46 protein-coding genes and 1 pseudogene (1 of these 47 running past the window's edge) are annotated in these 57671 nt (G+C 45.1%); 29 read left to right on the forward strand and 18 right to left on the reverse strand.

What is annotated here, in order from left to right; all coding sequences use genetic code 11:
- A partial coding sequence (locus QUA83_RS14675; RefSeq protein ID WP_333293849.1) for a DUF6444 domain-containing protein occupies positions 1-441 on the reverse strand: 441 nt, incomplete at its 3' end.
- A 64-nt stretch (positions 442-505) separates the two neighbouring features.
- Here QUA83_RS14675 and QUA83_RS14680 point away from each other — a divergent pair.
- From QUA83_RS14680 to QUA83_RS14700, 5 genes are all read left to right on the forward strand, one after another.
- A complete protein-coding gene (locus QUA83_RS14680; RefSeq protein ID WP_333293905.1) occupies positions 506-1030 on the forward strand; it encodes an RNA-guided endonuclease TnpB family protein in 525 nt (174 codons plus the stop codon).
- A gap of 703 nt (positions 1031-1733) precedes the next feature.
- Positions 1734-2408, forward strand: coding sequence for an Npun_F0813 family protein (locus QUA83_RS14685; RefSeq protein WP_333293850.1), 675 nt, complete (start codon positions 1734-1736; stop codon positions 2406-2408).
- A gap of 549 nt (positions 2409-2957) precedes the next feature.
- On the forward strand, positions 2958-4019 hold the full coding sequence (locus QUA83_RS14690) for a hypothetical protein (protein ID WP_333293851.1): 1062 nt from the start codon (positions 2958-2960) through the stop codon (positions 4017-4019).
- A 265-nt stretch (positions 4020-4284) separates the two neighbouring features.
- The gene (locus QUA83_RS14695) at positions 4285-5475 is read left to right on the forward strand and encodes an RNA-guided endonuclease TnpB family protein (protein WP_333293852.1); all 1191 of its coding nucleotides are present in this window, start codon (positions 4285-4287) and stop codon (positions 5473-5475) included.
- Positions 5476-5507: 32 nt separating this feature from the next.
- The gene (locus tag QUA83_RS14700) at positions 5508-6488 is read left to right on the forward strand and encodes a hypothetical protein (protein WP_333293854.1); all 981 of its coding nucleotides are present in this window, start codon (positions 5508-5510) and stop codon (positions 6486-6488) included.
- Between the two features lie 14 nt (positions 6489-6502).
- On the opposite strand, the gene QUA83_RS14705 is transcribed toward QUA83_RS14700, so the two are convergent.
- Positions 6503-6778, reverse strand: coding sequence for a LapA family protein (locus QUA83_RS14705; protein WP_333293856.1), 276 nt, complete (start codon positions 6776-6778; stop codon positions 6503-6505).
- Between the two features lie 370 nt (positions 6779-7148).
- Positions 7149-8582 (reverse strand): phosphoglucomutase/phosphomannomutase family protein, encoded by a 1434-nt coding sequence (locus tag QUA83_RS14710; protein ID WP_333293858.1) that lies wholly within the window; start codon positions 8580-8582, stop codon positions 7149-7151.
- A gap of 884 nt (positions 8583-9466) precedes the next feature.
- On the opposite strand from QUA83_RS14710, the gene QUA83_RS14715 reads away from it, so the two are divergent.
- A complete protein-coding gene (locus tag QUA83_RS14715) occupies positions 9467-10561 on the forward strand; it encodes a hypothetical protein (RefSeq protein WP_333293860.1) in 1095 nt (364 codons plus the stop codon).
- 41 nt (positions 10562-10602) lie between these two features.
- Here QUA83_RS14715 and QUA83_RS14720 read toward each other — a convergent pair whose 3' ends face one another.
- The gene (locus tag QUA83_RS14720) at positions 10603-10995 is read right to left on the reverse strand and encodes a DUF423 domain-containing protein (protein WP_333293861.1); all 393 of its coding nucleotides are present in this window, start codon (positions 10993-10995) and stop codon (positions 10603-10605) included.
- A gap of 8 nt (positions 10996-11003) precedes the next feature.
- Between QUA83_RS14720 and QUA83_RS14725 the strand changes: the two genes are divergently transcribed.
- On the forward strand, positions 11004-11147 hold the full coding sequence (locus QUA83_RS14725) for a hypothetical protein (RefSeq protein WP_333293862.1): 144 nt from the start codon (positions 11004-11006) through the stop codon (positions 11145-11147).
- Here QUA83_RS14725 and QUA83_RS14730 read toward each other — a convergent pair.
- A pseudogene (locus tag QUA83_RS14730) lies at positions 11148-12146 on the reverse strand (IS630 family transposase).
- Between the two features lie 177 nt (positions 12147-12323).
- On the reverse strand, positions 12324-13010 hold the full coding sequence (bchM, locus tag QUA83_RS14735) for a magnesium protoporphyrin IX methyltransferase (RefSeq protein ID WP_333293863.1): 687 nt from the start codon (positions 13008-13010) through the stop codon (positions 12324-12326).
- 327 nt (positions 13011-13337) lie between these two features.
- Here bchM and QUA83_RS14740 point away from each other — a divergent pair, with 327 nt between their 5' ends.
- Complete coding sequence (locus QUA83_RS14740) at positions 13338-14069, forward strand: DUF4058 family protein (RefSeq protein ID WP_333293864.1); 732 nt, start codon at positions 13338-13340, stop codon at positions 14067-14069.
- Between the two features lie 74 nt (positions 14070-14143).
- On the opposite strand, the gene nagA is transcribed toward QUA83_RS14740, so the two are convergent.
- A complete protein-coding gene (gene nagA / locus QUA83_RS14745; RefSeq protein WP_333293865.1) occupies positions 14144-15373 on the reverse strand; it encodes an N-acetylglucosamine-6-phosphate deacetylase in 1230 nt (409 codons plus the stop codon).
- Between the two features lie 234 nt (positions 15374-15607).
- Between nagA and purE the strand changes: the two genes are divergently transcribed.
- Together purE and QUA83_RS14755 are read left to right on the forward strand one after the other, a co-directional pair.
- A complete protein-coding gene (gene purE, locus QUA83_RS14750) occupies positions 15608-16129 on the forward strand; it encodes a 5-(carboxyamino)imidazole ribonucleotide mutase (RefSeq protein WP_333293866.1) in 522 nt (173 codons plus the stop codon).
- An 83-nt stretch (positions 16130-16212) separates the two neighbouring features.
- A complete protein-coding gene (locus QUA83_RS14755; protein ID WP_333293867.1) occupies positions 16213-17814 on the forward strand; it encodes an ammonium transporter in 1602 nt (533 codons plus the stop codon).
- Between the two features lie 304 nt (positions 17815-18118).
- Here QUA83_RS14755 and QUA83_RS14760 read toward each other — a convergent pair whose 3' ends face one another.
- Positions 18119-18721, reverse strand: a complete 603-nt coding sequence (locus QUA83_RS14760; protein WP_333293868.1) for an IS607 family transposase — start codon at positions 18719-18721, stop codon at positions 18119-18121.
- A 281-nt stretch (positions 18722-19002) separates the two neighbouring features.
- Between QUA83_RS14760 and QUA83_RS14765 the strand changes: the two genes are divergently transcribed.
- Together QUA83_RS14765 and QUA83_RS14770 are read left to right on the forward strand one after the other, a co-directional pair.
- Positions 19003-19920: an SGNH/GDSL hydrolase family protein gene (locus QUA83_RS14765; RefSeq protein ID WP_333293869.1), complete on the forward strand. Its 918-nt coding sequence runs from the start codon at positions 19003-19005 to the stop codon at positions 19918-19920.
- Positions 19921-20408: 488 nt separating this feature from the next.
- The gene (locus QUA83_RS14770; RefSeq protein WP_333293870.1) at positions 20409-21824 is read left to right on the forward strand and encodes an ammonium transporter; all 1416 of its coding nucleotides are present in this window, start codon (positions 20409-20411) and stop codon (positions 21822-21824) included.
- A gap of 245 nt (positions 21825-22069) precedes the next feature.
- Here QUA83_RS14770 and QUA83_RS14775 read toward each other — a convergent pair whose 3' ends face one another.
- Positions 22070-22459: a GxxExxY protein gene (locus tag QUA83_RS14775; RefSeq protein ID WP_333230158.1), complete on the reverse strand. Its 390-nt coding sequence runs from the start codon at positions 22457-22459 to the stop codon at positions 22070-22072.
- A 200-nt stretch (positions 22460-22659) separates the two neighbouring features.
- Here QUA83_RS14775 and QUA83_RS14780 point away from each other — a divergent pair, with 200 nt between their 5' ends.
- The 6 genes from QUA83_RS14780 to QUA83_RS14805 all read left to right on the forward strand — a co-directional run bounded on the left by QUA83_RS14780 (position 22660) and on the right by QUA83_RS14805 (position 32986).
- Positions 22660-23868: a 4-hydroxy-3-methylbut-2-enyl diphosphate reductase gene (locus tag QUA83_RS14780; RefSeq protein ID WP_333293871.1), complete on the forward strand. Its 1209-nt coding sequence runs from the start codon at positions 22660-22662 to the stop codon at positions 23866-23868.
- A 734-nt stretch (positions 23869-24602) separates the two neighbouring features.
- Positions 24603-26561, forward strand: a complete 1959-nt coding sequence (locus tag QUA83_RS14785) for a CHASE3 domain-containing protein (RefSeq protein ID WP_333293872.1) — start codon at positions 24603-24605, stop codon at positions 26559-26561.
- Positions 26524-26985, forward strand: coding sequence for a response regulator (locus tag QUA83_RS14790; protein WP_333293873.1), 462 nt, complete (start codon positions 26524-26526; stop codon positions 26983-26985). Before QUA83_RS14785 ends, QUA83_RS14790 begins: the two co-directional genes overlap by 38 nt.
- A 177-nt stretch (positions 26986-27162) precedes the next feature.
- Positions 27163-28638 (forward strand): ATP-binding protein, encoded by a 1476-nt coding sequence (locus QUA83_RS14795; RefSeq protein WP_333293874.1) that lies wholly within the window; start codon positions 27163-27165, stop codon positions 28636-28638.
- Positions 28639-29061: 423 nt separating this feature from the next.
- On the forward strand, positions 29062-31980 hold the full coding sequence (locus QUA83_RS14800; RefSeq protein WP_333293875.1) for a PAS domain-containing protein: 2919 nt from the start codon (positions 29062-29064) through the stop codon (positions 31978-31980).
- A gap of 508 nt (positions 31981-32488) precedes the next feature.
- Positions 32489-32986 (forward strand): hypothetical protein, encoded by a 498-nt coding sequence (locus QUA83_RS14805; RefSeq protein WP_333293876.1) that lies wholly within the window; start codon positions 32489-32491, stop codon positions 32984-32986.
- Positions 32987-33052: 66 nt separating this feature from the next.
- Here QUA83_RS14805 and QUA83_RS14810 read toward each other — a convergent pair whose 3' ends face one another.
- The 3 genes from QUA83_RS14810 to QUA83_RS14820 all read right to left on the reverse strand — a co-directional run bounded on the left by QUA83_RS14810 (position 33053) and on the right by QUA83_RS14820 (position 37685).
- Entirely contained in the window at positions 33053-33418 is a 366-nt protein-coding gene (locus QUA83_RS14810) for a response regulator transcription factor (protein WP_039886668.1), read from the reverse strand.
- Positions 33419-33740: 322 nt separating this feature from the next.
- Entirely contained in the window at positions 33741-36077 is a 2337-nt protein-coding gene (locus QUA83_RS14815; RefSeq protein WP_333293878.1) for a polysaccharide biosynthesis tyrosine autokinase, read from the reverse strand.
- Positions 36078-36212: 135 nt separating this feature from the next.
- The gene (locus tag QUA83_RS14820; protein WP_333293879.1) at positions 36213-37685 is read right to left on the reverse strand and encodes a polysaccharide biosynthesis/export family protein; all 1473 of its coding nucleotides are present in this window, start codon (positions 37683-37685) and stop codon (positions 36213-36215) included.
- Positions 37686-37890: 205 nt separating this feature from the next.
- On the opposite strand from QUA83_RS14820, the gene QUA83_RS14825 reads away from it, so the two are divergent.
- The 6 genes from QUA83_RS14825 to QUA83_RS14850 all read left to right on the forward strand — a co-directional run bounded on the left by QUA83_RS14825 (position 37891) and on the right by QUA83_RS14850 (position 45518).
- Positions 37891-39312 (forward strand): O-antigen ligase family protein, encoded by a 1422-nt coding sequence (locus tag QUA83_RS14825; RefSeq protein ID WP_333293880.1) that lies wholly within the window; start codon positions 37891-37893, stop codon positions 39310-39312.
- 131 nt (positions 39313-39443) lie between these two features.
- Positions 39444-40781, forward strand: a complete 1338-nt coding sequence (locus QUA83_RS14830; RefSeq protein ID WP_333293881.1) for a flippase — start codon at positions 39444-39446, stop codon at positions 40779-40781.
- Positions 40778-41974 carry a hypothetical protein gene (locus QUA83_RS14835; protein WP_333293882.1) on the forward strand — a complete coding sequence of 399 codons (1197 nt, stop codon included), beginning with the start codon at positions 40778-40780 and terminating at the stop codon, positions 41972-41974. The genes QUA83_RS14830 and QUA83_RS14835 overlap by 4 nt, the downstream gene beginning before the upstream one ends.
- Positions 41975-42206: 232 nt before the next feature.
- Positions 42207-43184, forward strand: a complete 978-nt coding sequence (locus QUA83_RS14840; RefSeq protein WP_333293883.1) for a glycosyltransferase family 2 protein — start codon at positions 42207-42209, stop codon at positions 43182-43184.
- Positions 43185-43286: 102 nt separating this feature from the next.
- Positions 43287-44228, forward strand: a complete 942-nt coding sequence (locus QUA83_RS14845; RefSeq protein WP_333293884.1) for a glycosyltransferase family 2 protein — start codon at positions 43287-43289, stop codon at positions 44226-44228.
- 24 nt (positions 44229-44252) lie between these two features.
- Positions 44253-45518 carry a glycosyltransferase family 4 protein gene (locus QUA83_RS14850; RefSeq protein WP_333293886.1) on the forward strand — a complete coding sequence of 422 codons (1266 nt, stop codon included), beginning with the start codon at positions 44253-44255 and terminating at the stop codon, positions 45516-45518.
- Here the strand turns inward: QUA83_RS14850 and QUA83_RS14855 are convergent.
- A complete protein-coding gene (locus QUA83_RS14855; protein ID WP_333293887.1) occupies positions 45515-46273 on the reverse strand; it encodes an FkbM family methyltransferase in 759 nt (252 codons plus the stop codon). The genes QUA83_RS14850 and QUA83_RS14855 overlap by 4 nt on opposite strands.
- 44 nt (positions 46274-46317) lie before the next feature.
- Between QUA83_RS14855 and QUA83_RS14860 the strand changes: the two genes are divergently transcribed.
- From QUA83_RS14860 to QUA83_RS14880, 5 genes are all read left to right on the forward strand, one after another.
- Entirely contained in the window at positions 46318-47199 is an 882-nt protein-coding gene (locus QUA83_RS14860) for a glycosyltransferase family 2 protein (protein WP_333293888.1), read from the forward strand.
- Between the two features lie 87 nt (positions 47200-47286).
- A complete protein-coding gene (locus QUA83_RS14865) occupies positions 47287-48438 on the forward strand; it encodes a glycosyltransferase family 4 protein (RefSeq protein ID WP_333293889.1) in 1152 nt (383 codons plus the stop codon).
- A gap of 100 nt (positions 48439-48538) precedes the next feature.
- Complete coding sequence (locus tag QUA83_RS14870) at positions 48539-49768, forward strand: glycosyltransferase (protein ID WP_333293891.1); 1230 nt, start codon at positions 48539-48541, stop codon at positions 49766-49768.
- A gap of 59 nt (positions 49769-49827) precedes the next feature.
- On the forward strand, positions 49828-50910 hold the full coding sequence (locus tag QUA83_RS14875; protein ID WP_333293892.1) for an NAD-dependent epimerase/dehydratase family protein: 1083 nt from the start codon (positions 49828-49830) through the stop codon (positions 50908-50910).
- Between the two features lie 77 nt (positions 50911-50987).
- Positions 50988-51833, forward strand: coding sequence for a WecB/TagA/CpsF family glycosyltransferase (locus QUA83_RS14880; protein WP_333293893.1), 846 nt, complete (start codon positions 50988-50990; stop codon positions 51831-51833).
- A 474-nt stretch (positions 51834-52307) separates the two neighbouring features.
- On the opposite strand, the gene QUA83_RS14885 is transcribed toward QUA83_RS14880, so the two are convergent.
- The 5 genes from QUA83_RS14885 to QUA83_RS14905 form a co-directional block, all read right to left on the reverse strand.
- Entirely contained in the window at positions 52308-53246 is a 939-nt protein-coding gene (locus QUA83_RS14885) for a class I SAM-dependent methyltransferase (protein ID WP_333293894.1), read from the reverse strand.
- A 738-nt stretch (positions 53247-53984) separates the two neighbouring features.
- Positions 53985-55244, reverse strand: coding sequence for a glycosyltransferase (locus QUA83_RS14890; RefSeq protein ID WP_333293895.1), 1260 nt, complete (start codon positions 55242-55244; stop codon positions 53985-53987).
- Between the two features lie 769 nt (positions 55245-56013).
- A complete protein-coding gene (locus QUA83_RS14895; protein ID WP_333293896.1) occupies positions 56014-56973 on the reverse strand; it encodes a DUF362 domain-containing protein in 960 nt (319 codons plus the stop codon).
- Between the two features lie 122 nt (positions 56974-57095).
- On the reverse strand, positions 57096-57422 hold the full coding sequence (locus QUA83_RS14900) for a hypothetical protein (protein WP_333293897.1): 327 nt from the start codon (positions 57420-57422) through the stop codon (positions 57096-57098).
- 174 nt (positions 57423-57596) lie between these two features.
- Positions 57597-57671, reverse strand: the end of a protein-coding gene (locus tag QUA83_RS14905) for an aspartate ammonia-lyase (RefSeq protein ID WP_333293906.1). 1350 nt of this gene lie beyond the right edge of the window; the window shows 75 of its 1425 coding nt (coding positions 1351-1425); its start codon lies off the right edge, out of view — the gene reads right to left on this strand; it ends in the stop codon at positions 57597-57599.

Genomic DNA, 57671 nt, shown 5'->3' on the forward strand with positions numbered 1-57671 from the left:
ACACGATTGTGTCTGATATTCGACGACTTCGATTGGTTTTGCCACTAGACTTGCTACTTGCTGTCTGTGGATGTTAATTACTTCACTTAATTCTTTACTGCCACAATTGAGACAGATGTCGGGTGAGCTAATTTCGGTTCTGTCTACTCGTCCAAACCCTTTTCGGGTTTTCCCTTGATGACCCGGTTGTCCGCCTGGTTTCTTTTTTGGGTCGGCTTCTGGTTTAACTGTTGATGTCTCTGGTTTTTGGAGTAGATCCGTTGATGGGGGTTTTGATGAAGTCTGACTGGTGGTTCGACCTTTGCCTGTAGCAATGGCTAGTTTTTCTTGCAATTCTTCAATGATTTTTTGCAGCCCCAGTACCATTTCTACCAGTTCAGCTTGGCTCAACTGCTCTATTTCGGTTTTTTCCTTCTGTCTGGTGGCTGTGGGCTTTTTCATTCCTTTATTTTACCAGATGCCGCCACTTAAGTTTTTTTGACCTGAATCCTTACCTTTTGCTACCCTGTCAAACCAAGAAGTGTTTGATGCGCCAAAACCGTTAAAACAAGCGAAAACCAAGCTGGCACGGTTGCAGCGCCTGGCGTCAAGACAAGTAAAAGCCTCAAACAACCAACGCAAAACTTACAACAAGATCCGGAGGCTTCACGCACGGATAGCCTGCATTCGCAAAGACTTCCTTCACAAGTTGACGACTTATTTGGCTAAAACTTTCAAGCGAATTTTGATTGAAGACTTGAACGTTAGAGGCTTGCTAGCAAATCACAAATTAGCTGAGGCAATATCCGACTTAAGGTTTTACGAGTTCAGGCGGCAGTTAGAGTATAAGTGCAAAATGTATGGGGCGAACTTGGTGCTGGTAGAAAGATGGTTTCCCAGTTCTAAGATTTGCTCGAATTGCGGGCATAAAAAGGATATGCCTTTGCAAGTGAGGACTTACGATTGTCTTGCTTGCGGCCTGTCGATAGACCGCGATCTCAATGCCAGTTTAAACATTTTAAATTGGGAACCCTCGGCTATTGGGGGATAGCCTGCTTACCTTGGGATGGCCGACCACCCAACAGCGCAGGAAGTAAACGCTGAACTGCGATTAAAGATAACTTTAGTAAAGTTTGGGTAAGTTTTACGAAGCAGTCACAGGTGCTTTTTCCCAGATGTCTATTGGTTATGTTAACCTCCCCTAGTGGCAAAGCCTAAAACGCTGACTCCATTAGCGAAAAACCAGAGATCGTCCCCTGATTTGAGGTATGAGTTGAGCCAGAATGACTAATTTGCTGATATTGAGTTATGTTGGCTAACATTCTGCTCGACTTGATATTTGATAAAAATGTGGTAGAACTATGATTGAAAGACTCAGGTGAAAATCCCTGATGCTAAGGAGCCTCTATTTAAGCTTCCTCTACGGCATCAAAGCAAAACAGTCAATCGCCCGCTCGGCACGAGCGCGAAAATCAAGCGTTGCCAGTACAGCAGTCGTAAATTGTGCGCGGGGGATTTTCCTTCGTGCATTGATTTATACGCCAAGGCAGAGAGACAATCTCAGCTTAGATAATTGTTAACATTTGTTAGCAAAAAAGTATCGGAACGCTTGAGGAGAGAACCATCTCTGGGTGATCGGGAGCAATCCTGCTAATTTAAGTGGACTCGCTGAATCAAGAATCCCCTCGCCTTTAGGCATGGGGAGTGTCAAAAGCACAGCACCTCGGCCATGACAGGAGTCAAATCGCAGTGTCATGTTTATTCTGAAACGGCAGGATGTTGAAATAACCAATTTTCAACACCCAAAACGGGATCAACAAATTCCCATTCTCAATTATCAGGGGCAGACTTTTCGCCTGATCAGCGCCTTCAACGGCAAGCAAGCAGAAGACGCCAGAGCCTTGTGGCGGGACTTAACCGACAACCGAGGCAAAGCCTGTGTTCTGCTAGAAGAGCCGGATAGATATAGCGTCTGGGGAAAAGTCCGTTTAGATCAGCTTGCCGGTGAAGAACCGGCAGGGAATGAAGCAGCCAAAGCACCACTGTTCGCGCAGGCTTGTCTGCTGCTACTCCAAGCTGTTTACTTCGATGTAGAAGACCTTTTAGGCGCAAGGCAAGCCACATCGTTTCAGAAAGATATCGCCAAGGTATTTCAGCAGGGAAACTTCCCCCAGGCAGACTCCCCTGATGCGATAAAAAACTGGCTAACCGTTAGTCCCTTGCAAAATCACAAGGTCCCTCCTTGGCAAGAGCAGCATCTCAAGACCTTATTGCAAGAACTCCACCGCTTGGGCAAATCATATTTTGGCAATACGGACTTCGCGGAGGGAGTGAGCGATGTGCTGCAAGATATGCCAGCACCGGAGCGGACTCAGTTTCTAGATTGGCTGAAACAATCAGCCCTCAACAAATTGTGGATCGCAGGATAGAAAATCTGTGACAATTGCTCAGACAATTGGGTACAGATAATTGAGCTTAGATAATTGCACTGTAGGGGGTACGCGATATACAGGTTGGATTGCCAACTTGTATTGACAACCAAATTGTTGATTCGGTTTGGATGCCACCTATGGTCGCGCAATTTAACTCAGTTTCGATCGCAGTCCCCACCCACAATCATTGATATAAGTGGGGAAGTGTGAAAGCAAAAAAACAGCTCCCTCAACATTTGAGGGTAGAATTTCCGAGATAGATTGGTTACTGTAAAAGCCTTAAGGGTGGAGACATATACCGTATTTCTATCATTATATTTCCGGGTACAAGATAGACTAACGACTAATTCCTTGAATTAGTAAATAGATATTATTCTTGCTTAGTCTTTCTATAGTGTACGAGGGCAAAAGTCCCAAGGACACGCGCTCGGACGCCAGTTGTTCCGGGAGCGTCAGACAAAGGTTCTTTTGCGAAAGAATCCTCATCTACAATCAAAGATTGAGATGGGGTGCGTTCAACCGCTAGTTAGGTCTCGTGGAATCCCTATGAGTAGCACTTCAGAAAAGTCATCTACATCTCCATCTTTACTCTCAGCTCAGACCCTAGTGATTGCGGGCATTGTCTGGGCTGTAATGGCGCTGCTGTTCTTTTTGCTGTTCAGCGTCCCCCTCTCAGCAGAAGAGGGTTTACCTCTTTGGTACTCGATCGGCACTTATATTTTTGAATGCGGAGCATACTTGGGAGCGGCTTTAGTCTGTTTTAGAAACTGGCAAAGCCCGCACATGGTCAGCGGGCGCAACGTCTGGCTGGGCATTGGTCTGGGGATGCTCTTCTATTTCATAGCAGGCGTGCTTTTCGGGATTTGGGAACTCTATTTCGAGTTAGACCCGGACGTGTCTCCTGCAGATGCGTTTTATCTGGGGAGCTATGTGGTCCTGATCGGGGGCATGGTTGTAGCTGTGACTTCCAAGCGGCTGAATCTAGAAATTTGGCAGTGGGCTTTGTTAGCGGGAATAGCAGCCTTCGGGATTGCTGTAGCTATTTGGGTTGCTGCACCTGACTCTTGGAGGGTCCAGCTAGGAATGGCTCCGGCAGCCACTCAAGAAGAAGTAGTGACATCTGCACCAGCAACTGCTACCACAGGAAGAGCACCTGCTTTGGACAATTTGTCCAAGTCACAGGCAAAAGGAGCAACAGCGACTGATCCTGCATCAGCACCCGAAGAAGAAGAAGAAGCAGAAATCAAAGCTCCGGGATGGGTGATGGCACTTGACAAGCAACTGGCGCCTCACAAAAACGCAATCAATTTGTTTTACATCGTCGGGGACGTTTTTCTGCTGATTATTGCTACTGCATTGCTGCTGGCGTTTTGGGGAGGACGTTTTTCCCAATCTTGGAGAATGATTGCGGCTGCAACTTTTTCGCTTTACATCGCAGATATGTACTTTAAATGGCGCGATACTCAGGCTGAGGGTAGTTATCAAAGTGGCAGTTTGCTGGAAGTCTTTTTTGTTTTCAGTGCCATCCTGTTTGGGATTGGAGCTATCTTGGAACATGACATCTCAACCCGTTCTCGCCAGAGCAGGCGCAGTCGTCGCACAGCCTAGCGATTTGAGATTAGGGTTGCTTTAGCAAGCGATGAGGACGCGAAAGCTTCTTTGCCCTTGTCGGCATCTCTGAGCTTGAAATCGAAGATGAAAAATCACAGTTCGCTGACTGCTAGCCTGCGTCTTTTCACCAAAGAACTGGGCGGAGCGTAGCGGAGGGCTGTTTGAAGCCCCGTCCTTCTAGGACGGCTTTAATTCTCTTCGATTTTTATCGTTTGTATCAATAGTACATGGTATCATAAAGTAATTCAAACAACAGAAAACAATGAAAGCAAGGTATCAGTACAGAATCTATCCGACAGCTCAACAAAAGCAGAGCTTAGCTCAGTTGTTTGGTTGTGTTCGGGTTGTCTGGAATGATGCCTTAGCTCTCTGCAAGCAGTCTGAAAAAAAGCCTAAATCCGCAGAGCTTCAGAAAATATTAATTACTCAGGCCAAAAAGACTGAAGAAAGAGCTTGGTTGGAGGATGTCTCATGTGTTCCCTTGCAGCAGTCTGTGGCCGATTTAGAAATCGCTTTCAAGAACTTTTTCGACTCCTGTAAAGGAAAGAGAAAAGGACGTAAAGTTGGACACCCTAAGTTCAAAAAAAGAACTAGCAGCCAATCGGCTAGACTTACCCGTCGTGGCTTCTCAATGAAGGAGAACGGAGGTGTCTACTTAGCTAAGATTGGGATTTTCAATCCGATTTGGTCAAGAGAATTGCCGTCGGAACCTAGTTCTGTCACGGTAATCAAGGACTGTGCAAACCGTTATTTCTTGAGTTTTGTCGTAGAGATTCAGCCAATTAAAGTCGAAGCTAAGAATCAATGTATCGGGATTGATTTAGGGATAAAAAATTTTGCAGTAATGAGCAATGATGAAAAAATCGAAAGCCCTGGCTACAAAGAGCTAGACCGGAAAGTTCGCAAACTACAACGCAAATTAGCTCGTCAACCAAAGGATTCTAGGAGAAGGAATGTAACTCGCCTCAAAATTGCCAAATTGCATAATCAAATCACCGATACTCGCAAAGACTTCCTGCACAAACTATCTTCCAAAATAGTCAACGAAAACCAAGTGATTATTGTGGAAGATTTAAATGTGTCGGGCCTGGTCAAGAATCCGAAACTTTCGAGAGCGATTAGCCAGCAAGGATGGAGAGAATTCAGGACTTTTTGTGAAGCCAAGTCTGAAAAGTTTGGCAGAGAGTTCAAAGTAATTAGTCGATGGGAACCTACTAGCCAAGTTTGTTCAGACTGTGGCTTCAAGTGGGGTAAAATCGATTTGTCTATTCGCTCAGTGCTTTGTTTGAATTGTGGGACTGAGCAAGATAGAGACGAAAATGCTGCTAAAAATATAGAAAAAGTCGGGATAGGGAATTGCCACGACTCTAAATGGACGCTGAGGGATTGTAAGACTACTACGGTAGCAGAACCCAGCGAAGCGTCAAGAATCACTGCGGCTTTAGCCTGGTGAGTATTTCAAGTCTTTTTGCTGGGAAACTTGGCATGACGCCTACAAAACTCTCCGATTCAGACAAACGCGAACTCATCAGGCTGTACCGACAGTCAAACGAGAATACTATCACTCTGGCAAAGCGCTACGGAGTGAGCAGTTCGACTGTAAGGCGCATCCTTCAGGGTGCTTTGTCGGAGCCGGAATACGAATTTCTCGTCCAGCAAAAACAAAAGCGTTTGTCCGATCGCACAAGTGTTTCTGAACCGACAGAGGCGACTACTGAGCCGTCGGCAGATGGCGAAATCGATCCTGTAGGTGTCCCCCTGTCGGAGTCAGTCCCTGTCCAGCAGTCAGCCTCGAATTCGAGACCGACGATCCGAAAGCGTTCTGGAGCAGTCCCTCAACCAGTTGCAGAACTCGAAATTCGAGGGAATGTAGACTCGGATTTGGATGTTTCTGATGTGCCAAATGCCCAAGCTGCCAATCTTGCCGATCGAAGCCACCGCGCTGTTGTGACTGGTGAACTAAAGGCAATGCTGCCAGCAGAAGGGCTGCTGGCAGGTGAAGATTTTAGCGATTTCGAGGAAGATGACGAGGATGAGGATGAAGACGATTTAGATGACGACTTCGACGAAGATATAGAGGATGAAGACTCTCTATTTGAAGGCAGTCTCTTGGGTTCACTATCGTCGGCCGAGTCGATAGAGCTTCGGGGTACAGGACTGATTCAAGTTTTGCCTTTAAGCGAAGCATCTCTGCCCAAAATTTGTTATTTGGTGGTCGATCGGGCAGCAGAGTTAATCACCAGACCTCTAAAAGCTTTTGGCGAACTGGGTCAAATTCCGGCGGCGGAAATTCGCGAGAAAACCCTAGCAGTGTTTGACAATCACCGAGTGGCGCGCCGATTTGCTACTCGCAATCAAAGGGTTTTCAAGATTCCTGACAGCAGTATGCTGCAAAAAGCAGCGCCTTATTTGCGAGCTAAGGGAATTACTCGGCTGCTGATTGAGGGTCAGGTATATTCCCTCTAAGGGATCAAATCTATTTAATATTGTACGGTGTCGGATTCTTCTGGATTTGCCTGAAATTTAGGACGCGAGTTTTGGGAATATGAAAGGTTCCACAGCGGTTGCAGTAGCGCACCTCCGATCAGTCCTGCACTCAGGCTCAGTGCCAATACTACTCCTACGGGCATTTGTATCGATTGAAAAAAGATAAAGTTTAAGGATACTGGGGCGGCGTTCTGCACTGAGATAATGCCGATCGCGCTTACTAAAATTGCTACTAAAAAACTAATGGCGAGCAGAGGAATTGTTTTCATAAACGGGTTGACAGGCTAATAATTTAACTTGTATACTTGTTTTATAATTGAAATCTGTGTAAAATTTTTATTTGTGCAAACACCCGATTATATAATAATTTACAATAAGATTAGGGGAAAAGTCAAGTAGATGCGGAAAAAATAGAGAATTTTTTTAAATTAATTAAAAATTTAACAAACATAAATAAATTTACACTTCCCAAACTTAAACAAATCCCAGTGTATTGCAAATATATAACTGGTCCAGCAGTATCGATGATTAATGTTCAGAGGCTTTGCCAGAGTTATCAAAAATACGTAAGGTGCGCTTCGGCGCACCTCACAATCCCAAGCGCTAGGGGAAAAACCCCCCGTTAGAATAGCTAGAAATTTAAACAGGTTCTAACTGGGAAATTACCTTTTCCATGTGTTGGGCAACTTGGCTTTCTTTTTCCACAGAATTTGTTTCCATGTAAACGCGCATCAAGGGTTCGGTTCCCGAAGGCCGCAGCAGTACCCAGCCACCGTCTTCAAGATAAAGTTTAATCCCGTCTTTGCGGCCGATTTCCTTAACGCCGATCCCTGCTACTTCTGTGGGGGGATTCTTGGTAAAAGATTCCAAAACGGCTGCTTTGTGGGCTTCTTCTAGGTGCAAGTCCAAACGTTTGTTGTACAGGGGGCCGTTGGCTTCTTTAATGGCTTCTTCTACTAGCTGAGAAAGCGGTTTGCCTTCATAGGCGATCGCCTCAGCAACTAGCATATCAGCCAAAATCCCGTCTTTTTCGGGAATGTGACCCAAAACGCTCAAACCGCCAGATTCTTCGCCACCGATGAGCACCGCAGTTTCCCGCATTTTTTCGCCGATGTATTTAAAACCGACTGCGGTTTCGTAGATTGTTAAACCGTACTTGGCGGCCAAATTGTCCAGCAAGTGGGTAGTTGCGACTGTACGGACGATCGCCCCAGTCAAGCCTTTATTCTTCACCAAGTGACGCGCCAGCAGCAACAGCACAGTATTTGGAGTCAAGACATTTCCCAACTCGTCAACAATACCAAAACGATCGCTGTCGCCATCCGTAGCTAAACCCAAATCCGCCGAATCCTTCTTAACAGCTTCCACCAACTCGACTAACTGTTCGCCCTTGGGTTCGGGCATTCCGCCACCAAACAGCACGTCGCGGTAGGTATGAAAACTTTCGACATCGCAGCCGCAGTGTTCCAAAACGCCGTCGAGATAGCCGCGAGAAGTCGAGTAGAGAGCGTCGTACTTTACCTTCAACTTAGCAGAGCGAATCCGCTCCACATCGATCAAAGTATAAAGAAACTTCAGATATTCGGGTTTCGGGTCAAAAGTCGAGATTTTATCGTTGTGGCTGCCTTTGGCTGGGGCATCAGAAGCACCAGCAATATTTGCCACAATTGTATCGGTAATTTCCGGGGTAGCCGGGCCCGCGTAGTCGGGGATGTATTTGATGCCGCAGTAAGGTGCGGGATTGTGCGAAGCCGTGAACATCAGAGCTCCTGCAGAGTTGAGATGCTTGGCGCTGTAGGCGATGACTGGTGTGGGGCAATCTCGATCGACCACTTTCACCGTCCATCCCAAATCTGCCAATACTTCCGCCGAAGTGCGGGCGAACTCGTCTGCCAGAAAGCGGGTATCGTAGGAGACTAGAACTGGGCGGTCTTTTGTGTAAGCGGTTTCTAAGTAACTGGCGATCGCCCGGGTGACTTTTCGCACGTTGGCAAAAGTAAAGTCATGGGCAATCAGTCCCCGCCACCCATCGGTTCCGAACTTAATTTCAGTTGAATTGCTGCTAGCGCTCATTTTATCCACTTCCTCTCGTCCTACTAATCCTACCTGAAGCCATAGCCTTAAAGACGTACTGGCCCTGCTGTTTGTGAGGATTGATCGCCGGTGGGGCCCGCATCAACCTAATCCTCTCATTGTCGGGACAGGCTTTCGCCTCCGGTAGAGGACTCGAACCCGCCGGATTTGGCAAAATGTGCCCGCTACGGGGCGAGTCACTCGCTAATTCCGGTTTTGAAGAGTAGGTGGTCGATCGAATCGACGACGATCAATTGCGCGCGATTCCCTACGGGATAGCTTCGCTTTAGGAGGAAGCTAAACAACTGATCACAAAAAACTGGCTTGGCAATAGCCTTAACGAAATGCACATAAATCTCATCCTAATCTTAAATTTAATTTTTTATTTAGAAAAGCCGATCGTTAAATTTGTTAGGGTTTCCTAACAATCGCCACACTCAAAATACATTTCTAATTCAGCTATAGAAATAAATTAACCAAAGTCATCGCTAGATCGTGCTGTAGCCTAGCTTCTTTAAGAGATTAAGGCGCTCAACCAAAGCGCTCCAAAAGAAAGATCAAGTATTTCAAGCAGCAGTTTTTTAGAGGCAGATTTGACTTTAACTATCAGATTTTAAAACAAATTAAATTTATTTCCCGTCCTCTTTATAGGTCAAAAAAATAAATAACTGTCGCGATCACAGGGTGATGGTGATCGAGCGCACAATCAATAATGTTATTAACGTGCAGTTTATAAAAGATGCAGGCAGTCGAGCCAAATGGCTTATAGCTTTAAGCGTAATGGCTGATGACTGTCAGCGTACAAATGCAGAAAATTGTAGTTAACAACGTTAAAAATTAGGGGAATCGATCGGGTGCGACTTAATAAAAAAACGAGGTTTATCATGACGGGTATTTCACAAATATCTTTAAAATCTTTACCAGCAGCCGACCAACTTCAACAGGGCGCAAGTCAGGCGTCCCAATGTATTACCGGACTGGACACTGACCAACTCCCAAAAGCTAAATGTGTCAGCGTTTCTTCCTTCGCAGTTAGCTGGGCAAAAAAATATTACAGTACAGTGGCGACAAGAGAGAACCAAGCGCCACGCCAAATTCTCCCAAGCCTAGATTTAACTAATTTTGAGGGCAATAGAGCCCCAATAGTTGACAAATTGACAGATACCCTGAAATTAGCCAGCGAGATAGCTTGGAGTAGAGTAGAAGCTCTTTTAGAGACACAAATAGAGCGGCACGCGATCGATCCAAGTTTAATTAATTCTTTAGAAATTGCCGCCGATTCTCGCACCTTATATCGGAAAGCCATAGACGCTTATGCGGATAGAGAACCTGTTTTCCGCTTGTCAGTGCTGGTGGGAAAAGATATTATCAAAGTGAGGCGAAAATACTCAAAGACAGATCCTTTAGTGCTGGGATTTGTGACAATGGAGTTTCAATACACTAGCAAAATCTTGTTAGGATGTCTTTCGGAATCAGAGAGAGCGGAATTTGCGCCCTACTTAAAAGTTGTAGACGACTATCTGCACATTCCCTACGGAGAGATTAACGAGGCGGCGGCGAATCAGCCCCCGAATTCAAGAGCTCTATTAGCCGTTCAGCATTTGTTGCAGCACACGACTCAGATTGCTAGTGCAGTGTACGATCGAGCTAGTGCCCAGCATCAAGGATACCGCAGCAGCAGCGGGTATTTGAGCGATCGCGAGGTAAAAATTTCTGGTATCCGAGATGTCGAGATTTTTCAAAGCTATTTGTGCTGGTGCGTTTTGGAAGGTAGCATTCACCCGGTACAGCAAGAATTGTTTCCAATTTGTGTGATGTTGTACCCGAAACTTCATGTAAGTTGGGAGTTAGTGCAGGATATGCTACTGATTTTGTTTTGGGAAATATGTGAGCGGCTTCCTGCTGAAGATTTAACGGTATTTGTACCTTACTTGCGTACTTTGACAGAGATGTTTTCCAGGGATGTGTTTGATAATTAGGTAATTGCTAATTGGTAATTGCTTCAAAATTTACCAGTTGCCTATTTAAAACTAAAAGCTGCGACTGCCAAACATCCCCAACCCACAATAAAAGCAACTCCCCCCAGCGGCGTAATTGCACCCAGCCATTTGATGTCGCTCAAACTCAGGGCGTACAAACTGCCTGAAAAGATGATTGTGCCGGCAATAAAAGCCCATCCAGCCACTGCAAAAAAGGTTTGAGACTCTTGGGCGCGGCTCAAGAGTAAAGCGACGAGTAATAGAGCCAGGGCATGGTACATTTGATATCGGGCGCCGGTCTCAAAAATTGTTAAAGCTCGATCGCTCAATTGATTTTTCAAAGCGTGGGAGGCGAAAGCACCGCCTGCAACGGATAAACCTCCGAATAAGGCTCCGACTGCTATAAAAATACGAATTAAAATTAGCGTTGACATAATATTTATTGAATTGGGAAGAAGGAAGAAGGAAGAAGGAAGAGGGAAGAAGGAAGAAGGAAGAGGGAAAACATCTAATTGTTGATATCGAATGTGCGCGGTGCGTGCCGTATTTGTCGTTACGAGCCTTCGCGAAGCAATCGCATAAGTAGTTAAGCAAAATTAATTACATAATTATCTCCAAACTCTTTAAGAATTTTTTCTACAGATGAAACAAGAGATTGCCAGCTAGAGTAGGCATCTATTTCGAGCCATGTATATTTTATAAACCGCCACAAAATCTCAATTAAATTCAATTCAGGTGAATAAGTCGGTAATTCAAATATAGTTAGACCGCGTTCTTTCCATTCTTCAAGTTTATCAAAAATGGCACTGCTAGTATGAATAGAAGCTTGATCTACCACAATAAACGTTGGCCGCTCCACTACAGCAAAAAAAGTATCTATACAGGCTATGATTACAGAGCGAATTAATAGTCTGCTCTGAAACATAAGCGTGAAGAATATTTTGTCGATTCATAATTTCCAAGACATTTAAGCGCTTAGTTCTACGACTATCAATTGATAAATATTCGCCAATATCTTGCCATCCATAAGGAACACAAGGGATGCCACAAAACCCGGATTCATCCAAATAGTATAAATCAATTTTTCCCTCATCTTCTAGTTTTTTTAATTCTGACAGTTGTTCTTTTTTTTCCTTATATTCTATGGGGTCTGGCTTGCCGCCAACACCTCGACGCATCCTATGCCAACTCATATTTTTTTTTTAATTATTCTCTTAATTGTTTCCGTACTTGTATTAATACACCATTCTTTTTTAATTTTTTGTACTACTTGCTTTAATTGTTTTGGTTGTAATTTTACCCAGTCCTTAATTTGATCTGATTGTGCAGAATTAAATATTTTTTTTCTGCCTCTACCTGGCTTATTGTATAATCCGAGCATTCCCTCATGTTCCCATCTATCTAACCAGTTATACATGGTCTTATAACTAAATTTAAAGATTTTTATCAGGTTTTCATTTTTGACATTTTGTGAAACTAAAATCAAAAAATGTGCTCTTTGACGCACTTGATGATGTCTGCTTTCGCGATAAATTCGGTTTAGCAGTTTCAACGAAAGTGGATTAATATCTCGAAGTAAAAACATATAAAACCTCTTTAAATAAAACTTGATGGTTTGAGTATATCATATTATTTGATTTGTGTAATTAATTTTGTTTGACTACTTACTAGAGATGTTCACTGACCTAACTGTGGGAAGGGAAGGTGCGCTAGGCGCACCCTAGGCTGATAAAAAATTAGCTTTTTTGCCGATATTTTTAACCTATTTCCTCACAGCTTCCAGCAAGCGAGAATAGTAAAAGCTAGTGCTAGTCATCGCTGTTCTGTTAATAACAAAACCATTGTTTTCTAGGATTTTGATAATATCAGCTTCGCGGTGCTGGTAAGCCCGGGTAGTTTTGCTGGGGCCGGGGAAAAGTTCACCAATTTTTTTGAGGGCGGTGAGTGCTAAGGTTTTGGGTGCAAAACTAAGAATTAGTCGCGATTCGGCGATCGAACTTAGGTGTGCGATCATTTCTGCAGCCTTATTTTGAGGATAGTGGATTAGCACATCCAAACAAATCACTGTGTGGAATTTGCCGGTTAAAGCTTCCAAATCTTGGGCGGCGAAGGAGATGTTGTAGAGCTTGCCGGGAACTGATGTCGATCGATCGTAAGCTTCTGCTACCATCTTTTCAGAGATATCGCTAGCGCAAACAATTGCCCCAGCGTCCGCCAGGGGAATGCTCAGAGAGCCTACACCGCAGCCAGCATCGCAGACACAAAGCCCGGGTAAATTGCCGTCAGCTTGCAGCCATTCGATGACTGTATCCACCGTTTTCTGGTGCCCGGTGCGGATGTCTAGCTGAACTTTATTGACTTTGCCCTCGCCGTAAATTCGCTGCCAGCGATCGAAGCCCGTCGAGTTAAAATACTGTCTAACTATAGTCTTGTCGTCTACCAAATTCATCGATTTGCCTGCTGCTGAGTTATTGCCAACGGTTAAATATTATAAAGCCGCAGCGGCAGTTATTGTTGACCGAAACTAATTTAGTCCGGGACCCCCGGATTTATCACTGGGCTAAGTTCTTCAATTTTCAATTCTAAAATCTAAAATCTAAAATCTAAAATCTAAAATCCATTGACACTCCCCACCCAATTAAATTGAGTTAGATTTATTGATACGGGCGATCGGAACTCGAACAATCCCGAATTGAGAAAGTAATTCAATAAAAACCGAGTTGCAGCCGATCGCACATTCGAGTGATAACTTTAATCAGCCCTAACTTTAAAAAATATGGTGCTACAAGATCATTTCCGCCCGCCGCTGTCGGTTCGCCGTCACTGGCACGCCTTTCACAACGCCTGGGCGACTTACATTGCATCCGATTTGAATGCCAAATTACCCGCAAATTACTTTGCCGAGCCCAACGTGCAGTTTGGAATTGAAATTGATGTAGCAGCTTTTGAGGAACCTCTACCGGAGTTTGATTGTCCAGAGACGGTAATTCGTTTGCCAATAGATTTCCCAAACAATTGGATGTCACCCCCAGCCCAAAGCGTGCCTTTTCTAACTGCGGCGGAAACCGTGCAAGTCAGTATTTTTAACACTGAAGCCGGCCCGGTATTAGCCGGTGCAATTGAATTAGTAAGTCCTGCCAACAAAGATCGTTCTACTCATCGCGGTGCTTTTGTTTCTAAGTGCGAGACGTATTTGCGCCAGGGAATTGGGTTGGTAATAGTTGATGTTGTGACGGGAAGGAAGGCTAATCTTCACAATGAATTGTTAGCCCGTCTGGCGGGAGGAAGCGCTTCGCCCTTCGACGCTGAACTCTATGCTACAGCTTATAGAGCGATCGAGCGAGACGGCAACCAATCCCTTGATATTTGGCAGGAAAAACTGGCTGTGGGTTGCGCGCTTCCTGCTTTACCGCTGTGGCTGCAGGGCGAGATTTGCTTGGCTGTGGAATTAAATCATATTTACGATCGAACTTGCCGAGAACACCGAATTGCTGTTAGCAGCGCTTAGCATAAGGACTATTCGTCCTCACTACGAACTCTACTGCGCGAGAAACTAATGGCATGGAAACTAAATGGAACCACTTAAAACAACCGATGCCAAGTCAATTCCTTTGTCGCCGCCTTTAAATTCCAGCGCAATAATTGAGTTGCCGATTTGCCAATAATTCCTGAAATTCCGATCGCCCTTCTCGGAGATTCAGTTGCCAGGGCGATCGCACTTTCGGCATCGCAAATTCCCCACTCCACCAAATTCTGCACTCCCGCCAACAGCGGCAGAGTTGTACCCGCCAAAGTAGCAGATTCCAGGGGCGAGTGGTAATCTAATCTTACCCAAGCTGTACCTTTTCTGACTTCAATTTGTCGGGAATCCCAAGGATAAACACCGTCAGGCAAACCCAATGGAGCCAAAGCATCGCTTACTAAAAAAACGCCTTTTTGATACCTACCAGCGCGTAGCAAAAAATCAATCATTGTCGGAGAAACGTGTTTACCGTCAGCAATTAAACCGCATTTTACCCCCGGATAAACCATCGCCGCTCCCAACAAACCCGGTTCTCGGTGGTGCAAACTCGGCATCGCATTAAAAGCGTGAGTTACCATTGAAGCTCCCCGCTCAAATGCTTGCTGTGCTTGTTCTGCCGTCGCTTGTGAGTGTCCGAGACTCACGGAAATTCCCAAACTTTGCAAATAGGAAATGACTTGGCCAGTGCTGTCTAACTCTGGGGCTAAAGTAATTATTTTGACAATATCGGCACAATCTCCTAAAACTTGCTTGACATTTTCTATAGTTAGCGGTAACAAAAACTCAACTGGGTGAGCTCCTCGCTTCTGGGGGTTGAGAAAAGGGCCTTCGAGGTGAACACCGATAATTTCGGCTGTTTTAGGTTTAATTGTTGCGGGAGCAGCGGTTTGTACAGTGCGGATATAATTAGCTATAGTCGAGAGCGAACGCCTAAACTTATCCAGCGAAGTTGTCACCAAAGTCGGCAAAAAAGCATCGACTCCCTGATTCCACAAAAATTGACAAATCTTCGGCAAAATTTCAATATTCTCGTTTTCTAAATCGGGAAAAGCAAAACCGAGTGCCCCGTTAATCTGCAAGTCAACACCGCCTAGAGAAAGCCAATCGCCTCCTACATCAAGCACTTGCAAATGGGGAGGACAAATCCGTTTAAATACGGCGTCCATTGGCCAAACTTCTTGAATGATGCCCGTTTCGTCAACAGCAAGCATCTGCAAATCCTTGCAACCGGGGAGGCGAACATTGAGAATATCTGTGGGGGCGGCAGTTGGGGTTGTGGCTTCAGTCATCCGATTTTAGATTTGAGATTTTAGATTTGAGATTTAATATTCGCTACGGATAAATCCGGTGGCTGTCGATGAGGAGGGGGAGCTTTTTGCTTTTTGCTGGCTCCAGGGCTGCTCAGACGGGGGCTGGTGGCAAAATTGCTTTTAAGGGTCAGTTTTGGTACAAAATATCTAAATTTGAGTTAACGCAATCATTTAAAATTAGCATTTATCTGAAATCTCAAATCTGAAAATTTTATGAATCAAGCGACAGTTGGAATTATCATGGGTAGCGATTCGGATTTGCCCACCATGAAAGATGCGATCGCAGTTTGCGAAGAATTCAGTGTTGCTTGCTCAGTGGCGATCGTTTCGGCGCACCGCACCCCTGAGCACATGGTGGAATACGCCCAAACCGCCCACCAACGAGGCTTGAAAGTCATTATCGCAGGAGCCGGGGGAGCGGCGCACCTGCCGGGTATGGTAGCATCTTTAACGCCCTTGCCAGTAATTGGCGTGCCGGTACCAAGCCGCCACCTGCAAGGGGTTGATTCGCTGTACTCGATCGTGCAAATGCCAGCCGGGATACCCGTAGCAACAGTGGGGATCGGCAACGCTAAGAATGCTGGCTTGCTGGCAGTTCAGATACTGGCAGCTCATCAGCCAGAATTGCTAGAGCGAGTTTTGCATTACCGCAAAACTTTGTCCGAATCTGTACTGAAAAAACAAAATCAACTAGAAGAGCTAGGCTATCATAACTATCTCAATCTCAACAAATAATCCATAAACTTTTGTAGTAAGATTGGAAAGTTTTCCGAATATTGCTGAGCTTACTAGCCGTAAAGAGGGTAAAAGTGATTAAAATGACTGTCGGAAAGAAAAAGTCGAAACAAGTCAGGCGGGAGGCTTTAAATTTGCCAGCAGCTAAATTTTTTACGAAAGTCAACAGGTTGAAGAAGTTAACACGGGCGATCGCCCGCCTCACTCCAAGTTGGCAAGCCTGCATACCTTTAGCTGCAATCATCTTCTTGGTGTGGGGATATGCCGCGGTAGCCCAAACAGCTCCCGCGCCAACCACCGAGGAACAATTAGCAAGCCTTAAGGTGGGGCTGGATACGATGTGGGTCATGGTGGCGGGGATGCTCGTGTTCTTTATGAACGCCGGTTTCGGTATGTTGGAAACCGGTTTTTGCCGTCAGAAAAATGCGGTTAACGTGTTGTCCAAAAACTTGATTGTTTTTGCGCTTGCTACGATCGCATATTGGGCGATCGGCTTTGGCTTAATGTTCAGCGACGGCAACGGTTTTATCGGCAGCAGCGGCGGATTTTTCCTGTGGAACGTAGCTGACAACAGCCCCGCCACAGGAGACGCTTATCAAGGCATTTTCGACTCGCTTAACTGGACGGGAGTGCCCCTCAACGCTAAATTCTTTTTCCAATTAGTTTTTGCGGGAACTGCTGCCACGATCGTTTCTGGAGCCGTTGCAGAGCGAATTAAATTCCTTGAATTCTTAATTTTCAGCTTGCTGCTAGTAGGCATTGCTTACCCAATTACCGGACACTGGATTTGGGGCGGCGGCTGGCTGGCAGACGCAGGCTTCTACGATTTTGCCGGTTCGACAGTGATTCACTCGGTAGGCGGTTGGGCTGCTTTGATGGGAGCGGCATTTTTGGGGCCGCGGCTGGGTAAGTACCGCGACGGCGATACTGTGGCGATGCCGGGACACAATATGAGCATTGCCACCCTGGGCTGTTTGATTTTGTGGTTGGGTTGGTTCGGGTTTAATCCCGGTTCGACAATGGCAGTCGATCCAAATGCGATCGCCCACATTGCGATCACCACCAACACTGCCGGTGCCTTCGGGGGAGTTGCTGCAACGATTACAGCTTGGCTGTACCTGGGCAAACCCGACCTTTCGATGATTATCAACGGTATCCTCGCTGGCTTAGTCGGCGTAACAGCTAGCTGTGCTTGGATCAACGTGCCAAACTCTGCCATTATCGGCATAATCGCCGGCATCCTGGTAGTTTTCGCCGTAACTTTCTTCGACAACTTGAAAATTGATGACCCTGTAGGCGCAACTTCAGTTCACTTAGTCTGTGGCATCTGGGGAACTCTGGCAGTGGGTCTGTTTGCTGACGGGCCTGGAACGGGACTTTATACCGCAGGCCCCAAGGCCGGATTGCTTGTGGGCGGAGGTTTCGATCAACTCTTGCCGCAGTTGGTCGGCATTATCTCTGTAGGTGGGATGACCGTGCTGCTGAGTACGATTTTTTGGCTGGCACTCAAAGCTTTGCTGGGTATCCGCGTTTCTGCTTTAGAGGAGGCTGAAGGTTTGGATATCGGCGAACACGGGATGGAAGCTTACACGGGATTTGTGAAGGAAACGAGCTTGGACAACCGAAGTGAGACCAGCTACGGCGGTTATGGTGGGGGTTCTGGAGGAAAGACGACCAAACTGTAGAGCGTGCGAAGAGATTGACCAATTCAGCTTTCGTCTCCTAGATTAGCTATTTATCAGCTAATTCACGCCTTTATTCCGAAAAACCACAATCTGAAATAGCCGCTAACTTATGGCTGTCTATCGTTGTGCTCGCGTTTCAATCTTCGATGCGAACGCGGGCATAATTTTATTTTTAGCTTACTTTTAATGGCGTACATATAGCAGTTTTCGATTGCATGAGTCGGCGCCGATCATTGTTAATTGGTAATGGGGAAATGGGAATTGAGAAGCTGTAACTGACGAGCGTTGACAACTGGTGTATTGATTAGAGTTTACCGGCAATTGCTTTAAGTTCTTCAACGACTCGCTTATTCTTGGGATTCCTGCTGCCATCAAGGCGGGCGGAGACAACAGTGATTATTTCTCGTATATCTTTAGCTAAATCCTCGTCACAGCTAGTATTTTCGGTTTGATTTATAATCACTACCTCTGTCCCAAAGTGTTCGCACAAATTAAAAATTAGTTCAGAACCAAATCTCAGCAGTCTGTCTTTGTGAGTTAATACCAACCTTTCTACTTGATTATCTGCGATCGCCCGAATTAGATGTTGTAAACCCCGCTTACTGTAATTAACCCCAGAACCTACATCATCAATGATTTGGAATTGCCACCCCTGAGATGCACAAAACAATTCCAAAACTTGTTTTTGTCTGTCTAAATCATCTTTTTGGTTGTGACTGCTAACCCGAGCGTAAGCAATGGTTAAAGCGCCGTTGGGTTTTAAGCCGAGAAGATGAGCTAGGTCATAGCGTCTGTGACCATTAGCGGTGCGTTCGGGTATTAGCTTGCCTTCGGCTTCCCATCTTCGCAAGGTGGAAGCGCTCACACCTTTAAGTTTGGCTGCTTCAGTTATAGTTAATTTTTTCATTTTTGGATTTTAGCATCAGAAATGGGTAATTTCGGTAAGTTTTAGATATATTTTTGTCCGGGTCTGCTGGTTGGACAAATCCGATTGCGGTGCCAGAAAGTATGGTAGGCAGATTTTTTATGGTAAAGTAGTGCGAAAAAGCAAAGTTCTGCATCGCCGTCGCGCCCAATACAGCACAGTGCTTGATTCTTACAAGAATTGAGGCTTTAATTGAGCGGTAAAATTTGATGCAGCAATCAGTGCAAATTATTCGGTGTGAAGCCTGCAAATAGCTTGAGTTTATGGAGAAGTTTGGAGGAGGTAGCAGAAGTAGAACTCATAAATCTCTCTTAGGGATGGAAGTTAGCCGATCAAAAACTGTTCCGGTTTGGGCTTTGCTATCTGTGGTGACTAACGGGGTACTGATAGTTACAGTCGCTCAACTACTGCTGCGGGGAAACAACTTGACAGAAAGCTTCCAGGCGAATGATGCGGTGACGGCAGAAGCGGCCCAGGAACAAATTGGCCAACCGGCGATCTCTGCAAAGGCAGTGCTAGACGTGCCGGTTCCCGGGCCGCGACATAAATGGACTTACCAGCAGTGGGTGACGCAGTTGGGTCGCGAAGCTGAGGCGGCGGCGGCGAATCGACCCTCAAGACTAAGTGTTTTGGCTGGGGATTCTCTCAGTATGTGGTTTCCGACCAAGCTGTTACCAGTCGATCGAATTTGGCTCAATCAAGGGATTTCGGGGGAGACTTCCCTGGGTTTGCTGAAGCGGTTGCAGTTGTTCGATAGAACTGCCCCGGATACGGTGTTTGTGATGATTGGGATTAACGATTTGTTGCGGGGGGCCAGCGACGAAGGGATTTTGGACAACCAGCGACAGATTATTCGTGATTTGCGGTGGGCTCACCCCAAAGCACAAGTTGTGGTTCAGTCGATTTTGCCCCACAGCGGGGAACAAGCTACTTGGGAAAATCGCGATCGGCTGTTGGCGATTCCTAACAGTCGGATTAGGGCAATAAATCGACGGCTGAAAGAAATTGCTAGTTCGGAAAATGTTTTGTATCTGGATTTGCACCCACTGTTTTCGGATGCTGACGGCAATTTGCCAACTGAACTCAGCACAGACGGCTTGCACCTTAACGATCAAGGTTATCTGGTTTGGCGATCGGCCCTACAACTATTCGATCAGATGCAGTTGAAAAATGAGTCATGAGTCATTAGTTATGAGTCATTAGTTATGAGTCATTAGTTAGAAAGATCCACGATAAAGTAACATTCTCCCCAACTCTCCCCCTCTCCTCCTCCCACTCTCCCCAACTCAAAACTCCCGCCCTATCCTCAACTCCCCCTCTCCGATTACTCTGTTGTCACTGGCTATGTCAAGTAGCGAGTGATACATTAAGAAATATGATAGTTAGCTATTTAGTATAGGGTGATACAGAATAACTGTTTGTACAAATGGTGGAATCCAAAAGGCACAGACCATTGGATTGATAGTTGACAAATTTAGATGGGTCCGGCTATAAGAAGTCGGGAGGTTGAGGATTGGGGAATTATCTATTGAAGATTTGTTCCGCTAAAACACGGACTTAAAACCAAATAACTATTGCATCTAAAATCCTCGCATCTAAAATCGGCTGGGTCTTCCCGGAAAATTGCTGAGTATGAGAAGGTACAACTAACGTGATCAAAAAAAGTTTAATGATCGGCATCATCGCGCTGTGGCTGTTAAGCGTGCCGCTAACGGACAATGCCTTAGCTCAAGATGCTGCTGGTACTGCTGCTGCTGTGGTGGCGAATCCGATCGACACCGGCGATACCGCCTGGATGTTGGTGTCATCAGCACTGGTATTGCTGATGACACCAGGGCTGGCGTTTTTCTACGGGGGACTGGTGCGATCGCGCAACGTCCTCAACACCATGATGATGAGCTTAATCATGATGGGACTGATCGGCGTCACCTGGACGCTGTGGGGTTATAGTTTGGCTTTTAACGTTTCCACTCCAGTATCCGAAGGGTTTGGTAAAGGGATCGAAAGCTTCATCGGCGGCTTCGACTGGATGTTCTTGAAGAAGGTCACGGCGGACACACCAGATCCGATCGGCTACGCACCGACAATACCCCACCAAGTCTTCATGGTTTACCAGATGATGTTCGCCATCATCACTCCAGCCTTGATTTCCGGGGCGATCGTCGAACGGGTAACATTTAAAACCTATTTCTGGTTCGTGCTGGTGTGGTCTACCTTCATCTACTCTCCTTTAGCTCACTGGGTTTGGGGTAGAGGCTGGCTGGAGGCGATCGGAGCTTTAGACTTTGCCGGCGGCACAGTCGTACACATCAGTTGCGGTGTTTCTGCGGTTGTCGCTGCTTGGGTAATCGGGCCCCGCAAAGACCACTTGAAGAAGCCCCACACCCCCCACAACGTACCCTACGTTTTGTTGGGAATTGCGCTGCTGTGGTTCGGCTGGTTTGGCTTCAACGGTGGTAGTGCTTTTGGATCTGGTTCTTTAGCAACAGTGGCTTTTGTCACAACGATGATTTCAACAGCAGCCGGCGGTTTAACTTGGACAATTGTCGAATGGGTGCTCAGAGGCAAACCGACAGCAGTGGGAATTGCTAGCGGTTTCCTCGCGGGATTGGTGGGCATCACACCTGCGGCTGGATTCGTGCTGCCAGTGGGAGCGCTTTTGATCGGATCGATCACTTCGGTTTGTTGCTTCTTTGCCATTAGCTGGCGCGCTAAGCTGGGATTTGACGACTCTTTGGATACCTTCCCGCTTCACGGCGTCGGCGGAACTGTGGGCGTGATTCTGACTGGTGTGTTTGCGACTAAAGCGGTGAACGCTGCCGGAAATGATGGGCTGTTTGCCGGGAATCCAGGGCAAATCGGCACTCAGTTGATAGGCGTTCTAGCTACTTACGTATTTGCGGGTGTCGGCACTTTTGTGATCCTGAAAATTTTGGAACAGTTTATGGAATTGCGAGTGCCATCATCTGCTGAAGACAAAGGTTTGGATATTGACCTGCACGGGGAAGAAGCTTACGGTGAGGATTTTGCCGGCGGTTTCAGTTCGTTTGAATCCAGTTCTCCTTTTGCGCCGAAGAAGATTTGAAGCTGATTATTTGAATAAGTTCGATCGTGCAGAGACTCAGCTATCTGGGTCTCTCTGCTTTTTTTAAGTTTTTTTTTTAACGAACCGCGAAGGCGCGAAGGAAAGTGTCTCATTCTTCTTTCTTCTTTCTTCGTGTCCTTCGCGTCTTCGCGGTTCATTGCTTCTTCCGTCTTTTGGCGCTTTTTTTTGAGCTTTTTTTAACGAACCGCGAAGACGCAAAGAGCGCGAAGGAAGAGGAAGAAGGGTTAAGATGAGAGAATTATGCGTTTGATGCCTTCTTTGAGGATCGGAACGTTGAAGTTGATCAGAAGGCCTAGGGTGTTTTTGGTCATTTTAAGATAGGAGATAACTTGGGCTTCATGGATGGGAGCTAGCTTTTCGACAGCTTTTAATTCGACAATGAGGATATCGCCAACCAGAAAGTCTAATTGACCTTCGCCAACTGGATAACCTTTGTAGGTGATTGCTACAGGCTTTTTAGGGTGACAAGCTATCCCCCGCATCCGAAATTCAACTTCTAAGGATTCCTGATACACTGATTCTAAAAATCCTGGCCCCAAAAGCCGATGCACCTCAATAGCCGCCCCAATCACTCTATAAGCCAACTGTTCTAGCTGTTCGCCCAATTGTCTCATTCTTCTTTCTTCTTCCTACCCTTCGGGAACGGCTTCGCCGAACGCGTCCTTCGCGTCTTCGCGGTTCATTCCTTCTTCCCTCTCATGTGTCGATCGTATAAATAGCATATCCCCTCTTCGCTACTGAGCCAATAAGCCCGATCGCACCCCCGGCATTCTAAAATCAAAGGTAATTAACCTAGATTTCAAATCGATACCGCATGGATACTAAAGCTTTTAAACGATCGCTCCAACAGTCTGAAAACTACCACCGCAAGGGTTTCGGACACGAAGCTGAGGTAGCTGGGGTAATGCAGACGGCTTATCAAAGCAGTCTGATCCAGCAAATTCGCGACAATAATTACAGACTGGAACGCGGCGCAGTTACGATCCGGCTGGCTCAGGCTTTTGGCTTTTGCTGGGGGGTGGAACGCGCTGTAGCTATTGCTTACGAGACTCGCCAGCATTTCCCAACCGAACGGATTTGGATTACTAATGAGATTATTCATAATCCGTCTGTCAATCAGCATTTGCGGGATATGGAAGTTGGTTTTATTGCTGTTGAGAATGGGCAGAAAAATTTTTCTGTTGTCGATAGTGGCGATGTGGTAATTTTACCTGCTTTTGGAGCGAGTGTTCAAGAAATGCAGTTGCTCAATGATAAGGGTTGCAAGATTGTTGATACTACTTGTCCTTGGGTTTCTAAGGTTTGGAATACTGTTGAAAAGCACAAAAAGAAGGATTATACTTCGATTATTCACGGTCAGTACAAGCATGAGGAAACTGTGGCAACGAGTTCTTTTGCTGATAAGTATTTGATTGTGTTGAATTGGCAAGAAGCTAAATATGTCAGCAATTATATCTTGCATGGGGGCGATCGCGCTGAGTTTCTTGCTAAGTTTAGTAAGGCTTGTTCTGCTGGCTTTGACCCGGATCGGGATTTAGAAATGGTGGGGATTGCCAACCAAACTACTATGCTCAAAACTGAGACAGAGAATATTGGCAAGTTGTTTGAAAAAACAATGATGCGAAAGTTCGGGCCGGAGAATTTGAGCGAGCATTTTCTGAGTTTTAATACTATCTGCGATGCGACTCAGGAACGGCAAGATGCTATGTTGAGTTTGGTTGAGGAAAAGTTGGATTTGATGCTGGTGATTGGGGGTTTTAATTCTTCTAATACTACGCATTTGCAGGAAATTGCGATCGACAAAACTGTTCCTTCTTATCACATTGATTGTGCGGAGCGCATTTTACCGGGAAATCGGATCGAACACAAGCCTTTGGGGGGAGATTTGATCGTAACTGAAGGTTGGCTACCGGATGGTAAAATTGTAGTGGGCGTGACTTCGGGTGCTTCTACGCCGGATAAGGTTGTTGAAGATGCGATCGATCGCATTTTCGCGATGAAAGCAGCGGCGGCGATTGTCTAATTATATTGTTTCGGCACTGCACTCGGAATCATAATTTTCTCAGTGCAGGGCGAGTCTCTCTTTGCGAGTGCGATCGAGCGTCTCGATCGCAAAAAGATATAATTCTGATGTTAAACTAATTTCAACACATTAATTCTCCCCAATTACCCGATCGCTCGCATTTCTGATTTCTGATAATATTCACCCGCGTCATCCCCTCTGTGAATTTCTCCCTGCCTACAACCGATTATTTGTTTAATAAAATATTAAAAATTCGCCCTTTTTTTTTGGGTAAAAAGCTTGACTTGGCTATTTTGATAATGTATTATTTAATAATGGGAATAGTGGCAAAATTGAAATTTATGTCACCACTCCCATTATTTAAAATATACCCCAAAAATCAACTTTAGTCAATAGGTAAAAACTCTTTTCTTTGCGCCGCAATTTGAAACTGCCCAAGAAACACGAACGATACAAAACTCGATACAAAAAAAGGCGAATTAAGCTTTGCAGGCTATCCGAGATTGTCTGGTGTCTGCCTGAATCACAAAACCCAAGAGATCGATTGATTGCATCTGTGACTTAAGGGGGATGCGAGGAGGAGCTAGGCTAAACTAGGAACAAGATCGATCGCACATTTAAGCCTAAAATTTATTTATAGGCTTTAGTCGCCGTCTTTGACCGCACCAAAAATTCGGGTAGTCTTAATCCAGCTAAAATAAAAGAAAAAGCAGGACTCGCGTGCCGAGTATTTCATGAAACAATCGCTGACTCGCCAAATCACCGCAGGTATCGGAATGGCCGTGGCGCTGCTAATTTTAAATGCGGCAACTTCCTACCGCAATACTCTTAAGTTAGTCGAAAACGAACGCTGGGTGAGCCACACTCACAAAGTTTTAACCGAACTCGAAGCCACGCTTTCCACCTTAAAAGATGCTGAAACCGGACAGCGCGGTTATTTACTGACAGGAGAAGAACGTTATTTAGAACCGTATCACAGCGCGATCGCCCGCATCAACCAACAAGTAGTTGGATTGCAGCAGTTAACCGCTGACAATAATCGGCACCAACAGCGCATTCGCGACTTGAAAATTGCGATCGACTCTAAATTAGCCGAACTTGAAGGAAGCATCAATCTGCGACGCCAACAAAACTTAGAAGCAGCCCTGCGGGAAGTAAAATCTGGTAGGGGAAAGCAAATCATGCGCGGCATTCGGCAACAGATAGCCGCCATGACTGCGGAAGAAACTCAGCTATTGCAGCAGCGCGCCCGACAATCTCAAACGAGCGCTACTTTGACAATCCTGACTTTTACCGTTGCTGCTTTAGTAAATTTCCTGTTGATGGTAGTGGTTTACTATTTGGTGAAGCGCGATCAAACTTTGCGCGACAATGCCGAAATCAAGCAAAATCAACTCTTAGAACAGCTAGAACACGATCGCCACTCCCTACAATTAACCGAAGAACGTTTCCGCCTCGCCATTCTCAACGCACCGCTGCCAATTATGCTGCACGCTGAAAACGGACAAGTTTTGCAAATTAACTGCGCTTGGACTGAACTCTCAGGCTACGAATACTCAGAAATTTCCACAATTGAAGATTGGACAGAAAAAGCTTACCACAGCCGCAAGTCGCTAGTGCAAGCAGATATCGATCGGCTGCACCAATTAAACGGGCGCATTTCTGAAGGCGAATATATGATTGCCACAGCCAGTGGCGAAAGTCGAATTTGGGAGTTTTATTCCGCACCTCTAGGCAAGCTTTCCGACGGCAGAAGTTTAGTAATTAGTACCGCCATTGACATAACTGCACGCAAACAAGCAGAAGCGGAAATTCGGATGCTCAACGCTACCTTAGAAAGGCGCGTGGAACTCCGCACCAATCAACTTCAAGCAGCTAACGAAGAATTAGAAGCTTTCGCCTATACCGTTGCTCACGATTTGCGTGCTCCTCTGCGGGGAATGCAGGGATTAGCTGAAGCTTTATTAGAAGATTACCGTGACATCCTCGACGAACTTGGTCAAGAATACGCCCAGCAAATTGTTAATTCGGGGCAACAACTAGAAGAATTAATCCAAGATTTGCTAGCTTACAGCCGCCTCAGCCGCACTGATTTATCGCTGCAAGTTTTAGACTTAGAATCAGTTGTGGCCGAGGCAATTGCTATGGTAAAAGCTGACGCTAAATCCAGGCACGCTCAAATCAGTGTTCAATCACCCTTGCCTGCGGTAATTGCCCACCGCGTTACTTTAGTTCAAGTAATCGCCAATCTGCTCACCAATGCTATAAAATTTGTGGAAGGCGCACCACCCCAAGTGCATATATGGGCCGAGGAACTTGAGCTGCCTCAAGAGGGAGAGACAGACAGGGATCTAGCGGGAGAATTGGAAAGGCAAACTGTGGGACAGTGGGAACATTCCCAATTACTTATGGCCAGCCCTCTATTGCCAGTCGGCCTCATCCGTCTTTGGGTAGAAGACAACGGCATCGGTATTGCTGCGGAACATCAAAAACGCATTTTTCGGGTTTTTGAACGGCTGCACGGTATCGAATCTTACCCCGGAACTGGTATAGGATTAGCTATTGTAAAAAAAGGAGTCGATCGCATGGGCGGTCAAGTTGGAGTGGAATCTCAATTAGGACAAGGCAGTCGATTTTGGATACAACTGAGGAAGCATGACCCAAACGCAGACGATTTTGTTGGTGGAAGATAACCCCGTTGATATTTTGTTGATGCAGCGGGCATTTCGCAATGAGACTTTTGCTAATACTTCGCTGCAAATTGTCCGAGATGGAGATGCAGCGGTTTTTTATTTAAATGGGGACGGAGAATACAGCGATCGCGATCGCTATCCTTTACCTGCGATAATTTTACTAGATTTGAAATTGCCCAGACGATCCGGCCACGAAGTTCTGGTTTGGCTGAGGCAGCAGCCGGAACTAAAACGCTTGCCGGTGGTTATGCTTACTTCTTCTCGGCAAACATTTGATGTCAAGCGCGCTTACGATTTAGGGGTGAATTCTTATTTGGTTAAACCAGTCGGGTTTGCTTCTTTATTGGAAATGATGCAGAGTTTTAGCGAGTATTGGCTTAACTATACCGAACTGCCGGAACCTAGAGAGTTTTCTGGTTTGTAGTAGCGTTTTTCCGGTTTTTATTGCTTGTTTCCTCGTTACGATACTCTTTCTGGTAACGAGGAAATTAAGTTTCTAGTGAGGAAGCCCGTCCTCTATCTTAAATGGGCAACCTCCAACATTTTTATTATGAGTGATTAAGTGGCTCTCTCGCCAACAGCCAAATTATCAATTGTTAAAGTGGTACACATTCTAGTAATTGACGACAACCCAACGGATAGGCTGCTCGTCAAACGCGAATTAGAGCGGCAATTCTCGCCATTGCAAATAACGGAAATTTCTGACGATAGATTATTCGGGGAAGCACTGAAACGAGGGGGATTCCATCTGGTAATTACCGATTACCAGCTACGCTGGACGAACGGTTTGGATGTCCTTAAAACTATTAAAGTCAGTTATCCAGAATGCCCGATTGTAATGTTTACGAATACTGGCAATGAAGAAATTGCTGTAGAGGCGATGAAATCAGGCTTGGACGACTACATTATCAAGTCGCCGAAGCACTATGTCCGCCTTTGCGTTGCGGTTCGGGCAGTGCTCGATCGAGTTGCCGCCTGGGAACGAGTTTCCCGACTAGAAAATCAACTTCATTCTCTGCTAGAACACTTAAATGTCGGAGTTTTTCGAGCGACTTCCGAGGGGCAGCTTTTGGAAAGCAATCAAGCTTTTTTGCGCTTGTTTGATGCCAGCAATTTAGCCGATGTCCAAGGGATTTATCTCCAGCAATTATTTGTGCAACCTCTAGATTCACGGGAGTCTCGGTCTCACAATCTCGAAATTACATTTCCTTTGCCAGACGGTCGAGTAAAATGGATTCGGTTTACTCAATATCTCTACAGGGCAGAAGGTGAAAGTACCATTGAGGGATTGGTTGAAGATATTACTGAACTCAAGGTGGCTGAACTTGCTTTGCGGGAATTTAATGAAACTTTGGAAGAGCGCGTGAGAGAGCGTACTGCTGAGTTAGAAGAAGTTAACGCACAGCTCGAATCGTTTACATATTCAGTTTCGCACGACTTGCGCGCTCCTCTGCGGGGAATTTTGTTTTTTGCTGAAATGTTGCTTAAAGATAAAGCCAGCGAGTTGGATGCTACTGCACAGGATTACTTGTCTCGGATTAATGACGCTGCAAGTCTGATGAATACTTTAATCGAAAATTTGTTAGAGTACAGCCACCTCAGCAAAGCTAACTTCCCACTAAAAGCAGTTTCTCTTCATTTAATTGTAGGTCGATCGATCGCGCAACTAGAGGCTGAAATTGCCCAAAAACAAGCTCGGATAACGGTTGTTGAACCGCTACCTACGGTGTTGGCCCATCCTGCTACGCTGCTGCAAGTCTTGGCTAACTTGCTCTCCAATGCAATTAAGTTCGTGCAGCCTGGGATAGAGCCGCAGGTGCGAGTTTATGCAGAAGCTGAGGAGGAATATATCTATCTTTGGGTAGAAGACAACGGTATTGGTATTGCAGAAAAATTTCAAGAGAGGATTTTTGGGTTGTTCGATCGCCTGCACGGTCAAGAAGTTTATCCAGGGACGGGAATAGGGCTGGCGATAGCGAACAAAGGAGTTGATCGGATGGGGGGTGCGATCGGGCTGAAATCGACTCTGGGAACCGGTACCAGCTTCTGGGTAAAATTACGCAAGTGCGAGAGTTGAGGAAGCAAGTTCGGCAACGCACAGTGAATCGGGATTTAAAAGATGAGGTTCTAGGGAAGAGGGTTTTAACAGCAATATTCTGCTGTAGCTCAAAAAATCAATCAACCCGCTTGTTCACACCCGAAGACAGAATAAACAATTAGTATAGTAAGAGTTAAGTAATCTCTTGCACCTTTCCTGCCTGAGCTGGCTTTCTGATGTGTTTTACAATAACTTAGTTAATTAATTTGCTTCTGGGCACGCCCCTAAAAAGCTGGTTGAGGATATTACCAGCTTTAAAATATAATAAAATACAAGCAAATACAATAAATTTATTGGTAAGTCTAATTAGGCCACCAAGTACATATTTAAATTGTCGAGATTGCTCAATAACATATTGTTAGATTTAAGAATGTTTGTGCCAATACAAAAACTAAAAGGCTAATGCTGTCTATTCTGTTAATCGACGACAACCCGAACGATCGCCTGATGATCGAGCGAGAACTGAGGAAAACTTTTCCCGATTTAGAAATTAAGTCCGTTATTGATATCCAAACTCTAGAAAACACCCTGGCAGCCGGGGGTTTTGATATAGTAATTACCGACTACCAACTGCACTGGAGCGACGGATTAACTATTCTCCAAAAAGTTCACAGTCGCTACCCGAATTGTCCGGTAATTATGTGTACTGACAGCGGCAGCGAACAAGTGGCAGTCGAATCTATGAAAGCCGGCTTAAGCGATTACGTGTTCAAAGGGCGACACTTAAAGCGGCTGGCGGCGGCAGTGGGCGAAAGCTTGAAAAATCAGCAGTTGCGCGAGAACTACGCGAAAACTGTGGCGCAGTTGGCAATTTCGGAGGAAAGGCTGAGGTTGGCGATCGAAGCCTCGAAAATGGGAACTTGGGATTGGAATTTATTAAATGGGGAGATGGTTTGGTCGGAGGGACACGAACTGTTATTCGGGCTCGAAAAAGGCAGTTTTGCGGGAACTTACGAAGCGTTTTTTAGCTGCATTCACCCGGATGACCAGGCCTCGATCGCCCGGGCTGTTGCCTTTGCTTTAGAAAACAAAATAGAATACCAATACGAATTTAGAGTGATTTGGCCCGACGGCAGCTTGCATTGGATCGCGAGTAGGGGCAAGTTTTTTGATGATGATACAGGTAAATCGGTGCGATCGAGCGGCGTGGTTTGGGATATTACCGATCGCAAATTATCGGAAGCCAGGGTGCAAGAAAGCGAGGAAAACTTGCGCTTTGCTCTAGAAGCAGCTAATACGATCGCTTTTACCTGGGATGTGGCATCGGGGGAAGTCCGCCGTTCGTCCAATGCCGAAACACAGATGGGTTTGGGCCCAGATAGCACCTTTGGTACTTTTGAGCAAAAAAAGAATGCGGTGCATCCAGAAGACCGCGAAAGGTTTTTGGCAGATGTGGATGCAGCACTCACGGGCACGGGAGTTTACGAGTCGGAATACCGCAAAGTGCGACCCGACGGGTCAGTGATTTGGCTTCACGACAAAGGGCGGGTGGTTTTTGACGCATCCGGTACACCCCTTCGGCTGTTCGGGGTGGCGATCGACATTACGGATCGCAAACAATTAGAATATGATCGCTCCCGCGCGTTGGCCCGCGAGCGCTCGTATTTGCTTCGCCTGCAAAAGTTAACATCCGCGTCAGTTGCTATCAACTCCACGCTGTCGGTGGCAGAAATACTTCAGTTAGCTGCCGATAGCGCCCGCCAAATTCTGGAAGTCCACCAGGTAGCGGTTAACCTCAACCCGGCCGCCAACTGGGATGCGGGAATTAGCAAGTTTTCCATGTCAGAAAAATACGCCGCGTGGCAAGATTACTGCGAAGAGCCAGACGGTACGGGCATTTACCAACAAGTTTGCCAGCACCAACAGGCGATGCGAATGACTCAAAGCGAGTTAGAGGCTCACCCGGCCTGGCGGGGGTTCGGCAAGGCTGCGGGGAAGCACCCGCCGATGCGGGGCTGGCTGGCTGTACCGTTAACGGCTAGGGACGGCAGAAATCTGGGATTGATTCAGTTGTCGGACAAGTACGAGGGGGAGTTTGCCGAAGATGACCAAAGTATTTTAATGCAGTTGGCTCAGGCGGTGTCGGCGGCGATCGACAATGCCCGACTTTATGAGGAATCTCAGCAGGCAAATCGCATGAAAGATGAGTTTTTGGCAACTCTTTCTCATGAGTTGCGATCGCCCTTAAACGCGATTTTGGGCTGGGCGCAACTGCTGCAGCAACGCAATTTCAATCCGGCTGCTACTGGGCGGGCTTTAGAAACGATCGAGCGAAATGCTAAATTGCAAACTCAATTGATTGATGATTTGCTGGATATTTCGAGAATTATTCGCGGCAAGTTGACTTTGAATCCTGATGCGGTAAATTTGATTTCGATGGTGGAAGCAGCGGTGAATACGGTGCGGTTGGCTGCCGATGCTAAGTCGATCGATTTGCAGTTTGCAATTGTAGATGTGGGCTTGGAGACTCCTGAATTTTCCCAACTTGGGAAGGTTTCTGGCAATCCTGAATCTCAGTTAAATCCGAAATTTTGGGTATCAGGAGACCCTGGCCGCTTGCAGCAAGTGATTTGGAATTTGCTGACGAATGCGATTAAGTTTACGCCGCGCGGGGGGCGAGTTGAAATCCGGCTTTCGAGAGTTGATTCGGAGGTTGAGCTGGCTGTTACCGACACGGGAATTGGGGTTGCACCGAATTTTTTGCCTTATGTGTTTGACTCTTTCCGCCAAGCGGATGCTACGATTACTCGCAATTATAGCGGTTTGGGGCTGGGTCTGGCGATCGTCCGGCAGTTGGTAGAACTCCACGGCGGCACGGTTTGGGCCCAGAGTCCGGGACTGGATATGGGATCGACTTTTAGTTTCCGCCTCCCTGCGATGCAGGTAAATTCGATCGCGCGGGAGGAAGCGCCGGTTTTGGCTGGCGCTGGTAATTTACTGGGAGTTAAGGTTTTGCTGGTTGATGACGAGGTTGATTCGCGGGAATTTATGAGGTTTGTCTTGGCAGATTCCGGGGCCGCTGTCATGGCTGCATCGTCTGCTGCTGAGGCGTTTGAGGTGGCTTCGCAGTTTGGGCCGGATGTTTTGGTCAGCGATATCGGAATGCCGGAGGAAGATGGCTATTCGCTGCTACGAAGGCTGCGTTCTTTGAACACGCAGACAGGGAAATTTTGGGCGATCGCTCTGACGGCTTATGCTAGGGATGAAGACCGCGATCGTGCTTTTGCTGCGGGTTTCGATCGACATCTGTCTAAACCCGTGCAACCCGATGTTTTGGTAGAGACTATAGTCAAGTTGAGGCAGCAAGGGGGAACAACTTAAAAAATTTAATTAATAATTGATAATTGGTAATGGGAATTGGCAATTGTGTTTGTAGTGATCGAAAGCATCCAGGATACAAGCCCCCGGATTCATTCCGAAAGCAGACTCAGGACCCAGAAATCAAAAACCTGTATCCGATGAAACTTGCCGAACGTATTTATCTCGCGCAAGTCAATGCTTTAATTCTAAAATCTAAAATCTAAAATCTAAAATCTAAAATCGCGCAATCGATTGACGACTTTAATCCTCGTAAAACTCCCTGGTACTTGCCTTCCTCACTACCAATCTATAATGCTGATTTTACCGTACACGACCTGATTAACCCGACTGGATATCGACGGAAATCGCTCAACTGAGAAATATAAAAATTTGTATTTTTCAAACTCTTCAACTTCTGCTTGTGGGGCTTTGCTTCTAGCTCGCTGAAAATATGCAATTTCTATGCCGATTAGGTAATTGGTTTGTGTTAATATGCTAAAATATCCAACAACCACGCGGTAATAATTAGGTGGACAAACTTCAGACAGATATAGAGGCAATTTACTCTCAAATTGAGGAATTGCGCCTGGAACGCCAGCAGCTTAGTATTGCCGATGTTGTCCCAGCAGGTGATTCGCCCCAAGCGATCGCCGATGCTTATCGGCGTCACGCGAGGGAAACAGCACAAGTGTCGGCAGAAGTCAAGGGGATAGATGACGCGATCGCGGCTCTGTCTGCTCAACTGAGTCAGAAACAGCAGCAGTCGGTAAAGTTGCAAAGAATCACTCCGATAGAGCAGCAAGTTGAAGAAGGAAGATTACTAGCTCAGGGACACGCGGAACGGATTAATGAACTGGCGGCGGAACTGGCGGCGGAAGTGAAGGGACTCAAAGCTATCGCCGACCAAATTAGTCCCAGCTACTGGCAGGTTTATTACAAGCCTTTTATTACTGGTTTTAAAAGTATTTCTGTTCCCTACGTGCGATCGGACGGGGATGTTTGGACTATTGTCAATCGAGTAGTTTAAAGAGGCTGCGGGAGCAGAAATAATCAGCGCTGAAGACATTTTTTTTCCTGTCCCTATTCCTCCACCTCAACCTCGCAGCAGTTGCTTAATAGTGCCGACCAATTCTTGAGGGTGAAATGGCTTGGCGATGTAAGCGTCGGCTCCTTGTTTCATTCCCCAATAGCGATCGAACTCTTCGCTTTTGCTCGAACACATTACCACCGGCAAATTTTGGGTTTTAGGGTCGCTTTTGAGCCGACGACAGACTTCGTAGCCGTTCATCCGGGGCATCACGATATCCAGAACGACTAAATCTGGGCGGTTAGCCTTGATTTGCTCTAGAGCTTCTACGCCATCACTCGCTACCGTGACGTTGAGTCCTCTACCTTTGAGCAAGTCGGCGATCATCTCCCGCAGAGTGACGCTATCATCAACAACCATAACTGTACTCATAGAATAATCCCTACCAAGTTTCTGGGTTGAAACGTTCTCATTAACGTTTACACTAACGTTCACCTTCAAAGGTGTCTTTTCCTGATTGAGATTGCGCTCTGCTAAATGTAGTTTACCCACTTTTGCTGATTTCTCAATCATTTTCTGAGTAATTACCGCAAAATTTAAAGATCCGCGCAATCTCGGTTGACACACGAGGCTATGTCCGTTAGTCTATCATTTTCTTTCTCAAATGGTACTATTATCAAAAAATCAGGGTATAGCTTGGTTGTGCGTTTCCCGTTGAGGACGGCGGCGCTCGGCCGCCTGCATCAACATTTGTCTACTTAGGATTTTTAGTACCTAAAGCCGATAGTTTTTGGTCGTAGACCGTCTCTAAAACGACCGGGCGCTGGCGGTAGCTGTGACCGGTGTTTTTGCAGCCATTAGCAACGATTCCCAAGACGGAAGCTCCAGAAATTTTTAATTCTTCTAAAACTTTGCGAACTTGCGATCGGTCTGTTTGCCCAATTTGGACGACCATAATCGTAGCGTCTGTGTGAGCTGCGATCAAGTGGGTGTCTGCCAAGCCTGCTAGTGGCGGGGTGTCATAAATTACTAAGTCAAAAAATGCTTGAAATTGCTCCATCAGATACTGCATTTTTTTGGAAGAAAGAAGCTTGATCGGATCGGGGGGAATTTGGCCTGCGGTGAGTACAAACAAATTTTCTTGGTTCGGGGCTCGTTGAATCGCGTCGTTGAGGCTGAGATCCGTGGAGATGGCATCGCCCAGGCCACGCACGTTTTGCAGTCCTAACTTAGTGTGCAGTTGCGGGCAGCGCAAATCTGCATCTACTAACAATACTCGCTGTCCGACTGCTGCTGCTGTGGCTGCTAGGTGCAAAGCTACTGTAGATTTGCCGTCTCCGGCTACGGCTGAACCAACTAAAAGCGATCGAATTGCCGTGCCTGCACTCAGCAAGTGAATGTTCGTGTATAGCGATCGAAATGCTTCTAAAAATTGATAGTCCAAGTCGCTCAAAATACTTGGGCCATCGCTCATCGAACCACTATCTCTAGCTTCGCCCAGTTCGACTACTTCCACTTTCGAGTTTGATCGAGCCGATGTTAGTTTCCTCTGTCTGGCTGGCGGTCGGCGCTTGACTTTTTTGGTAAACGGAATCACACCGAGTATGGGCAATCTTGTGGCAATTCTCAGTGATTCTGGAGTGTGGAACACAGTATTTAGTACCTCTACCAGCAAGCCGACTGCTATGCCCAGGAGTGTGCTTAAAATTACTGCCAGCGCTAACTGTTTTTTGGTTTGTTTGACGGTAGCTGTTAGAGGGTTGCCGAATTTGTCTAGCGGAATTTCCGGAGGATTGATCAGCACCCAGGGGATTTGCTGCTGAGCTGCATCGATCCGCAAGGCTTCTCGTTTTGCCAAGAAGTCCGAAAAACTCTTAGTAACTACTTGCAGTTCCCGCTGTAAATTGTCGTATTCTCGGGTGGTAACTGAAAAGTTTCTAATTTTTTGGTTGAGAGCATTTTGCAAAGCTGTCATTTCGCGATCGCGCGCTTCAACTTCTTTGATTTGGGTCTCTAAATTTCCCATCACCACTTCTTTTGCTTGTTGAGTGGCGGTTAAAATCAGTTCTTCCCGACTTTTTCGCAGCGCTAAAACTGGCAAACTGTCTTCTCTGTACTGAGCTAATTTTAATGACAATTCCGAGTCTATTCTCTGAATTTGACCTAAGAGTCCGCCGTAAGCTTGTCCTTGGGTCATCAGCAGCCCCTGGGGATTATTTTCGTTGAGTAGTTTTTGATAGCTTTGGTAGAGGTTTCGCATCCCTTTTAGCTGAACTCTAATTTCTACTTGCTTACCCCGAATGCTTTGAACTTGTTCAGACAGAGATTTTCCCTCTATCTGAGGTTCAAACAAGTTCCTCTGCTGCCGCAGCCTTTGGACTTGCAGTTGCAGAACTTCCACTCTTTCTCGGAGCTTGGGCATCTCCGTATCTATAAATTTAATACCTTGATTAATGCCCATCAGCCGTTGCTGCAAGCTGTAATCTAGATACGCTTTAGAAATTTTATCCAATACGGTGTAAATTTTTTTTTGGTTTGAATCTTTGTAACGAACTTGTAAAATTTTTGTGCCTTGCTGTTTACCATCTTTCGTGTAGCTGATACGGTTGATCGACATTTTTGAGATCAGTTCGCTATAGTTCATTTTGGGATACCATGCTCGCAATTCCTCAATCACGGGCTGCATCATTTTGGGGCTACGCAAAATCCTAATTTGGGTTTCGTAGTCTACTAAGCTAATTCCTTCTATATTAATTCTTGCTAAGTCGGCAGCTTGGGTGTTGTTTAATTGTTTGGATAGCAAACCTTCAGCCGTGGCTGGTTCTACCAACAGGGAAAAGGAGCCTTCATACTCGACCGTTATGCTTTTAGAAGTGGCGATGATCGCTGTTCCTGCCAGGGCGCTCAAAGCAATGGTGGCTGCTGCCATGACCAGGAAGCGACGGCGCACGACGCCTAAGAGCCAGGACAAGTCTAGCTTTTCTTCTTCTCTCTCCTCTACGAAGTGATCTCTGTAGTTCTGAGCAGATAACTCCGGCAGTTTGCCATTAGATTTGGGTGTGAAGGGTTGGTAATCTTGTCTGCTATCCATATTCAGCCAGGGTATTTTTGAGGTTGATATTTTTGAGGTTGATATTTTTGAAGCGGCTAGGTCGCGGCTGGGTAATCTTATTGTTTCGTTTATTCTAGCCTTTGCCAGGAATTATCCACCTCACCCGCCGCCTTCTTACCTAAATAAAAATCGGAGAACGTTTATAAAATTTAACACTCCCGTAGCTGGCCCGACAGGTCCGATTACAGCGTTCATGCGATCGACAAAATTGACGAGACCCCTGCGAGATACGATAATCATGTCGTTGTTGCGAAGTTGAGGATTGGTTTCTTCGTTAATTCCTTGAGTTAAATTGACTTCGATCGTCCGTTTAGTAGCTGTACCGTCGTTATTGAGGCGGACTAGCTCAACTTTATCCCTTCTAGCTCTGGTATTCTCGTAGCCAAAAAATCCTCTGGAAATTAAAGCTTGATTCAATGTGGCATTAGCTGGGAGCCTCAAGGGATCGAGGGATGTTCTGAGTTCTCCTACTACATAAACGTTAATGCCGACGGGGGCAAAGTTAGTGTTCGCGAGTACGCCAGCTTCTGCAGGGTTGACGATCGTAGCTTTGGGTACGATGATCGTGTCTCCCTCCTGGAGGATGGTATCTTGGGCGCCGTCGCCGGACTCTAGGAACTGCCACAGGTTGACTGGGATAATTTGTTCGCCTCTTCTGGTGACTCGCCGCACTTGGATTTGCCGGATGTCGGCATCGGAGGTGATGCCGCCTGCTAGCTGAATGGCCCGGATGACGGTGGGGAAACCTTCGCGGCTGAGGTCGTTTGTGGTGTTGCCACCGATCACGACGTAAGCCCCAGGCCGGGTGACTTGACCAACGATGGAGATCGATCGAGGTTTTTCTGGGGGTGGCGAAAAGTTGGCTGTCGCAAATTGACGAGCTTCTGCTTGGTTGAAGTTGGCGACTGTGGGAATCACGATTGTGTCTCTGTCTTGCAAAATGATGTCTTGAGAGATGTCTCCTTCTTGCAAGAATTTCCACAGGTTGACGTTGAGCACTTGATCGGGGCCGTCTCGTTGGGGACGGCGGACGCGGATGTTGCGGATGTCGGCGACACCCGTGACGCCTTCTGCGAGTCTGATCGCTTGGGTGACGGTGGGGTACTGGACACTCGGCGTGGCTCCCGGCCCGGGAGTTAGGGTTATGATGAAGTTTCCGGGCCTGGTGACTTCTCCAATGACGCCGACGTTGAGGGGGCGGGCGGCGACGAGGCTGACTGTGACTATGGGGTCTTTGAGGACGCGGCGGTAGGCGTTGCGGATGATGTTGGTGGCTTCTACTAAGGTGCGGCCGCGGATGGAGACCAAGCCGATCAGGGGCAGGTTGACTGAACCGTCGGAAAGGACTTCGTAGCCGCGGCTGAGTTCGGGTACTTCGAGTATTTCTACTTGGATGCGATCGCCGCCGCCGAGTTTATAGCTTTCCGGCGCTCTCCTAACGGGCGCAACGTTCTGGGCTTGGTCTGCGCCTAGCGGGATGGGAAGTTGTGCCGGGGTGCTTCTGGCGTCAGCGAGGACAGTGGAAGCAAACAAGACAACACCCACAACCGACGGGGCTATCTGTCTTGGAAAATGGGTGTTAACCATACACCACCTAATTTTATTGACTATGATTTATATAAGTGTAGCCTTTTTAGTGCTGGGTAAAAAGCTCATTATTTTAAGCGATCGCCGAAAAAACGATGCTGTACTTTTGCTTGATGCCTAATTTCTGTGTTAGCGTGGTTGCGGGTTGACGACTATATTTTATATCTATATAATTTGATATTGTTGGTTATAAAGGAAAGCAATTATGACTGAACCAGTGTCTCTACCAAATATGCTGAAAGAGCTGATTTTAGGTAGTTCTTCATTGACTTTGATGCTAATTGCTATACTCGCGATGGCAACTATACTATTATTTCAATTTGCTAGCTATAAAAAAATAGGTTTGGCTTTAGAAAAAAGCTTTGCTGGTCTTTATATTTTTATCTCTCCCTTTCTGACCCAACCTCCTTTTAATTACTTGCATTTTGTTAACTTGAAAGATCCAGAAGGTGGTATATTAAAACTACTACCTTATTTTTTTTACCCATGGGTAGTATTAATTTTAATTTCAAGACTTAAAATTTTTATGAACAATTTTATAGATATTTTTGCCCAATTATTGATAATGAATACTTTTTTTTTACTTTATATATTACTTCCATTATTGTCTACATTATGGTCTATAGTTCCTGAAGAAACGCTAAGAGCAGGCCTAGCTTTTTCAGGATTTACTGCTTTCGGCTTTTACATTGCAGCGCAATATAAATGGGAGGATTTATCTCGTTTTTGGCGGTGGGGATACACGGCAATCGGTTTGGCAAGTTTTGTAATGAAACCCCCTGGCTCAGGAGATTTTGTCGGCTTAACCCAATCTAAAAATTCTTTGGGGGGAGTCTTAGCTCTCTGTACGGCATTTTGGTATTTGCATTATTCTCAAGGAGCTAAAACTCCGAAAGAGCGCTGGATTGCTTTGGGAATGATGTTCTTTTCATTTTACCTAGTAAGGGCTAATAAATCGGGAGCGGCTCTAGTGATTACTATCATATTAATAGTTGCTGTATCGTCTCTAAATTTTCTAAAAAAATTAAGTTTTCAGTGGGCATTTACTGCGATTATATGTTTCCTGGTGGTCAGTATAATTATGACTGTTTTTGTAGTAGACAACCTAGAGGATATTATTGTAGGTGGGTTAGGCAAGGACTTGACTCTAACTGGGCGGACAGAATTCTGGCCGCAGTTAATCGCTGCGGTCAATCAACGCCCCTGGTTTGGCTACGGATACGATGGATTTTTTCAACAAGATAAGTTAGGAGCGGGTACTCCTGCTTATTTTATTTATACTCCTAATGGATTTCAACCGAAAAATCCTCACAATGGCGCGCTCGGTATCTTGTTAGCCTTCGGTTGGCCGGGATTAATCTTAATGATGACTTCCTTGCTGCTCAATTTAGCTTACGCTGTTCGGTATTTGAGTCGTAGCACCCTGGAAGAAGCGGGAATACCTATTTGTTTTCTAGTGTCTATTATTATAAGCAACATCACAGAAGGTTATATTATAGATCTAGCAAATCCTTGGCTGAGTTACGTAATGTTGACGGTTCGACTTGCGATAGATAATGCTAACAATAGTTCCCACAGTAGCACCAGTAACCCTCAAAGGCGTTCTGTAGCTCGCACGGTCGACTGAAGTAAGGTTTTTTGCGCGTATCACAAAGGTGCCAAGTTGTCCTATAATATCATCTAACGAGTGTGATTTTGCTGGATGGCAAAGCGTTCCACAACCGCCTTTATAATTTCCTAAACACTTAAAATCTTCTGATGTTAGACAAGCTAGCTGGGGTAAGTCAAAAGCTTGGGCCTGGTCTGCGCCAGGTACTAAGCAACATAGCTTGGCTGTTCACTGACCAAATCTTACAGATGGGTTTGGGTCTGGTGGTAGGTCTTTGGGTCGCTCGGTATTTGGGGCCTGTTCAATTTGGCTTGCTCAACTACGCCCTCGCCTTTGTATCTCTATTTAGTGCGGTGGCCTCAATGGGGTTGGGCAGAATCGTCATCCGCGATATCGCTAGCAACCCTGAATGCAAAAATGAGACCCTGGGGACTTCCTTCGGACTGCAATTTATTGGTGGTCTGATTACTCTGGTGTTAACTGTCACCGTGATTTCCCTACTTAAGCCCAATGACAGTCTGACTCGCTGGCTAGTGGGCATCATCGCGGCCGGAACTATTTTTAATTCTTTTGAGGCGATAAATTTTTGGTTTCAGTCCCAAGTCCAGTCAAAATATACAGTGTTGGCGAAGAATTCGGTATCTTTTTTGGTCGCCGCTGTCAGAATTGGGTTGGTAACATTTAAGGCTCCGCTACTTGCATTCGCCTGCATTCGATTGCTAGAGGTGGCAATGGTAGGGATGGCTTATGTATATTTTTATCAGCTTACTGGCAATAAAATTAAGCATTGGCAATTCAGTTGGGAGCGGAGCAGGGAATTGCTCTTGGAGAGTTGGCCGATAATTTTGTCAGGAGTTGCAGTCTATGTGTACTCGAAAACCGATCAGATTATGCTCGGTGCTATGAATAAAAATGCTGAACTGGGATATTATGCTGCGGCTGTTAAAATTTCGGAGATCTGCGATTTCTTACCGATGATCCTATCAAGCTCTATTTTTCCGAAGTTAGCAAATTTGAGAAAAAACAATTATGAAGAATATCTAAATAAATTTCAAATCTATTCAGATATTATGATATTTTTTTGGTTGGGAGTGGCAATCCCGATTTCATTGCTTTCTCCGTTAATAGTGCATCTGCTTTACGGGGAAAGTTATGCGAAGTCAGCATCAGTTTTGGCAATCTATGTTTGGGCACAATTTGGCAGTAACTTTGGGGTGGCGCGGAACACCTACTTGACCATAGAAGGTCAGTTGCGCTACAGTCTTTACTTAACTGTGGTTGGATCTCTTTTAAATGTGGGATTAAACTTGCTACTGATTCCTAAGTATGGAGCTTTTGGAGCAACTGCGGCTACTTTGATAACTTATTTTTACGTGATTATATTAGTCAATTTCTTGATTAAGGAATTGCGACCTTTTGGAAAATTTATCTGGCGCTCTCTCAACTTATACAAGGCTGCTTCTCGCCTCATAGGATTAGTAAGATGATTGAAATAAAACCAACTATTCAGCATAAATCTAATTGCCCTTATTGCGAGCGGCCACTCACGCCGCTCAGCGTATTCTGGCCGGGAATGCAAATTTGTGTAAACTCTAAGTGCGTTGACTGCGATTGCGAATTCATTGAAGGGTTGAGAGTGGCTCACTCGCTTCATAATCCCTACCAAATTGATTTAGCAAAAAAAGTAATTTGGTCTCACAAGAACTACAAAGAATGGTTTGTGAAACCCCTTCTAGAAGCTCTCCAAAATCCTGAAACTGAAAAACTAGAAATTGATAAAGAGGTTTTCCGGGACTGTAAGCGGATCGTCGTCTTAAACTGTCTTGATTATCTTTACGGACACTGCTTGTTAAAGCTGCTGAATGCCCAAAGACATTTAGATTCTCACTCGGATTGTGGCTTAGTTGTCATAGTACCAAAGTTTCTAAGGTGGATGGTTCCCGATGCAGTGGCAGAAGTATGGACGGTGAATATATCCCTAAAAAAAGGTTCATGCTATTATCCCAGATTTGAAAATTTCGTAGCCGAACAATTTCACCGTTATGATGAAATTTACGTGAGTAAAACACATTCGCATCCCAGCAAATTCGATATCACAAGATTTACTAGAGTTCCCAAACATAATTTTGAGGAAAAAGAATTTAAAATCTGCTTTATCTGGCGTGAGGATCGGCTTTGGTGTAATAGTTTTATTTTCCGAGTTCTCAGAAAACTAAAAATGCTAGATCTGGGAATCGCCCTCCAAAATTGGCAAGTGCGAAGGTTATTTGAAAAAATGCGTAATCGCCTTCCTGAAGCAAAATTTGCAGTGGTAGGTCTCGGCAAAAAAACTGAATTTCCTGAATGGATTGAAGACTATAGAGTAGATAAGTTTGATGCCAAAACAGAAATAGAAATGTGTAAAGTTTACGCGACGAGCCGTCTAGTAATTGGTTTGCATGGCTCTAATATGCTGCTGCCTTCTGCCCATGCCGGCATGACAGTTGATTTGATAGAGGAGCGGTGGGGTAACTTTGCCCAAGACATCCTTTACCAAGAAACTGATCCTCGGGTTGCTAGTTTCCGCTATCGATTTCTGCCAGTTCAGATGCAGATTTCAGTGTTAGCCAACATCGCTGCTTGGATGATTCTGACGAACTGTGAGTTTAAATCGCAGATGACTGCTGATGTCGTTGGTTGAGTTGCTGGAGAACAGTAGAGAAGAGGAAGTGGCGAAATGTTAAGGTGCGCTTGTGGATTGATATTGTCAAATTCACACTGTTTTGCTAGAGTTAAGGTAACACGCATCTAATTTTCCAAGGCGAGTCCTGTGCGACAAAAGTTTCCAGCCCTCAAAAGTGCTATTTAGATGTGTGTTCAATTACCCACACTAAAAGTTTTAGAGTCAAGAAAAGTTTTACTAAGGAGAAGCCATGGAGTCTCTAAGAGCGAAGTTAGTTCGCAAATGGTTACAATTAGCGAATCAGAGGCACGAGCAAAAAATACAGAAAAAAGTCACCAGTTCTCAAACTTCCGAACCCAGCTCAATTTACAAAAGCAGCCCCAAAATTTCACTCATTGTGCAATTTTTCAATAAAAAACCTAATATTAAGACTATCATCAATGCACTAAGGTTAACATCGGCTGAAGAACTGATAGTCATTGATGATGGCTCTAGTGATGGTTCCTACGAAGAGTGGATGAAATACCTGGATAGGCCCAATGACTTTCTACTGCGCTGCAATGACTTATTCGAGGTAAGAACCTACGAGCGAGCGATCGGGATGGCGAAAGGCGAGTTTGTTTGCTTACTGCAAGATGATGATATACCACCCTATAATAATACTTGGGTAGAGCACGCACTGTCTTTGTTTGAAGCTTTACCTGGTTTACTAATATTAGGTGGCAGAGAAGGGTTGGACTTTTTGACCCCAGATCCAGTGAATCCAAATGAAGAGCCTACCTATAAAAGAATTGGAGACATAATTACTCGACCAGGACTTTTTAAGAAACGGATTTATGCAACGCCTCACTACATAGAATCTCAGTCGGGTCTACCATTTATGTTTGCTACATCTGTTAACAGGGCTCCCACATTTCTGAGGAGAAAGCCTTTCCTGGAACTAGGAGGAATCAATCAAGATTATGCTCCGTTTCAGTTTGACGATGACGAGGCGAGCGTGAGAGCTTGGTTGGCTGGATACCAAGTAGGTTTATATCTCTGCCCATTTGTTAGAAATGTGGGCGAGGGTGGCATGAGAATCTTTAATAGCGAAAGAGTGAAAAAACAATCGGTTATTAATGCGAAAAAGTTTTATGAGGCTTATGCTCCTATTATTGCCAGTGGCGAACTGCAAAATATGATAGATCGTGCCAATCAGCAATTAATCAATGCTCCGAACAAGAACTAAATAATTTGAACTCACCCTGAGCGAGATATCACTGATGGACTTTTCCTAAAATTAGGCTGAGTCAGTCTCTATGATACCTAAACTATAAGCAGAGTCTAAGAAATGTCCAATTACAAAATCCAAACACCTGTCGCTTTTATCATCTTCAAACGTCCAGATACAACGGCTAGAGTATTTGAGGCAATTCGTCAGGCAAAACCTCCCAAATTGCTAGTAATTGCTGACGGCCCACGTCCAGATAGGCTTGGAGAAGATCAAGAATGTGCTGCTGCTAGAGCTATTATTGACCAAGTAGATTGGGACTGCGAAGTTTTGAATAATTACGCAGACGTAAATCTCGGTTGTCGCCTGCGGGTTTCTAGCGGTATGAATTGGGTGTTTAATCAAGTTGAAGAGGCAATTATTCTTGAGGATGACTGTCTCCCTCATCCTACTTTTTTCCGCTTCGCTGAAGAATTGCTGGAGCGTTACCGAGACGATCAGCGGATTCTGTCAATCTCTGGTCAAAATGTTCAGTTTGGGCGAAAAAGAACTGATTATAGTTACTACTTTTCTCGCTATAATCACTGCTGGAGCTGGGCGAGTTGGAGGCGAGCTTGGCAGCATTATGATTTAGATATGAAGTTGTGGCCGGAAATTCGGGATGGTAATTTTTTGATGGATGTACTGGGAGACTCCCATGCTGTAAAAGTTTGGACAAATACTTTTCAGCTTTGTTATGAAAAAAAATTACAGAGTTGGGCTTTTCAGTGGACATTTGCTAGCTTTATTCAAAATGGTATGAATCTTCTGGCAAATGTCAATTTAGCTTCTAATATCGGACATGGTGTAGGAGGAACTAATACGGAGAATGTCAACAGTCCTTATAGTAATATGCCTGTAGAAGCTATAACATTTCCGATGAAACACCCAGCCTTTGCAATTCGGGATGCACAAGCAGATACTTTTACAGAAAACACTTTATATGATTACGATCCGCCCTTGCTAAGAAAGGTGCAAAAAAAAGTCAATCAACTTTTGAAAAAATCAGGTAAAGTCAGCTAGAAATCTAGAGGATAGGCAGGGTAAATGAAGGTTGTAGTTATCAATAGTTCTGATACAGAAGGGGGGGCGGCCCGCGCCGCTTATCGGCTGCACCAAGGTTTGCAGGGGATTGGTGTGTCTTCGCAAATGCTGGTGAAACATAAGAGTAGTGGTGATCACAATGTACTTTTATCACAGAATAGTTTGGCCAATAAGTTTGAGAAGATTATTTCAAGTGTATCTAACTTGCCACTGAGACTTTATCCTCAGAGGAATCAGGCGATATTTTCTACAGAATGGCGGCCCGATTACCTAGCGGATAAAGTCGCTAAAGTTGAGCCTGATATTATTAATCTTCACTGGGTTTGTGGGGGTTATTTGCAAGTAGAAAGTGTTCCGAAGTTTAATAAACCCCTAGTCTGGACGCTCCACGATATGTGGCCTTTTACAGGTGGATGCCACTATAGCGAAGAGTGCGATCGCTACACTAAATCTTGCGGTAGCTGCCCGCAACTGCACAGCAGCAAAGATTGGGATCTATCGCGATGGGTGTGGCAGCGGAAAGCTAAAGCTTGGAAAAATATTGACCTAACTCTGGTTAGCCCTAGTGCTTGGTTGGCTAAATGCGCTAGTTCTAGTTCTTTATTAAAAGATTTTCGAGTTGAAGTAATTCCTAATGGCATCAATACTCAAAAGTACAAACCCATAAATCGTCACTGGGCGCGAGAAATCCTGAATTTACCTCAAAATAAACAAATTGTACTCTTTGGAGGTGCAGGTGGAACGGGCGATCGCTGGAAAGGATTTAACTTGCTTGTACCCGCTTTACAAAGCCTCAGTAAATCAGGCTGGAAAGATCGGATAGAGTTGCTGGTTTTTGGATCTTCTCAACCGGAAAATCCCATTGAACTTGGTTTTAAAACTAACTATTTGGGGAGACTAGCAGATGATATTTCCCTAGCAACTGTTTATGCAGCAGCAGATATCTTTGTCGCCCCTTCCGTGATAGATAACTTGCCAAATACAGTCATGGAAGCCCTTGCTTGTGGCATCCCCAGCGCGGCATTCCATATCGGGGGACTGCCCGATATGATCGAACACTGCTCCAATGGCTATTTAGCTAAACCTTATGAAACAGAAGACTTAGCAAGAGGTATTGCATGGGTACTCGAAGATCCGGATCGGCACCAAAAACTCGGTGCCAGGGCCCGTCAAAAAGTGGAACAGGAATTTACCTTAGACATACAAGCTAGGCACTATTTGTCTCTTTTTTCCGAACTCGCCAGCGCTTCAAACTGCACCGCCCCTTAAACCAACCGTTTCCGCTGCTGTGGCGTAGCAAAAAAATTAGACTTTCTAAATTGTCCGTTTTCTTTAACAAACACCATGTCTACTTGAGCTAAAGCTCCGTCGAGGGGACGGATGTAACCCCCAAAAATATCGTAGGTGGCGAATCCGCGCTCTTTCATATAACTGACGATATCGTAGAATTGTGGCCCGCCGACAAAGAATTCAAACAGGGATACTTCCAGAATGATTATTTCTGTATCCTCCAGCACCTGGCGAGAGCCGTCTAAAACATTAAGCTCAGCGCCCTGCACGTCTACCTTCAATAAATAAGGCCCTTTTAAGTTTCTTTCCCGGCACAAATCATCAAGGACAACCAGAGGAATTTCTCTGGGAACACCGTCGGCAACACTACCCTCTGACTCCTTGAGAGTAGAAGAGCCGTAAAGTTGAGGGTGAACATTAATCGTAATATTTCCCGCTTGAGCGCCGGCACCAGCCATGATATACTGAGCTTTGTATCTTTGACAAATTTCTTTTAAATTTTTCTCGTATTCGATCAAAGGCTCTACCAGCAAAAAATTGGTTTGGGGAAATTTTTCGTACAATTCAAAAGTCCCATAGGCAACCCCGACATCTATAACGGTTTCTGGTTGAAAACCCAACTTGATAAACTGATCGAGTACGCCGTACATAGATGTTCTCATGCCTTGACGCGGGATATCGAATCCCAAAGGCTTAAGAATTTTATACGCTATTTGTTTGAGTAATTGCCTCATATTTTTTTCCAGACTACAATATTGAATGAAACTATTATAGATTGATGAAACCACACAGCACTATAGCAACAATCATAACTTGCCATAACCGCAAGCAAAAGACCTTAGCTAGTCTCGCGGCGCTATTCAATCAGGTGCTGCCTGCAGATGTCTTGCTGGTGGCGTACTTAGTGGACGATGCCAGCACTGACGGTACGGCCGAAGCTGTGCAGGAGACTTATCCGCAAGTTAAATTGCTGCGCGGAGATGGGAACCTGTTTTGGAATGGAGGAATGCGGCAAGGATTTGCTGAAGCCATAAAGCAAAATTATGACTACTATGTCTGGCTAAACGATGACACTGTACTGGAACCGGAAGCCTTGAACACAATGCTGGCAACGTCCCGTTGCTTAGCTGAGCAAGGCAACACGCGGGCTATTGCAGTGGGTTCTACTCGTGACTCGGAAACTGGGGCGCTGACTTATGGAGGCTGGTTGCGGACTAGCTGGTGGCATCCTTTGCACTTTCGCCTGGTGGAACCGAGCGAGGAAGCTCAGCCTTGCCATACTATGAACGGTAACTGCGTTTTGATGCCGCGAGCAGTAGTTGAAGTAGTGGGAAACCTAGACCCCGCATTCATCCACAGTATGGGAGATATCGACTACGGTTTGCGAGCGGTGCAACAAAATTGTACAGTTTGGGTGGTTCCTGGATACGTGGCCACCTGCTCGACCAACCCGCCTGAGGGTAACTGTTGGGAAGACCCGAACATGAGTTTGGTCGATCGATTTAAAAAGGTACTGCAACCCAAGGGTTTTGGGCCCAAAGAGTCGAAAGTGCTGGTACAGCGGCACACGAATATCTTGTGGCCGATATATTGGCTGTTACCTTATTTGAGGTTGATTTTGATCTCGCTCCGCCGAGGATCTGTAGGCTATCGCGGCTGATAGTATTTTTGCAAGCACAGGGAATGGGGAAGGTTTTTGGCGATACCGCCGGCTTTCTTGTCGTCGCTACAATTAAAGGTGAACAGCATGGATGAACTCCGCATCGCTTGGCTTGTCCCGGAAGTGGGTTTGGGAGCCTACTGGCAGCCGGTTTTGAGAGAATTTACGAAGGTGTTTAAGAATACTGTATTTTATACTGGTGGGGTTTGGCCAGGATTCGATCCCAAAATGCCGGGTTCGTCGGTAATTCAGTTAGTAGGAAAGACGAGTTTTGTCGAAACGACAAAGATAAATACAGGCTACGATCGCGGGTTTATTGTAGTCTCACCAGCCATTATTGGCTATCTGCTTGAATTTCGACCTCATGTCGTATTTCCCCAAGCTTTCTCTTTGTGGACTGTAATTGTGGCTTTGTTAAAACCACTGATGGGATGGAAAATTGCGATTATTTATGATGGTAGTTCCCCCAATACAGATTTTCGAGATTCCAGTTTTAGGACATTTGTTCGCCGGATACTTGTGCGGTTTGCTGATGCTTTTGTTTCTAACAGTAAGGCGGGTCAGCAATATCTGATAGAAGCGCTTAATGTACGGGAGGATAAAATTTTTACCCGAACCTATCTTGTCCCAGATGCGGGAGCTTTAATGAAACGGCTGGAGGGCACTGAGTCGCAGAATTGGGAGTTGAAGCGCCCAATTTTTCTGTATGTAGGGCGAATCACATCAAGAAAGGGAATTAAGACGCTTTTAGAAGCTTGCGCTCTTCTTAAAAGTCAAGGTTATGTTGATTATTCGCTGTTGATTGTTGGCAAGGGAGAGCAGCGGGAAGAACTGGAAACATTTATTAAAGAGTGCGATTTTGAGGAGCAGGTAACGTGGGCGGGATGGGTGGAATATGGAAATTTAGGTGCTTATTTTCAGCAAGCTGATATTTTTGTGTTTCCTACTTTTGAGGATGTCTGGGGTATGGTTGTACCCGAAGCGATGGTGTTGGGAAAACCAGTATTGTGTTCAAATGGTGCAGCTTCCTGTGAGTTAATTATTTCAGGCGAGAACGGTTATATTTTCGACCCTAGCAGTGCTCAAGACTTAGCGGATCAAATGCAAATTTTTCTAGATGATCCTGATTTGATTGAGTCGATGGGAGAGCGTTCACGACAGATAATTTCTCAAAAAACTCCCGAAACAGCAGCTAAAGCTTACGTCGAAGTTACATCTTTTTTGATGGAGAATAGGTGAAGCAAGTTCCGCAACGGATGAGTGTAAAGGATTTAACGGAGAGAGGGAAGAGGGAAGAGGGAAAATTTAGCAATTACCAATTAGCAATTACCACTTAGCCATGAAAGTTTTATTATCTGCGTTTGCTTGCGAACCGAATCTCGGCTCCGAAGAGGGAGTAGGATGGAATACTGTTATCCAATCTGCTAAACATCACGAAAGTTGGGTATTTACTCGCACGTTTTGTCGATCGTACATTGAAGCAGAACTAGAGCGGAACCCAGTACCAAACCTGCAGTTTGTTTATTTTGATCCGTTTGGGTGGAGCGAAGATTGGAAGGGGAAACAAGGATTGCTGCAACTTCACTACTATCTGTGGCAAATCTGGGCTTATTTTATCGCTCGGAAGCTTGATCGCGAAATTGGTTTTGACATAGTACATCACGTAACTTATGTCAAACATTGGTCTCCAAGTTTCCTGGCGCTGTTGCCACATCCTTTTATTTGGGGGCCTGTGGGGGGTGCAGAAGCAGCACCAAAGCCTTTTTGGCAAGATTTTAGCCGCCGGGGCAAAATTTACGAAACGCTGCGGGCATTGGCTCAAAGGGTAGGAGAACGCGATCCGTTTGTGGGTATGACGGCGCGCCGCAGTGCCGTGGCGCTGGCAACTACGGAAGAAACCGCAGCCAGACTGCGATTTCTCAAAGCAAAAAACGTGAAGATTTTCTCGCAAGTCGGTTTGTCGCAGCAGGAAATTCAAGAACTAGAGCAATTTCCTACCCCGCCACAGCAACCAATTAGATTCATCAGTGTTGGTCGTCTCTTACATTGGAAAGGGGTGCATTTGGGACTCCGTGCATTTGCGGAGGCGAAGCTGGAACAATCGGAATACTGGATTGTCGGAGACGGCCCGGAAAGGCAGCGTTTGGAAGCTTTGGCCACAGAATTGGGACTGGCAAATAAAGTATTTTTTTGGGGAACTTTATCTCGCACTGAAACTCTTTCTAAAATGGGGGAGTCTCACGTTCTCCTCCATCCGAGTTTGCATGACTCTGGAGGTTTTGTTTGCACGGAAATGATGGGGGTTGGCCGTCCGACGATTTGTTTGGATTTGGGGGGTCCGGCTACTCAAGTGACGGCTCAAACGGGGATTAAAGTGGCTGCTACTGACCCCGATCGCACTGTGCAAGGTCTAGCAGAAGCTATAGTGTGTTTAGCGCAAGATCGTGAATTGCGAGAGCGCTTGGGTCTATCGGGTCAAACGCGCGTCAGGGAAATCTATGATTGGGATGTTAAAGGTCTATTCTTTGCCCAATTGTGCGAAGATGTATTCGATGGAAAATCAGGATAACTTCTGATTTGTTCGATCGGGAAAAACACAAAAAACTATATTTTTTCAGGCGGTGAAACGTGGGCGTTGCAATCATTACTGGCTCGGCGGGTTTAATTGGTTCTGAGGCTTGTAAGTTCTTTGCCAAACAAGGCTTAGATATAGTTGGCATCGACAATAATATGCGCCAGTTCTTTTTTGGTGCTGATGGTTCTACAAACTGGAACCGCCAACTGCTCGAAAAGTCTTTGGGTACCAAGTATTATCACTTAGATGTGGACATTCGCGACTATGAAGCGATTACCAATATCTTTCAGCGGTACGGCGAGTCGATCGAATTAGTAATTCACACAGCAGCCCAGCCCAGCCATGATTGGGCTTCCCGTGCTCCGAAAATAGACTTTACCGTAAATGCCAACGGCACTCTCAATCTTCTAGAAGTAACTCGCTTGTACTGTCCTAAAGCGGTTTTCATTTTCACTTCTACCAATAAAGTATACGGCGATACGCCTAACAATTTGCCTTTAATTGAATTAGAACACAGGTGGGAAATTGAACCCGGCCATACTTACGAAAGCGGCATTCGGGAAGATATGTCAATCGATCAGTGCTTGCACAGTTTGTTTGGTGCTTCTAAGGTAGCTGCGGACATTTTAGTTCAAGAATACGGTCGATATTTTAATATGAACACCGCTTGTTTTCGCGGCGGCTGTTTGACGGGACCAAATCACTCTGGAGCTCAATTGCACGGCTTCCTCGCCTACTTGATGAAGTGTGCTGTCACGGGAACTCCTTACACCGTGTTTGGCTACAAAGGCAAGCAAGTTCGCGATAACATTCATAGCGCAGATTTAATTTCGGCATTTTATGAATTTTATAAAGCTCCCAAAAGCGCCCAAGTTTATAATACAGGAGGAGGCAGGTACAGCAATTGTTCGATGTTAGAAGCTATCCAGATGTGCGAGGCAATTGCAGAACGCAAGTTTAATTGGACTTATGCTGAAGGGAATCGCATAGGCGATCACATTTGGTGGATTAGCGACAATTCCAAATTTTCCAGTCACTATCCCAACTGGAAAATGAAATATAACGTTAAACAAATCTTACAGGAGATTTATGAATGTAACCGTGAGCGTTGGCTGAAAGAGGATGCCAATGAGTGAGCGGGGCAAAAAGAATGTGCTGGGAATTTCGGTAAACGATTGAAGAATGCAAGGTTAAAAAATCTTAGGGGAGATTTATGAGTGTAACTGCGAGCGTTGGCTTAAAGAGGTGTTCCATGATTGATAAAGGGAAAAAGAATGTACTAGGCATATTAGTAAATGCCGTTAATTATGAAGCGGCTGTTAGCAAAATTATTGCAGCAGCCAGCGCCGGAAAACCAATGTCAGTTTCTGCTCTAGCGGTTCACGGGGTAATGACTGGGGTTCTCGACAGCACTCATCGTTATCGGATTAATCACATTGACTTAGTATTGCCAGACGGACAGCCGGTCAGGTGGGCGTTAAATTGGCTATACCATACGGAATTGCCCGATCGAGTTTGCGGGCCGAATGCGATGTTACAAATCTGCGAACGTGCGGCAGAAGAAGGATTACCTATCTATTTGTACGGATCTCAAGCTTCTGTACTGGAAGCTTTATCTCGCAATCTCTGCCAGCGTTTTCCGAAGTTAATTATTGCTGGAACTCAGCCTTCTAAATTTAGGCAGGTTTCGCCCCAAGAGAAACAAGAAATTGCACAGGAAATTCGCAACAGCGGTGCAGCAATTACGTTTGTCGGTTTGGGGTGTCCCCGGCAAGAAGTCTGGGCTTACGAATACCGAGATGACTTATCAATGCCGTTGATTGCTGTAGGTGCTGCTTACGATTTTCATGCGGGTAATTTGGCTAAATCTCCTGACTTTTTATCTAAAATAGGTTTGGAATGGCTGTTTCGGATGATGAAGGAACCTCGGCGCCTTTGGCAGCGGTATGTTTTTTTGAATCCGCTTTATATCTGGTTGTTTTTGCTACAAGCTTTGAAAATCAAACAGTTCGACCCCACAGACGCCACGCCGCCTGTAGAAGAAGTATTATATGGTTGAAATTTAAAAGTTTCTTGTGAATTATGGGTGCTCACAAGAAAAAATTAAAAAAGCAAACACATTGTAACTAATCGTTTTGAGGTGCAACTGCGATCGCATATTCAATAAAATTTATATCAAATCCGGTGGCATCCGAATTATAGTGGGAGCTTAAGAGATTGCGGTTTGGGTAGCGATATCTTAAGCTCCCACTGACATGATCCAAATATATTATTCCGATGCAACCGGAAACGATATTACGCCAGAAAACAATTTTTACATTTTCTATGTGGTAAGCTGCCGACGGCACACCTTACATAAAAAGTTTGTGCGTCAGTCTTGATCGAGTCAGGTGGATGGCTGGGTCCAGAGTCGCATTTGGTTTGAGTGCACTCCTGGCATGGGCGATGATCGCAGGGCATCGCAAAAGTATGGTGAGTGTGTCACCATACTTGATAATCAAACCCAAAGTTTATTGCCCTTACCTCGATCTTGCTATGGCTTTTGTGCCACAATCCGAATCGAATCGTACTTGTTTTCATCAGCAGCAAAAATTGTTTTCAGCAGTAGCTTCCAAGCTTGGAGTTTACTGTTTTCTTTGGGCTTTACTATCTGATGAGATGCCATTGAATCGAACACACTGAAAATTTTTCTTTCATCATTGATCCAAGTGTTGTCAAATTGGCGATAGTAGCCATTAAACTGGGTAGAAATTATCTCAAATCCTACTTTTTCACAGATAGCGCGAAAGCTCTGCGGTGTGAAGAAATACAAATGCCTTGGTACATCTAGATGCATCCATGCAATCCCTGATGACTTCCGCCCAATACAAGAGTTATTTGGTACTTCCATCACCAATTTTCCGCCATCCACGAGCAACTGCATGGCATTGCGTAGTGCAAGTAAAGGATCTCTGGTATGTTCGAGTACGTGATTCATCACAATTATGTCGTACTGTCTAGACTGAACTTCCCGGGGCAAAGATTCAGCAGTACCAGAAAATACATTAAGACCTCGCTGCTGGGCCAAAACTAAAGCTTGTTGATCGGGTTCTACGCCCCAGACTTTGTGACCCTCTGCTTGCAGTTCTTGCAGCAGGTTCCCGTTGGCGCAACCAATTTCTAAGATCGAGGAGGAAGCAGTCCCGAACTGTTGCTTCCACCATTTACTTGTGACATCTACTCCGCGATCAAAACGCCAAGCTAGATGGGTACGCAATTTATCGAAGAAGGAAATAGAAGAGGCAGATACGAAGCCTGTAAAGTCTATATGATGAGTATAATACTCATCGATGTCGTAGAAGCTGGCGATTTTGTTGAGTTCGGGTAAAGGATGAATGCATCCAAGTTGTGACTTTTCGCACCAGTACAATTGAAATGACTCTTTGTTTCGAGGTCTGCGCCAATCACCGGGTATAAATAGCCACGGTTTCATACTCTGTCCCGATATCGGGCAGACGACGGTAGGGCTTAAGCACGTTTGACTTTGCATTGTAGTTTTCGTTACTTAGGAACTTGATGTACTAATAACCATTCATTTTGGATCACTGCGGGACGTTATGTGCCAGTGATAATTGTGTGTTCCTCTATACAGGAGATGAATGCCTAAAACTTATGAAGTTTTGGGAATACAATTACTAAGGCGTGGTTTTCAGGTAACATCGAATTTAAGTTAACGCATTTAGCTGGCTTTGTCACTTTTGATAAAAAACTACACCTGCCGCGAGCGGGCGGTGAGTAAGTTTTTCTGTAGTCAAGAATTCAGCAATAATTCAAGTATACATTAAGTTAGAAACATGATATACCTCTAGGGTATGATACTAATAAAAGCATTTGTGCCTATACTTACTAAATAATGAAGCAGTTGATTTAACAAGATTTCAACTAAAAACGCTGTTAGTTTTGCCAGTTCCGGTGGAAAGGAAAATTAGTTCGTCGCTCGATAGTTTAGAGTTGCTGTGGGATCTGGTAGTTGCCAAGAAAATGTAACCCGTTAAAGGATACTTGAGAACCTATGGAAGAAGTGCGATCGCCATTAGATTTAGATGTTCTTAAGTTTGAAAAAACATCTAAATCTAATGGCGATCGATCACCTCAAGCCTTGCCTTTACAAGACCTCGCATTTCCGTGGTTACCTTAAAGAAACCTGTCTCAATCATAGGCAGAATGATTCTTAAGGCAGTTGACTGTACGCCAAAACCATATCGGGAGCATCACATACTTGACTTTCGATGACTGGATTAGGCCGCGTTGAGTAGGCAATAGCCTGCATATGTTTGATGCGAGCTTGAAAAGTCTTCTCAAATGTGTGCTGTTGAGCAAACTTCAGTGACTTGAACGACATCGATTTAATTTCTTCCCGGTTGTGGCTGAGTTCTGCAATTTTCTTCGCCATCTTTTTAGGCTGATTCATTGGCACAACCCATCCTGTCTCCGACATTTCTGCAATTCCCTGAAATGCTTCGTTCGCATACCCAACAATCGGCACGCCACCAGCCATAGTTTCTATGTAAGTACAAGAAGGATCGCCCTGGCGGTGACAGCAAACAAACAAATCAATATTGTTCTTTACAAAAGGGAAAAAATCTGTTTTAAAGTCAGGCACTCCGAGCATTTTCACGCAATCATTAAGTTGATGGGCAGCTATTTGCTGGTGCATCATCTCTTCTAAGTCACCAACACCACTGATGAACATTTCAAATTTCACCTTCAGTTGTTTGAGTTCTTTAGCGACCTCAAGTAAATGATCAGCTCCTTTCATCTTAATCAGGCGACCTGAGAATACTAGCCGGAGAGGCATATCTTGAGAGCGGTTTTCAGTGCGCCGTTCAATGTCAGCTTCTGTTGCTAACATATCCTCTCTAATCCGCGTGTCTAAGAACAACTGTGGGTTGCGATTGAGCTGCTTGTATTCTTGGTATGTAGGGGTGCCGTTGCACTGCAATCCCTCTGCCAGTGCGATCGCCTTGCGCTGCTTATATTCCTGACTGTAAGTCCAGATGATTCTACGCAAGCGGATCAGGGGATTGCGCGTACTCACATTCACGATCTGTTTGCGAGTTTTCAGACTGTATTCGGAAACGTAAATACACGGTACTCCCGCTATTTTACACACTTTACTGATATGGTTCTGTCTGTATTCCGGGGCTGCCAATACCAGCGCACTCTGATGCTGATGTAGTAAAGCTGGGGTGATTTTATCAAAAGAAATTATTTCCAGTTTGAATGGCAATTCATCAAGTTTGAATATTTTTGCATCCATCTGGTCGTTGTCTTCTTTCGTTTCTTCCATCATCACAGTAATTGAACCAGACCAATAGGTGGCTAACTCACCAACTGCTTCTATTAACTTCCGGGTTAGTAAAACTTCACTGTTTGGCAAAAACTTAGCTTTTAGTGGCTGTACGATTGTCAGATTGTTGTTAGTAAGCATAGGTGAGGTAGTTCCTGATTTTAATTTTTTACTGATGCGGTAGTGAATCTTTGCTGTACTTGGCAAGGGCTGTTGATCGATCTATATAACAGACATCTACCTAATGGAAATTTCGCCGCCTTATAGGCGAAGCATTTCAGACTATGTTTCGGAGATATCTAATACTTAAGATTGATTCAGCAACTGGATTAGACCTTTATGATTTAATGTGAGGTCTGTTTGATATGTCGCAATCATCTGCGATCTACGTATAACTGTCAATAACCTTTTCCGAGCTTTACTCAATCTTTATAATTGAGCGGTCAATTATAAAGAAAAGCGCAACTTTAGGATAAATTTTGTTAAAACAAGGGTTGTTATAAGTGTTTATACTTAAGTAAAATTTTGTAACGGCTTATAGCTAGCAAGAATGAGCGCGAGTTGCGAGTACGGCGAGGCCAATGCTTTAAGTAAGTCGGCGCGAAAAAACTTCCCTATGTAAACGAGGGCAAAGTCTCCAAATCCTCTCTACTGGCTGACTTAAACCTGTTTACATAGTGTTACATTATGCGGTTTAATCAGGCCTACCTACTTACTGGCTGACTTAAACCTGTTTATATAGTGTTACATTGTGCGGTTTAATCCGGTCTACCTACTTAAACCATAGAGTTCTAACAAATTTATTAAAAATTTACATAAATAGATATGTTGTAACATAATAATATTTCTTTACAATTAGCAAGGCGAAGCAGAAGGAATAAAAAAAAGAAATTTTACCCTTCTGTCTTCGCTAATGCGAAGCCTTGATGCTGAACTTTTCTTTAATAAACCGGATATAAAGGTGCTTGAAAGCCGACTTCACCACACGGGGCATACCAAAGTCGATCGCGATCATGCTTTCCGGCAACTTCCAATCCAAAACCTTGAGAGTTTCCGGCTGCAAAAGCGGAAAATCAATCGCCTCCAAATTCGAGCACAGTCCCAATCTCATCGCCGCAGCTACAGTGGGAACCGCCGCCGGATCAGCATTAATAATTTCAACTAAAGTTCTGTCCAAAGCAAACACATCATCAGAGGCGGCCAAAATTCCTAAAAACTTAGGTTCGCCGCCGCTTGGGCCGTTACCTTCGTGGCCAATAATGCCATCCAAAATTGTCAAATTTGGGTTAATTGCCCGGGCAGTTTCTACCAGCATTTCACCGAATCGGGCGCTATCTTTGCCAGCTTCCATGTGCCACCAAGCCTTCATTTTGCCGGGGACGCAGCCGAACAAATTTTTCACGCCCATTGTCACGGTTAATTGAACGTGAGATTTGAGTTTCGGCAAATTAATCACTACATCCGCTTCCATTGCTTCTTTGCAAATTCGCAGATGATTGAAATCTTCGCTGACAGTTTCGTAGCGTTTTCCTTGAAACTCAACAACGGGCAAATTCAGTTCTTCCAACAGTGGCAAATAACCGTTGGCTTTGGCTACACCCATCGCGCTGCCAAAAGCGGGACTATCGCCTAAGAATGGTTTTCCTCCCGCTTCAATGACCATTTTAGCGACGCAGTAAACCAATTCGGGGCGGGTGACACATTCTTTGGTAGGGCGAGAACCGGTGAGGAGATTGGGTTTGAGTAAAACCCGATCGCCCGCTTTGACAAAAGCCGAGATTCCGCCCAAGGGTGCCAGCAAACTTTCTAAAGATGTTTGCAAAATTTGGCGATCGTATGAATTGGCCTTAATTAAACTAACAGCAGACATAATTATGAATTAATTAATTGGTTATCGATGGGGAATAATCTCAATATAACGCAGGGACGGAACACCATAAGCAGGGTGATCTGCGCCTGCGTTACCAAGAATCATCTCAATACAAATGAACCCTAACTATTCATCGGCAATCTACCAACAGCAGCCCGCTGCATGGTACTAACTCGCAGCGAGTTAGAGAATACTCCTTGACCTTGCAGTTCAGGGATAGCAGGTTTTACTTCTACTTTTACCACCCTGGCTGTGCAGATAAAAACCGTTTGATCAGCTAAATGGAAAGTCAACCAAGGTTGATTTAACAAATTCAGCACTTCCTCTTGGAATTCTTGTGCAGGCATGGGAATAGTAAAGGTTTCTGCGTGACCTTCCACATAATGAAATGTCACTTGAGTTGTGTTCTCTTTATCTTGAGTTAATTTGGCAAAAGAACCTGCGCGCATAAATTTTGCTCCCCAACTTTAGACTATAAAAAAAATTCAGAATTAAATGTAAAAGAATTGAATTCTGAATTGTTTAACTTTAACCTGTGACAGCGATCGGGCAGAACTCAGAAGGCAGAAGGCAGAATTAAATCGAGTTCAGCCTTCTAGTTTCTAGCTGATTCCTGCGAGATCCTATACGTTAGCAGAAGATGTTGGCATCGCACTCATTTTCTCTAAATCTAGAACTTTTGCCAAGTCTTCTGCACT

It is taken from the genome of Microcoleus sp. K1-B1 (assembly GCF_036704705.1).
Classification (GTDB): domain Bacteria; phylum Cyanobacteriota; class Cyanobacteriia; order Cyanobacteriales; family Microcoleaceae; genus Microcoleus.

Coding starts and splice junctions, on each gene's coding strand:
- QUA83_RS14685 (WP_333293850.1), top strand. CDS start 1,734: ATGTTTATTCTGAAACGGCAGGATGTTGAAATAACCAATTTTCAACAC.
- QUA83_RS14690 (WP_333293851.1), top strand. CDS start 2,958: ATGAGTAGCACTTCAGAAAAGTCATCTACATCTCCATCTTTACTCTCA.
- QUA83_RS14695 (WP_333293852.1), top strand. CDS start 4,285: ATGAAAGCAAGGTATCAGTACAGAATCTATCCGACAGCTCAACAAAAG.
- QUA83_RS14700 (WP_333293854.1), top strand. CDS start 5,508: ATGACGCCTACAAAACTCTCCGATTCAGACAAACGCGAACTCATCAGG.
- QUA83_RS14705 (WP_333293856.1), bottom strand. CDS start 6,778: ATGAAAACAATTCCTCTGCTCGCCATTAGTTTTTTAGTAGCAATTTTA.
- QUA83_RS14710 (WP_333293858.1), bottom strand. CDS start 8,582: ATGAGCGCTAGCAGCAATTCAACTGAAATTAAGTTCGGAACCGATGGG.
- QUA83_RS14715 (WP_333293860.1), top strand. CDS start 9,467: ATGACGGGTATTTCACAAATATCTTTAAAATCTTTACCAGCAGCCGAC.
- QUA83_RS14720 (WP_333293861.1), bottom strand. CDS start 10,995: ATGTCAACGCTAATTTTAATTCGTATTTTTATAGCAGTCGGAGCCTTA.
- bchM (WP_333293863.1), bottom strand. CDS start 13,010: ATGAATTTGGTAGACGACAAGACTATAGTTAGACAGTATTTTAACTCG.
- QUA83_RS14740 (WP_333293864.1), top strand. CDS start 13,338: ATGGTGCTACAAGATCATTTCCGCCCGCCGCTGTCGGTTCGCCGTCAC.
- nagA (WP_333293865.1), bottom strand. CDS start 15,373: ATGACTGAAGCCACAACCCCAACTGCCGCCCCCACAGATATTCTCAAT.
- purE (WP_333293866.1), top strand. CDS start 15,608: ATGAATCAAGCGACAGTTGGAATTATCATGGGTAGCGATTCGGATTTG.
- QUA83_RS14755 (WP_333293867.1), top strand. CDS start 16,213: ATGACTGTCGGAAAGAAAAAGTCGAAACAAGTCAGGCGGGAGGCTTTA.
- QUA83_RS14760 (WP_333293868.1), bottom strand. CDS start 18,721: ATGAAAAAATTAACTATAACTGAAGCAGCCAAACTTAAAGGTGTGAGC.
- QUA83_RS14765 (WP_333293869.1), top strand. CDS start 19,003: ATGGAGAAGTTTGGAGGAGGTAGCAGAAGTAGAACTCATAAATCTCTC.
- QUA83_RS14770 (WP_333293870.1), top strand. CDS start 20,409: ATGATCGGCATCATCGCGCTGTGGCTGTTAAGCGTGCCGCTAACGGAC.
- QUA83_RS14775 (WP_333230158.1), bottom strand. CDS start 22,459: ATGAGACAATTGGGCGAACAGCTAGAACAGTTGGCTTATAGAGTGATT.
- QUA83_RS14780 (WP_333293871.1), top strand. CDS start 22,660: ATGGATACTAAAGCTTTTAAACGATCGCTCCAACAGTCTGAAAACTAC.
- QUA83_RS14785 (WP_333293872.1), top strand. CDS start 24,603: ATGAAACAATCGCTGACTCGCCAAATCACCGCAGGTATCGGAATGGCC.
- QUA83_RS14790 (WP_333293873.1), top strand. CDS start 26,524: ATGACCCAAACGCAGACGATTTTGTTGGTGGAAGATAACCCCGTTGAT.
- QUA83_RS14800 (WP_333293875.1), top strand. CDS start 29,062: ATGCTGTCTATTCTGTTAATCGACGACAACCCGAACGATCGCCTGATG.
- QUA83_RS14810 (WP_039886668.1), bottom strand. CDS start 33,418: ATGAGTACAGTTATGGTTGTTGATGATAGCGTCACTCTGCGGGAGATG.
- QUA83_RS14815 (WP_333293878.1), bottom strand. CDS start 36,077: ATGGATAGCAGACAAGATTACCAACCCTTCACACCCAAATCTAATGGC.
- QUA83_RS14820 (WP_333293879.1), bottom strand. CDS start 37,685: ATGGTTAACACCCATTTTCCAAGACAGATAGCCCCGTCGGTTGTGGGT.
- QUA83_RS14825 (WP_333293880.1), top strand. CDS start 37,891: ATGACTGAACCAGTGTCTCTACCAAATATGCTGAAAGAGCTGATTTTA.
- QUA83_RS14830 (WP_333293881.1), top strand. CDS start 39,444: ATGTTAGACAAGCTAGCTGGGGTAAGTCAAAAGCTTGGGCCTGGTCTG.
- QUA83_RS14835 (WP_333293882.1), top strand. CDS start 40,778: ATGATTGAAATAAAACCAACTATTCAGCATAAATCTAATTGCCCTTAT.
- QUA83_RS14840 (WP_333293883.1), top strand. CDS start 42,207: ATGGAGTCTCTAAGAGCGAAGTTAGTTCGCAAATGGTTACAATTAGCG.
- QUA83_RS14845 (WP_333293884.1), top strand. CDS start 43,287: ATGTCCAATTACAAAATCCAAACACCTGTCGCTTTTATCATCTTCAAA.
- QUA83_RS14850 (WP_333293886.1), top strand. CDS start 44,253: ATGAAGGTTGTAGTTATCAATAGTTCTGATACAGAAGGGGGGGCGGCC.
- QUA83_RS14855 (WP_333293887.1), bottom strand. CDS start 46,273: ATGAGGCAATTACTCAAACAAATAGCGTATAAAATTCTTAAGCCTTTG.
- QUA83_RS14860 (WP_333293888.1), top strand. CDS start 46,318: ATGAAACCACACAGCACTATAGCAACAATCATAACTTGCCATAACCGC.
- QUA83_RS14865 (WP_333293889.1), top strand. CDS start 47,287: ATGGATGAACTCCGCATCGCTTGGCTTGTCCCGGAAGTGGGTTTGGGA.
- QUA83_RS14870 (WP_333293891.1), top strand. CDS start 48,539: ATGAAAGTTTTATTATCTGCGTTTGCTTGCGAACCGAATCTCGGCTCC.
- QUA83_RS14880 (WP_333293893.1), top strand. CDS start 50,988: ATGAGTGTAACTGCGAGCGTTGGCTTAAAGAGGTGTTCCATGATTGAT.
- QUA83_RS14885 (WP_333293894.1), bottom strand. CDS start 53,246: ATGAAACCGTGGCTATTTATACCCGGTGATTGGCGCAGACCTCGAAAC.
- QUA83_RS14890 (WP_333293895.1), bottom strand. CDS start 55,244: ATGCTTACTAACAACAATCTGACAATCGTACAGCCACTAAAAGCTAAG.
- QUA83_RS14895 (WP_333293896.1), bottom strand. CDS start 56,973: ATGTCTGCTGTTAGTTTAATTAAGGCCAATTCATACGATCGCCAAATT.
- QUA83_RS14900 (WP_333293897.1), bottom strand. CDS start 57,422: ATGCGCGCAGGTTCTTTTGCCAAATTAACTCAAGATAAAGAGAACACA.